Origin of the sequence: Streptomyces sp. NPDC046203 (genome assembly GCF_040646255.1) — a bacterium.
Lineage (GTDB): Bacteria > Actinomycetota > Actinomycetes > Streptomycetales > Streptomycetaceae > Streptomyces.
Window position 1 is genome coordinate 57672 of sequence record NZ_JBEYZX010000020.1, and the last position, 54817, is coordinate 112488.

The window sequence follows — 54817 nt, forward strand, 5'->3', positions numbered from 1 at the left end:
GCACGGCACCGCGCACACCACCGTCACCGGCGACGGCACCAAAGCCCCGGTAGGCACGAGCTCCGGCCGCGTCACCGCGTCGAGCGGCGGCACCGTCGTCGCCCACACCGCGCTCGGCATGGTCAAGGAAGAGGAGCGCTACTCCCTCACCGTCCACGTCAAGGACCGCGACGGCGCCCCGGCCCCGGCGAGCCTCGCCGTACGCCAACTGGCCAAGGGCGTCGACCCGTTCCCGGCCGGCGTCGGCGAGTCCGGCACCCTGAAGCTGCGCCTGAAGCCCGGCACGTACAGCATCGACGGCGTCCTCGACGTCCGAGGCGCCCACGGCAAGGACTCCCTCGGCCTCGGCCTCCTCATCGACCCCGAGATCGTCCTCGACCGCGACCGCGAGATCACCCTCGACGGAACGAAGCTCCGCGAGGTCCGCGCCGACGTCGACCAGCGCACCGAGACACGCCAGCTCCTGATGGAGTTCGACCGCAAGGGCGGCGGCGCCTCGCACTTCGGCGCCGTCCAGGTGCCGCTCACCTACGATTCGGTCTTCACCGCGCCGACGGCCAAGCCCACCGAGGGCAGCTTCGAGTACCGCACCGTCTGGCGGCTCGGCAAGCCGCTCCTGGAGGGCACCGCCTCCAGCGCCGCGCTCACCGACCTCGCGACCCAGCCCGGCACCGCGCTCCTCGAAGGCCGCCAGCGGCTCACCGTCGTCGACGCGGGTACCGGCACCGCCGCCGAGTACGCCGGCAGGAACGTCACCGGCAAGGCCGTCCTGATTCGCCTCGCCGACGGCGCCGACCCGGTCCAGGCGGCCCAGACCGCCCAGGACGCGGGCGCCACCGCCCTGTTCGTCACCGACGACCGGCCGGGCCGCCTGATGACCTGGTTCGGCACCGCCGACTACCAGGAGCGGCCGCTCGCCGTCGCCACCGTGAACCAGGCCGACGCCGCGCGCCTGGCCACCCTCGCCGCCCGAGGCCAGCGCGTCGACGTGACCGGCACCCGCTTCACCCCGTACGTCTACGACCTCTCCCAGGGGCACCCCGGCGCCATCGGCACCGACCTCGTCTACCGGCCCGGCCGAGGCGAACTCGCCACGCTCCGCGCCAAGTACCACATGCCGACCGGCAAGAAGGAACTCGGCGGCGAGTTCCGCTACTCCCTCACCGACACCTTCAAGATCGGCATCGGCTTCAAGGAGTGGATCTCCTACCCGGCCGAGCGCACCGAGTACGTCTCCACCGGCACCGGCCAGGGCTGGCACGAGTCCGTCGACCTCGGCGGCGACAGCATCGCCCTGGAACAGCGCGGCGGCATCTCCACCTACAAGGGCGGCAGCGAGGTCGCGAAGGACTGGTTCAAGCCGGTCTGGCACCCGTGGCTCGGCACCGGCCTCGGCTGGGGCCAGGAGCGCACCGGCGACACCATCCGCATCAACACCCCCGGCTGGGGCGACTCCGGCCCCGACCACACCGGCTTCGGCGACGTGTGGGGCGACGAGACGATGACCCAGTTCACCGAGGTGTACGTGAACGGCGAGCGGGCCGACCGCAAGACCGGCTCCGGCGCCTACGTCTGGTCCGCGCCCGCCGAGGAGGCCGACTACAAGGTCGTCACCGACACCACCCTCGACCAGGACCGCTGGCGCCTGGGCACGAAGGGCCACGCCGAGTGGACCTTCCGCTCCGCCCGCACCCCGGCCGACCGGATCACCTACCTCCCGCTGATCAACCTCGGCTTCGACCTCGCCACCGACCTCGCGGGCGACGTCCCGGCGGGCAAGAAGCTGCCGGTGCGGATTTACGCCGAGTACGTGAAGGACGCGACCGGCACCGGCACGCTGGGCGGCCGGTGGCTGGAGGCCTCCTACGACGAGGGCGCGACCTGGACGAAGGTCGCGCTGAACGCCGACGGCCGGGGCGAACTGGCGGTCCCGGGCAAGGCGGCCTCCGTCTCGCTGCGGGCGGGCGCGAACGACGACCGGGGCGGCTCCGTGAAGCAGGAGCTGATCCGCGCGGCCGGCGTGCGCTGACCCTGATCCGGGTGGTCGGCGGGGGCTGACCCGGGCCCCGTACCGGACCGGAACGCGGTCCGGTACGGTACGGCCCGACGCCAGGGGCCCCGGCCGCTCAGCGGGAGACGGGGTCCACCCCCACCACCCCGCGCGCCACACCGAGTTCGACCAGGTCCTGAGGACGCAGCCGGAGCTGTCCGGCGGTCAACGGGACCTGGTCGTCCGCGCGTTTGAGGATCCGGGCGGCCAACTCCGGCGCGATGACCGAGAAATAGCCGTCCGGCGTCACCCAGGTGGCGCCGGGCGCGGCGAGCGCGAGCGCCCCGCCCGAACCACCCTCCCCGACCACCAGCGACGTCACCGGCACCCGGGCCCCGGCGATCGCCGCGAACACCTCCGCGATCGCCGGCCCCGCCCCCGCCCGCTCGGCCTCGGCGTCATTGGCCGCGCCGGGGGTGTCGACCAGCGTGAGCACCGGGATCCCCAGCCGGTCCGCGAGCCCCAACAGCCGTGCCACGGTACGGAATCCGGCGGGCCGGGTCGCCCCGCCGTCCTGCGCCGCGTACGCCACGACCCGGCCCTCGCGCAGCCCGAAGCCGCACTCCACCCGGTCGTCCGCACCGCCCGCCCGGTCCCCGCGGATCGCCGCCCGCACCTCGAAGTACGCGTCCAGATACGCCCCGGCCCGCGGCCGGTCCGCCGCCCGCGCCCGCCGTACGGCCTCCCAGCCGGTGGCGGGCGGCGGCAGATCGCGCAGCGCGTACGGCGGGGGAGCGGGCTCCGCGCCCCGGGCGGCGTCCGGCGCCAGCAGGCGCAGCCACAGCGCCAGCGTGTCCCGCAGCCGGGCCGGTGCGACGAGCGCGTCCACATGACCGTGCGCGTACTGGTCCTCGGCCGTGTACGCGGCGGGATCGGCGTCCGGCGGGCGGACCCGGGACCCGGCGAACGCGACCTGCGCGCCGGGCAGCGCCAGGACGACGTCCGCGCCCGCGCCGAGGGTGGCCCAGCCGCCGCCGGTGGCCGGGTCGCGCAGCACGGCCACCTGGGGGACGCCCGCGGCGCGCAGCCGTACGGACGCGGCGGCGACCCGCTGGAGCTGGCCGAGCGCGATCATCCCTTCCTGCATCCGGCTGCCGCCGGTGGCGACCAACGACACGAGGGGGATACGGAGTTCGGCCGCCGCGGCGTATGCGGCGACGAGCCGGTCGCCCGCCGCGCGGCCGAGCGAACCCCCGAGGAAACCGAACTCGAAGACGGCCAGGACACAGGGCCGGCCGCCCACCTCCGCCGTCCCGCACAGGACCGACTCCTCCTCGCCGGTCCGTACGGCCGCGCGGGCGCGGGAGTCGCCGTAACCGGCCCAGGCGAGCGGGCCGTCGGCCGGGGCCGCACCCGCGCCCTCCGCAGGGGCGGCCTTCTCGTCCCCGGCGGCCGGCGGGGCGAGCGGGGTGAAGCCGTCCGCGACCAGGGCGAGCACCTCCCGGGCCGTCATCCGCTCAGTCATGAAGCGACTCCTGGGCCTTGGGGGTCTCGGGTGTCTCGGGTGCCTTGGGCGTCCCGGGGGTGCCGTGACCGCGACCGCCGTGGTGGTCGCTCGCCGGCGGCCCGGCCAGGGCCTTCTTCAGGATCTTGCCCATGTCGTTGCGCGGCAGCGCCGCCAGGAAACGGACCTCGCGCGGCCGTTTGTGCGGGGCGAGGAGCGCGGCGACATGCGCCGCGAGCGCGTCCGGGGCCGGCGGCCGGTCCGGGTCGGCCGGTACCACCCAGGCCACGATCCGCTCGCCCAGATCCGCGTCCGGCGCGCCGGTGACGGCGGCCTCGCGGACCTCTGGATGGTCGAGCAGCGCGTTCTCGATCTCGCCCGCGCCGATCTTGTAACCGCCGCTCTTGATGAGGTCGGTGGCCCGGCGGCCGACCAGCCGCACGAACCCGTCGGGCTCGCGCACCGCCATGTCCCCGGTGCGGAACCAGCCGTCGCCGGTGAACGCCGCCGCCGTCGCGTCCGGGCGGTTCAGATACGCGCTGAACAGGTTCGGCCCGCGCACCTGCACCTCGCCGATCGTCTCCCCGTCGCAGCCGTCGAGGACCGTGCCGTCGTCCTCCGCCAGCCGCAGCCCGACCCCGCGCAGCGGCAGCCCCACCGACCCGGGGCGGGGGTCCGAACCCACCGGGACGGAGGTGTTCATGAGGGTCTCGGTCATGCCGTACCGCTCGATCACCGTCCGCCCCGTCGCCGCCGTGATCCGCTCGTGGTCGGGTACGGGCAGCGCGGCCGAGCCGGACACGAGCAGCCGCGCCCCGGCGAGCGCCCGGACCAGCGCCGGATCGTGGGGAAGGGCCTCGGCGATCCGGTGGTACATGGTCGGCACGCCGAACAGCATCGTCCCGCCGCCGTCGCCCAGTTCCCGCACCACACCCTCGACGGAGAAGGCACCCAGGTGCCGCAGTCCGCCGCCGCGCCGCAGCGGGCCGAGGACGCCGAGGACCAGGCCGTGCACATGGAACAGCGGCAGCCCGTGCACCAGCACGTCGTCGCCGGTCCAGGCCCATGCCTCGGCGAGCGCGTCGAGCGAGGCGGCGACGGCCCGGCGGGAGAGCACGACGCCCTTGGGCGGGCCGGTGGTGCCGGAGGTGTAGACGACGAGGGCGGGGGCCTCGGCGTCGGGCTCGACGCGCTCGGCGCGTTCGGCGCGGGCTGGGCTCATCGGGACCTCCCCGGACTCCCCGGGCCCGGTGGCAGCCGTGCCCCCCGAGCGGCTCCCCGGTTCGACATCGATCCGGGGCACCCGCGCGAGCCCGTCCGGCAGTGCGTCCCCCGGCCCCGCGAGCACCGCGCCGGGCGTGCTGTCGCCGAGGATGTGGGCCAACTCCCGTTCTCCGGTGCGGGGGTTGAGCGGCACCACCGGCACCCCGGCGAGCAGCGCGGCCACCACCGCGACCGCCGTCGCGGGAGTCGGGGTCGCCCAGACGGCCACGCGCCCGGTGCCGGCGAGCCGAGCCGCCAAGGCATCGGCCGCCCGGGCCAGTTCCGCGTACGTCATCGTCGGCCCCGCGCCGAAGCGCAGGGCGGGCCGGCCGGCCGAGGCCGGGTCCGTCAAGGCCGGGAAGAGGGCGCTCATGGCGCGCATTCTGCCCGCTCGCCGGGGCCCGCGGCAGCCCCCAGCCGCTCAGGCGCGGGCCGCCGCGCCCCCGCCCGTACCGTCACCGGTCGCACCGCCCCCGCCCGTACGTCCCCCGCCCGTGCTCCCGCCCCCTGCGTTCCCGCCCCCTGTGCGTCCGCCGCCCGTACCCCCGGCTACCGGACCCGCACCGCCCGGACCCGCACCGCCCGGCCTCCCACCGCCCGTACCCCCGGGCGCCGACTCGCCCTCCGGCCGCAGGGTGCGCATCCGCCCGTACGCGTACACGCAGCCGGCGAGCGCCAGATCGGACAGGAGCATGAAGCCGATCGAGTACGAGCCCTTCGCGCTGTAGATCGCGCCCATCACCAGCGGCGGCACGAAGCCGCCGAGGCCGCCCATCGCGCCGACGATGCCGGTGACGCTGCCGACCTGGGCCTGGGGGGTGACCTGGGAGACCAGGGCGAAGACCGAGCCGCTGGTGGTGCCGAGCCCGGCGGCCATGATCAGCAGGGCGATGGTGCCGCCCGGGTTCAGCGGCGGGTCGAAGGCCTGGACGATGGCGAGCAGGGCCACCGTCCCGAGCGCCAGGGCCGTCACGATCGCCGGGTGGATCCGGTCCGAGAACCAGCCGCCCAGCGGCCGGAAGATGACCGTGACCAGGGCGAACCCGGCGGCCTTCGTGCCCGCGTCGGTCTGGTCCAGCTCGTACCAGGTCTTCAGATACGTCGGCAGGTAGACGCCGAACGCGACGATGCCGCCGAACCCGATCGCGTACAGCGCCGACAGCTCCCAGGTGACCCGCAGCCGCCCGGCCCGCCCGAGCCGGGTGGCCAGGGACGCGGCGGGGACCGGCCGGTCGGGGCGGTCGCTGATCAGCAGGACGGCGAGCAGGGCGTACGCGGCGAGCGCGCAGGCCACCACGATGAACGGCAGGTTCTCGCTGTGCTTGGCCATCCGGGGCGTGAAGTAACCGGACAGCGCCACACCGCCCATGCCCATGCCGAAGATGCCGAGCGCGAGACCGCGCTTGGCGGGCGGGAACCAGGAGTTGACGAGCGGGATGCCGATGGCGAACGTGGTGCCGCCGAGGCCCAGCAGGAACGCCACGGCCAGCATCAGCCCGTAACTGTCCTTGACGAGGATCAGCAGCAGGACCGGGATGATCGTCAGCGCCGACACCAGCGGGAACATCAGCTTCGCGCCGTACCGGTCGGTGAGCGCCCCGACCGGGATCCGGCCGAGCGAGCCGACCAGCACCGGGATCGCGACGAGCAGAGACTGCTGGAACGAACTCAGCTTCAGCGTCTCGCCGAAGTGGGGGCCGAGCGGGGCGATCAGGGACCACGCCCAGAAGGTGAGCCCGAAGCCGATCGTGGCCATGATCAGGTTGCGATAGGCGGCGGCCGGGATCTGGGGTGCGGCGGCGGGCTTCGCCGCGGTGTCCGTGTCCACGTCACCAGTCAAGGCGGGGCGCCCGGCCGAGGCGCGCGGGACTGCTCCGTACGGGGGGGCCGGAGTCCGTACGTGCGGGGCGTGTGTACGTACGGACGAAGGCGCCGGGGTGCGCGCGGACGGGCGCGACCCCGTCGTCACGCCCGCCCTGCCGACCCCCGCCGCCACTCCGCCGCCGCCCGCCCCGCCGCCCCCCGCCGTCACTCCTCCGCAGGCGGCCAGGTCACCACGGCCGGCGGAACCCCGTCGTCCGTCACCCGCAGCCGCGGACCGCCCGCCCCCGGGCGGGCGCTCACCTCGACCGTCACCGCGCCGATCCCGGGCCGTCGGTGCGCCGCGGCGAGCGCGCCCCGGAGCGCGGCGAGCAGGCGTTCGGCCGAGGCGTCGTCGGTGAGGGCGTCGACGGCGCCGGAGAAGTGCACGGACGGCTGGAAGCCGAGCAGCGCCGCCGCGCCGCCGGTCTCGCGCAGCACCCGGCCCCGGAAGGAGGCCGGGACGTCGGCGGGCGGCTGCTGGAGCGCGAAGATCGTGGTGCGGACCTCCTGGATCGTGGAGTCCAGCTCGTCGAGGGCCCGTTCGATCAGCGCGTGGTCGCCGGAGGCGGGAGTGGACCGGCGCTGGGTGGACTCCAGCATCATCACGGTGGCGAACAGCCGCTGGACGACCAGGTCGTGCAGATCGCGGGCGATTCGGTCGCGGTCCTGGTAGACGGCGAGCCGCTCGCGGTCGTGCTGGGCGTCGGCGAGGACCAGGGCGAGCGCGGCCTGGGAGGCGAACTGCGAGGCGAGCAGCCGGTCCGCCGCGGTGTACGGGCGGTCGCCGCGCCGCCGGGGCAGCGCGAGGGTGCCGATGAGCCGCCCGCCGCTGCGCAGCGGCAGCATCATCGACGGCCCGAACCGGCTCCGTACGGGAGTCGTCATCCGGGGATCGGTGGCCGAGTCGTCGATGAACACCGGTTCGCCGCCGAGGAGTTGGACCAGTACGGCGGAGCCGGGCGCGATGGTGACGCCGACCAGGTCGCCGGGGTCCCCGGCGGTGGAGGCGGCGACGATCTCCATCCCGCCCTCCTCGGTGGGCTGGAGCACCGCCCCGGCGGCGGCGTCGGCGAGCAGCCGGGCCTGTTCCGCGACGGCCCCCAGGGAGTCCTCGGCGGGGCGGCCGGAGAGAAGCGCGTTGGTCACGGCGGCGGCGCCCTCGATCCAGCGCTCGCGCTGCCGGGCGGTCTCGTAACGGCGGGCGTTGGCGATGGCGGTGCCGGCCTGGGCGGCGAGGACCCGCAGCAGGGCCAGGTCCTGCGGGGTGAAGGGGCCGGTGCGCTTGCCGGCGAGATGGAGATTGCCGAACGCCTCGGCGCCGACGCGAACGGGCACGCCCAGGAAGGAACCCGTCGCGGCGGTGTGGCCGGTCTCGGGTGGTATGGCCGAACGAGGTTCATTCGCCGTGCCGTTGGGCGTCAGCGGCCACTCGGGGTCGCCGAGGAGGGCGTCGAGAAGCCCGGTACGGTCGCCGGGGACCCGGCCGACGCGCCGGCGCTGTTCCTCGGTGAGTCCGCAGGTGAACAGGCCGGTGACATCCCGGTGTTCGGGCCGGAGGACTCCAAGGGCTCCGTAGCGGGCGCCGGTCAGCGCGGTCGCGGTGTCCACGATGTGCTGGAGGGTGGCGGACAGTCCGAGGTCGCTGCCGATACTGAGGACGGCTTCGAGCAGCATCGGCAGCCGGGATGCCTCGGGGCGGGGGTCGGAGCCGGGGCCGGAGCCGGGGTCGGTGTCGTATCCGGGTGGGGAGCCGGGCTCGGAGCCGGGGCCGTATCCCGGGCCGGGGCCGTATCCCGTGTCGTGCCCGGCCCCCGTGTCGTGCCCGGTTCCGGAAAGGGGATCGGGGCCGCGCGGGGGATCGGTGTCGCCGGAGCCTCCTCCCCGATCCCCGCCCGCATGTCCGTTCGCTCCCTTGTCCGTGATCGGCATGGGTTCATTGTCGTACAAAATGCCGAAACCCGAGCGGGGTATCGCGCCCCGGGCGCGTCACTCCGCCGCGGTGGGCCGGTCGCCGGCCGGCAGGTCCTCGGTGGCGGCCCGGTCCAGTGCGTCGCGCTCGGCCGGCGGGCGGTCGTCCAGGGCGAGACCGCGCAGCGGGCGGTCCTTGGACAGCGGGGCGAGGGCCAGCGGCTGGACCCGCCCCTCCAGCATCGCGCCGAGACCGAGCACGGAGCACACGTCGGGCCGCTCCGCGATCTGCACCGGCATCCCGGTCGCCTCGCGCAGCATCTGGTCGAGACCGGGCAGCAGGGCGCTGCCGCCGACCATCATGATCCCCCGGTCGGCGAGGTCGGCGACCAGGTCGGGCGGGCAGTCCCGGAGCACCTTGCCGATGCCGTCGAGGACGGCGGTGAGCGGCGTCTGGATGGCCTGGCGGACGGCGGCGGTGTCCACGGTCACCGAGCGGGCCAGACCGGTCGCCACGTCACGGCCGTGGATCTCGGTGTACGTCGGACCCTGGACGGTCAGGCCGTTGCCGTGCAGGGCCACCTGGAGCGGGCGGACCGACTGGCTCGGCAGCATCAGCTCGTGCTGATGGCGCAGATGCTGGATGACGGCGTGGTCGATGGCGTCGCCACCGACCGGCATGCGTTCGGCGGTGACGATCGAACCCAGCGACAGCACCGCGACCTGGGTGGTGGCCGCCCCGCACACCAGGATCATGGTCGCGGTGGGCTGCTCGACCGGCAGACCGCAGCCCACGGCCGCCGCGATCAGGGTGTCGACCAGCTCCACCCGGCGGGCGCCGAGGCCCACCAGGGTCTCCACGGCCGCGCGCTGGGCGAGCGGATCGCTGTCGTGCGGCGTGCAGGCGGCGGCCCGCAGCCGGGGCTTGCGGCGCAGCTGGCGGCGGAGCTTGTCGCCGAGGAGGTGGCGGAGCATGCGCTGGGCCATCTCGATGTCGACGACCGTGCCGCCGGAGACCGGGCGGACCACCCGGATGTAGTCGGGGGTGCGGCCGGTCATCTTCTCGGCCAGGGCGCCGACGGCGATCAGCGCACCGGTACGGGTGTTCACGGCGGCGACGGACGGCTCGTCGACGACGAGCCCGGAGCCCTTCACGTAGACCCGGGTCCGGGCGGCGCCCAGGTCGACCGCGACATGGCAGCGGCGCAGTTGCTCGAGGCTGACGGTCACGGTGATCCTCCGGGGTGCGGGTGCGGGTGCGGGTGCGGGTGCGGGTGCGGGTGCGGGGGCGAGGGGTGCGGTCGTGGGCGGGGGCGGGGCGGGGGCGGACGAGGTGGGTGAGGCGGGTGGGGGTGGGGAGGCGGCGCGTACGGGGCGTACGGGCGTGCCTCTCCTGGCATCGTCCTGCCGCGCCGGGCCCCGCGCGCGTCGGGCTGGGCCGCCCGGGGGTGCGGGCGCACTGACGTCCCCTCAGGCCCGGAGGCGGGCTCCGGGGGCGGTGATCCACCCGGATCAGAGGGCCGAGTTCGCCTTCTGGCCTGCGAACCCGCACACTGGGGGAGGGCCGCACTCTGACCGACCAGGGTGCGGCCCTCTTTCCGGCCATGCCCCCGAATGGCCCTAGGGTGTGCGCCATGCGCGAAATCGGGGCGGGATTCGGTTATCTCCTTCAGGGCCAGAAATGGGTGGCGGGCCACGGACGGTGGTTCGGCATCGGTCTGCTGCCCGGACTCGTCACCTTTGTGCTGTACATCGGCGCGCTCGTCGGCCTCTTCTACGGCGCCGACGACCTGACGGCCTGGGCCACCCCCTTCGCCGACGGCTGGGGCTCGCCCTGGCAGGGGCTGCTGCGGGGCACGCTGACCTTCCTGGTGTTCGCGCTCGGTCTGTTCCTCGCCGTGATCACCTTCACCGCCGTGACGCTGCTGGTCGGCCAGCCCTTCTACGAGTCGCTGTCCGAGGCGGTGGACCGCGCCGAGGGCGGCGAGGCGCCCGAGTCCGGGCGGTCGCTGATGCGGGAGCTGTGGATCTCGGCCCGGGACAGCGTGCGCGTGCTCGCCCGGGTTGCGCTGTACGGCGTTCTGCTCTTCGCCGCCGGATTCCTCCCGGTCGTCGGGCAGACCGTGGTCCCCGCGATCGGCTTCTGCGTCTCCGGCTTCTTCCTCACCGAGGAACTGACGGCGGTCGCGCTCCAGCGCCGGGACATCGACTTCAAGGAGCGCCTCGGCCTGCTGCGGAGCCGCCGGTCCCTCGCCCTCGGCTTCGGCGTCCCCCTCACCCTTCTCTTCCTCGTTCCCTTCGTCGCCGTCCTGCTGATGCCGGGCGCGGTCGCCGGCGCCACCCTGATGGCCCGGGACCTCAACGGCGAGAACGCGGCGGATCGGGATCGGGATCGGGAGCAGGCCGAGGGAGGGGAGGGGAACGGGGACGCCGCGGGGTACCCCGTACACCAGCAGCAGTACCAGCCGTACCCGCCGACACAGCCGCAGCCGCAGACGTATAGGCAGCCCGGCCCGTACTCCTCCTGACCTCGACCCGGCCCCGACCCGTGCCCCCGCTCACAGACCGATGACGATGAGCGCCGTGTCGTCCGTCGCCCCGCCCACCGGCAGCATGTCGAGCAGCAGCGCGTCGGCGAGCGTCTCGGGGGCGGAGGTGCGGTGGCGGCGCAGGGCCTCGGCGAGCCGGTCGAGGCCGGCGTCGATGTCCTCGTGGCGCCGCTCGATCAGCCCGTCCGTGTAGAGCACCAGCGTGCCGCCCGGGGTGAACGCGGCCTCCGCCTGCGGCCGGGTGCCGTGCCGCAGATACGCGCCGAGCGGCGGGTCGGTGGCCCGGTCCAGGAACTCCACCGTCCCGTCCGTGTGCACCAGGACCGGCGGCGGATGTCCGGCGCTGCTGTACGTGATGACCTTGCGCTCGAAGTCGATCCAGGTCTCGACGGCCGTGGAGTTCTCCGCGCCCTCGACGGACCGGGCGTACAGGTCGAGCACGTCCAGGGCCTTCGCGGGCCCGGACGCCACCCGGGAGGCGGCGCTGAGCGCGCTGCGCAACTGCCCCATCACTCCGGCCGCCGCCAGCCCGTGCCCGACGACGTCGCCGACGGCCACCCCGATCCGGTCGCCGCCCCCGTTGCCCGCGCCCGCGCCTGTGCCCGCACCTGCACCTGCGCCGTTTCCGTCGGCCGTCCGCTCGCTGCCCTGGGCCCCCTCATCACCCGTGTCCGCCGTGCCGATCCCGTCGCCGCCTCCGCCCCCGCCGCCGCCGTCGAGGGTGACCAGGTCGTACCAGTCGCCGCAGACGTTCAGCGCGCCGATCGCCGGCCGGTAGCGCACCGCCGCCCGGTGCGGCCCGATCGGGCCCGGCGCGGGCAGCATCGCCTCCTGGAGCGCGATCGCCACCTCCCGCTCGCGGGCGTGCGCCGCGCGCAACTGCTCGTTGACCTCCTGCAGCTCGCGCGCCCGGGCGTACAGCTCGGCCTCCAGGACCCGGGTGCGGCCCCGGACCGGCCCGCCCCGGGCGCGGATCAGCTCGGTGATCTCCTCCGCCCGCAGCACCACCAGGTGGACGGTGCCGTCCGGACCGAACACCGGGGCGTTGACGGGGCTCCAGTAGCGCTCCTCCCACTCCCCGGACTGCTCGGCCGACTCGACGTCGTAACGCTGCGGCGCCATGGTGTCGCGCTCACCGGTCTCCACGACCCGGCGGAGGGAGGCAGCCAGCGTCCGCACGCCGTTCTGATGCGGATCGTTCGGGCTGACGGGGAACGTGTCGTACAGGCTGCGGCCGATCGTCCGCTCCCGGTCGCGGCCCGCGATCCGCAGGAACTCGTCGTTGGCGTCGACGTACACGAGATCCGGGGTGAGTACCGCGACCATGCCGGGCAGCGCCCGGAACACGCCCGCGTAGTCGATCGGCTTGTCGGTCATCCGTCCCTGCTCCGCCCGCCGCTGCCGGCCCCCGGTCACCGTCCCCGGCACCAGGGTGCGCCGGGGACGGCCGGTTCACATCCCGGCGGGGTGCGGGGGAGTTACGGCGGGCGGGCTCCGCTCAGCGGTTCTCGGTGGCCTCCGGGGCTTCCGGGGCGGCTTCCGGGGTCCCTTCCGGGATGTCGACGAGTACGTATCCCGCCGTGTCGGGCCCGGCGTCCGCGAGCCGCTCCCCGTCGGGGCCCCAGGCGCCGGCGAGGCCGGCGCCGATACCGGCCTCGCTGGTGCCGAGGGCGTTGCCGAGTACGGCGTACAGGCCGAAGTCGCGGGACCGCGCCGGGTAGACGTTCTCGAAGGAGTCGTTGCCGATTTCGAGGACGGAGCTCGACAGGTACACCCGGCAGCCGTCGGCGGCGGCCCGCTCGGCCAGGGCGGGGAAGCGGTTGTCGTAGCAGGTGGCGGTGGCGTACCGGACGCCGTCGAGGGTGAACCGGCCGTCGGCCGTGCCCGGGGCGAACACCTCGGCCTCGATGCCGTACAGGTGCTGCTTGTCGTAGCGGGTGAGGAGGCTGCCGTCGGGGCCGATCACCAGGGTGGTGATCGCGACGCGGCCGTCGTCCGTCCGTACCGGCCCGCCGACGACGGCGGCGGCGGACACCGCGCGGCACGCCTCCTGTATGGGGGCGAGGCGCGGGTCGTCCTCGGTCAGGATCAGGGCGGGGGTGTCGCGGATCAGGGCCGGGACGTAGCCGGTCAGGCACAGCTCGGCGAAGACGACGACCCTGGCCCCCTCGGCCCCGGCGGAGCGGACGAGCCCGGCGACGGTACGGGCGTTGGCGGCGATGTCCCCGGCGACCGGGGCGAACTGGGTGGCTGCGACGATCATGAAGGGCATCCTCGCACTGGGGTGGGGGGTGGGGGGTGGGTGCGGGTCAGGGCGGGTCCTATGGGTGGGCGTGTCTGTGGGGTTCGGGTGGTGGCCCGCCCTCTCTCCGAGTGTGGCCCCCTCCGCCGGCCCCTCAAGGGCGCTCCTTCGTCGCGTCGCTGCGCGACTCCGCTTCGCTTCGCCCTTGACCGCCCGGCTGCGGGAGCCTTTTCACACTCGGAGGGCGGGCCCGGGGAAAGGGTCCACGCGGCAGCTTCTTTTGTGCGGGCCGTCGTGGGCGGGTGCGGGGCCGGGGGTGGTGGGGTTCGGGTATCGCTCCGGCCGGCTTGTCGGGTGCGGGCCGGTGGGGTGGGGCTCGGTTTGTGGCCGGGGCGGGCGGGACGGTGTCCGCCGTCGGGGTGCGCAGTCGTGGAATGGGGCGGCCCGGGCCGTCTCAGCGGATGACGGCCGTCGGCGGTCTGGGATTCATGCCCCGCTGGTCACCCTTGGTGGGTGGGGGCGAGGGAAACCCCGCTCGCGCGGAGGGAAGGGGCCCTGGAATCGCCTCTGAAGTCACACGAGTTCACACCCGCCCCACGGCGGGTGCGGAGTCGCGCCTTCCACCCCGGGTTGGGTGAGTAAGTGCGCGCGCGAGCACACCGGAGTGCCTCTGAAGTCACAGGAGTTCACTCCCGTCCCGTTTCCGGCGGGGATTTCGACTTACCCATCCGCCGGACGAAGGAACTGCGCACGCGAGCATCCCTCGCCCCTGCCGTCACACGAGTCCTGTGCGAGTTAGTGTGCTCGCGAGCGCCCGGGAGGGCCTTTGGAGTCACAGGAGTTCACGATTGCCCCATTTGATGCGGGAATGTTGGCTTAAGTCGCACCTTGGTAAAGTGGGTAAAATCCGGGGTCTGGCGATGTGAAGCCCCAGGTCGGCTCCTGTGGTCCCCGCGCACGCGGGGGTGGTCCCTTCGGCGGCGACATGGCCCGCCAGATCGTCGTGTGGTCCCCGCGCACGCGGGGGTGGTCCCGAGACGGTCGACAATGCGGTGGCGCTGGACTTGTGGTCCCCGCGCACGCGGGGGTGGTCCCGACGCCATACGAGAACTGCGCGCATGGTCGGCGTGGTCCCCGCGCACGCGGGGGTGGTCCCAGATCGGCGACACCGGAAAACTTGCTGCCGGTGTGGTCCCCGCGCACGCGGGGGTGGTCCCCACGCCACCCTCGGACGCCAGGCCGACTGGGAGTGGTCCCCGCGCACGCGGGGGTGGTCCCATGAGCGCCGGGCCGTTCTCCTCCTTGGAGTCGTGGTCCCCGCGCACGCGGGGGTGGTCCCACCAGCCTGAGACGCGTACGACTGGAACTGATGTGGTCCCCGCGCACGCGGGGGTGGTCCCGACCGCCGGAGCGCTCCACGCCCCAGCAGGCGGTGGTCCCCGCGCACGCGGGGGTGGTCCCCACGACGTACACGCCGACAACGCTGCCATCCTGTGGTCCCCGCGCACGCGGGGGTGGTCCCCAGGACGTGGCGAGCTGAACGAGGAACCCCTCGTGGTCCCCGCGCACGCGGGGGTGGTCCCCTGGCCATGGCCATACTCGTCCTCGGCAGCGGGTGGTCCCCGCGCACGCGGGGGGTGGTCCCGCGGGCTGCACCACCATGCTCGACGCCTATCTGTGGTCCCCGTGCACGCGGGGGTGGTCCCGCCTTGGTCTGGTCGTACCGGCCGTAGCGGAGGTGGTCCCCGCGCACGCGGGGGTGGTCCCTCGGCCGAGGTTGTGGTGAGACCTCGGCATATGTGGTCCCCGTGCACGCGGGGGTGATGTTCATGCGGGCGCTTGTCGGTTCTTTAGTGCCACCGGCGGTGACCAGCGGGGCATGAATCCCCGCCAGGCGACGGCGGTCATCCGCTGAGCCGGGCCGGGCCGCCCCATTTCACTGCTGCGCACCCCGGGCCGGCGGGCACGGTCCCACCGGCCCGGGCCGCGAACTCAGCCCCACCCCACCGGCGCACACCCGACAAGCCGACCGGAGCGATACCCGGACCCCACCCCGACCACCGGCCCGCCACCCGCCCACGGCGGTCGGCAAACAGCACCGCCCCCGCGTGGACCTTTCCCCTGGGCCGCCCTCCGAGAGTGTTTTTCGTGCCTGGAGGCGCCGGGTCAAGGGCGGAGCGCAGCGGAGTCGCGCAAGCGACGCGACCGAAGGGAGCGCCCTTGACGCGGCGCTGGAAGGCGCGACTCTCGGAAGGAGGGCGGACACCACGTCACATCTCACTCGCACCTCGCGCTATGACACGCCCCGCCCGCCCCCTGCGGGCCACGCCCCCACTCTCCCCTCCCTCAGCAGCGCCACGAAGTCCCGGAACGCCGTCGGCATGTCCACCGACTCCGGGGCGAGCAGCCACTGGTACTGCAGTCCGTCCATCACCGCCGTGAGCAGCGGTGCTGCCCGCTCCGGCGTCAGCCCGCCCGGGAGTTCGTCGCCGAACTCGGCGCGCAGCACGGCGGCCATGGTGGCGCGCGCGTGCGCGTAGCGTTCCGTGAAGAAGGCGCGGGCCGGGTGGTCCTCCGTGACGCTCTCGCCCAGCAGGGCGGAGAAGGTCTGCACGATCCCCGGCCGCATCGCGTTGTACTCGACCAGCGACTCCAGCAGATCGAGCCGCCACTGTTCCCTGCCCGGGCCACCGCCCGTGTCCCAGCGGTCGCGCTCCTCCAGGACGGCGACGAGCAGCGTCTCCTTGGTCGGGAAGTAGTGCAGCAGGCCCTGCTGCGTGAGGCCGACCCGTTCGGCGACGGCGCTCAGCGAAGCGCCCCGGTAGCCGCGTTCGGCGATCACTTCGAGGGCGGCGCGGACGATCTCCGCCCGCCGTTCCTCGTTCCTGGCCCGGGCCATCGCCCCGCCCCCCGTCTCGCGTCTCACGCCGTGTCAGAGACAGGACCGTACGTCATACGTAAGGTAACGAACAGGCAACGTCACCTACCGCCCTACAGGGCATCGGTCACGATGGGCCGCACCAGCACACTTCGACGAGGAGGGGCACGGTATGCGGGAGACACAGAAGGCGCAGAAGGCACAGAGGAATCAAGGGGTGCCGGAGGTGCCGGAAACGGTGGCCGACCCCGACCTCGACCCCGACACCGCCCGCGAGCGCGCCGTCGACGCCGCCCTCGCCTCCCTCGACCTCGACGCCAAGACGCGGCTGCTCGCCGGCCGTGACATGTGGTCGCTGCCCGCCCTGCCCGAGATCGGCCTCGCCCCGCTCGTGATGTCCGACGGCCCCGTCGGCGTACGCGGAGTCCGCTGGACCGCCGACGACCCGTCCGTCGCCCTGCCGTCCCCCACCGCCCTCGCCGCCACCTGGGACCCCGCCCTCGCCCGCCGCGCCGGCCGGCTGCTCGCCCAGGAGGCCCGCCGCAAGGGCGTCCACGTCCTGCTCGCCCCCACCGTCAATCTGCACCGTTCCCCGCTCGGCGGCCGTCACTTCGAGGCGCACAGCGAGGACCCGTACCTCACCGGCGCCCTCGCCACCGGCTACGTCCAGGGCATCCAGGACGGCGGTGTCGGCACCACCGTCAAGCACTTCGTCGCCAACGACGCCGAGACCGACCGCTTCACCGTCGACAACCGGGTCGCCGCCCGCCCGCTGCGCGAGCTCTACCTCGCCCCCTTCGAAGCCGTCGTCGAAAATGCCCACCCCTGGGGCATCATGACGGCCTACAACCAGGTCAACGGCACGACCATGACCGAACACCGCTACCTCGTCCAGGACGTCCTGCGCGGCGAATGGGGCTTCGACGGCGTCAACGTCTCCGACTGGATGGCCGCCCGCACCACCAAGGCCGCCCTCGAAGGCGGCCTCGACCTCGCCATGCCCGGCCCGCGGACCGTGTACGGCCCGGCGCTCGCCGCCGCCGTCCGGGCCGGCGAGGTCGCGGAGAGCGCCGTCGACGCCGCCGTACGCAACGTCCTCCGGCTCGCCGCCCGCGTCGGTGCCCTCGACGGCGCCCCGCCCGTCGTCACCACCCCGCCCGCGCCGATCGACGGCGACGCCCTCGCCCGCGAGATCGCCCACCGGGGCTTCGTCCTCCTCCGCAACGAGTCCCACGTCCTGCCCCTCGGCACCGGCCCCCTCCCCAGTACCGACGGCACCACCCCCGACGGCACCACCACCCCCGCCACTCCCACCACCCCCACCGTCGCGCTCTCCGGCGCCGCCGCCCGCGACGCCCGCGTCCTCGGCGGCGGCTCCGCGCAGGTCTTCCCCGACCACGTCGTCTCCCCGTACGACGGTCTCGCCGCCGCCCTCCCCGCCGGCGCGCTCACCTTCTCCCTCGGCGCCGACCCCACCGAGGAACTCGCCCCCGCCGGCACGGGCTTCACCCTGCGCGCGGTGTGCCGCGACACCTCCGGCACCGTCCTCGGTACGGGCTCGCTGCCCATCGGCCAGGTCCAGTGGATGGGCGCCGACCTCCCCGCCGGCGTCACCCACGACACCCTCGCCTCCGTCGAGATCACCGGCACCTTCACCCCGCGCGAGAGCGGCCCGCACGCCTTCGGCACCCGAGGTCTCGGCGGTTTCGTCCTCACCGTCGACGGGCGGGTCCTCTTCGACGGCACCCAGGGCCCCGGCACCGAGACCGACCCCTTCGAGGCGTTCTTCGGCGCGCCCACCGAACGCGGCACCGCCGAACTGACCGCCGGGCAGACGGTCGAGGTGTCGCTGCGGCACACCCCCGCCCCGGAGTTCGCGCCCCCGCTGCCCGCCGTCGTCTTCTCCCTCGTCCATCTCCCGCCGCGCCGCGACCCCGACGAACTGATCGCCGAGGCCGCCGAGGCCGCGCGCGGCGCCGGTACGGCCGTCGTGGTCGTCGCCACCACCGAGCGCGTCGAGTCCGAGGGCTTCGACCGCACCGGCCTCGCCCTGCCCGGCCGCCAGGACGACCTCGTCCGCGCCGTCGCCGCCGCCAACCCGCGCACCGTGGTCGTCGTCAACGCCGGTTCCCCGGTCGAGATGCCCTGGCGCGACGAGGTCGCCGCGATCCTGCTGACCTGGTTCCCCGGCCAGGAGGGCGGCGCGGCCCTCGCCGACGTCCTCACCGGCGCCGCCGAACCCGGCGGCCGGCTCCCCACCACCTGGCCGGCCGCCCTCGCCGACGCCCCCGTCACCGAGGTCACCCCCACCGACGGCACGCTCGACTACACCGAGGGCGTGTTCATCGGCTACCGCGCCTGGGACCGGGCCGGCGCCGTCCCCGCGTACCCCTTCGGCCACGGCCTCGGCTACACCACCTGGTCGTACGACTCCCTCGTCGCCACCCCGGACTCCGCCCTCGTCCGGCTCACCAACACCGGCACCCGGCCCGGCCGAGAGGTCGTCCAGATCTACCTCGTACCCGTCCACGACCCGGCCGAGCGCCCGGCGCGCTGGCTCGCCGGCTTCGCGAGCGTGACGGCGGACGCGGGCGAGAGCGTCGAGGTCACCGTCGAACTGCCGCGCCGCGCCTTCGAGATCTGGGACGAGAAGGAAGGCGGCTGGACCCGCGTCGACGGCACCTACCGGGTGGTGGCCGCCCACTCCCTCGACGACCCGCGCCTCGGAGCGACCCTGGACCTCTGACCGGCCCGCTGACCCGCCGCCTTGCAGACCCCCGGCCGGCTACGGCGCGGTGATCCGCCGGTACGCGAGTTCCGCGAGCCGCGCCTGGCCGTCCCGGCTCGGGTGGAAGAAGTCCCACGGGCTCAGCTGGGCCTGTTCGAAGGGGAACGCGAAGACGGCCCCGTCGTCGTACCGGCAGCGGTCGTCCTTCGCGCACACCTCCTTCAGTACGCGGTTGTACGCCACCACGCGCTCCCGCACCGCCGTCCGGCGCTCCTCGGCCGCCGCGCCCAGGTCCTGCGGGTCCTTCAGCATCGAGCCGCATATGCCAAGCTGCCACACCTGACGAGCCATCGGACTGACCCGTCCGGTCGACCACAGCCGCTTCAGATCCGGCACGCTCGCCACGTACACCTGGGACTTCGGCGCCTTGGCCCGCAGCCGGCCGAGGGCCGTCGTGAAGGAGGTACGGAAGTCGTCGACCGGGGTCATCTGCTCCACCCGGTCCCGGCAGGCGTCGTTCGCGCCCATCATGACGGTCACCAGCTCCGGCCGTTCGGCCGCCGCCGTGTCCATCTGCTCCGGGAGCTCGGCCATCAGCGCCCCGGTCCGGGCCAGGTTCCAGCTGTGGCCGGCCACCCGCTCGGTGCCGAGGAGCCGCAGGGCGAGCGAGTTCACGTCCGGGTCGCCGCCGGTCGCCCACGACACGTCGGGGCAGTCCGCCAGGACCGAGCAGGCGTCGAAGGCGCGGGTGACGGAGTCGCCGACGGCGGCGACCGAGCCGGGGGAGGTGTTCCACACGGGCTTCGCCGGCGCGGCCGGCCGGCCCGCTCCGGCCCCGGCCCCGCCCCCTGAGCGCGCCCCGCCTCCGCCCCCGTCACCGGAACCGGCCGCCGAGCAGCCGGCCGCGGTCCCCGCGCAGAGCAGGGCCGCCGTGGCGGCGACAGCCGTGCGGAAACGATTTCGCCCGCGCATCCGCGAACCTCCTTCGCGGTCCGTCCGCGTCCTGGCGAGTGAAAGCTTCGTGTCCACCCGTCCCCGCCCGACCGTACGCCCTCCCCTGGCGGGCCGGGCACGGTAGCTTGGGCCCGTCGAAGCAGGGGAACCCGCCACCGATCCGGTTCCGGTAAATTACATCACGTCACATGCTGTCCCCTTTTTGGGGGTTTGCGGATACCCATTCTCGTGATGATGTGTACTGAGGCCGCTGGGAACGGCTGCCCCCTTGTCCCCACACTGGAGGTCCCGGTGACGACACGTGGAGTCCTGTACGTTCATTCCGCACCGCGCGCGCTCTGCCCGCACGTCGAATGGGCGGTCGCGGGCGTCCTCGGTGCGAGGGTCCAGCTGGACTGGGTCCGCCAGCCCGCGTCACCAGGGATGTGGCGAGCCGAATTCTCCTGGCAGGGCCAGACCGGCACCGCCTCCAAGCTCGCCTCCGCGCTGCGCGGCTGGCAGATGCTCCGCTTCGAGGTCACCGCGGAGCCCTGCGCCGCCGCCGAGGGCGAGCGCTACAGCGCCACCCCCGAACTCGGCATCTTCCACGCCGTCACCGGCATCCACGGGGACATCCTGATTCCCGAGGACCGGCTGCGCGCCGCCCTCGCCCGCGCCGCCCGGGGCGAGACGGTCCTGGAGACCGAGATCGCCCGGCTGCTCGGCAAGCCCTGGGACGACGAGCTGGAACCCTTCCGCTACGCGGGCGAGGGCGCCCCGGTCCGCTGGCTGCACCAGGTCGTCTAGCGGGTGTCCTGTCGCGCCCGCCGGGGGAACGCCCCCGGGGAGCACCGGCCGGAGCGACAGGACACCCGTCACGGCAAGGGCAAGGGCAAAGCCAAGAGCACTGGCATGGGCACTGGCATGGGCACTGGCATGGGGGTACGGGGTCTTACGGGGCTACGGGGCTACGGGGCCCCGGGTACGAGGGCCATGGCCTCAGCGCACCAGCTCGTCGGCCAGAAGGTCCATCAGCAGCCCGTCGTGCCAGGTCCCGTTCGCCTCGCGCTCGTACTGCCGCATGACGCCGACCGGCCGGAAGCCGACCTTCGCGTAACAGTGGATCGCCGCCGTGTTGCCGGCCGCCGGGTCGATGGTCAGCCGGTGGTGGCCGTGGTCGTCGACGAGATGGGCGGCCAGGGTCCGTACGGTGTCCGTGCCCACGCCCTTGCCGTGCACCGCCGGGTCGAGGAACACGTCCATGCCGGCGTGCCGGTACTCGATCGACTCGTCGGCGTGCCACTGGATCTGCCCGACGATCCGTTCCTCGTACTCGACGGTCAGACAGTGCACCGCGGGGTCGTCGAGGGTGGCCGAGACATCCGCCGGGAGATCGTCCCCGCCCTGCCACCACTGCCACACCTCGGGTGTCGCCCGGATGGCGGCGAGGGCGGGCACGTCCTCGCGGACGCTGGGACGAAGGGTCACGAGGGCACCATGTAAAACGGTCATGGCCCGGACCCTACGCGGCCGAAGTGCCCGCGCGGGGGGTCGTTCGGCCCTCTCGGCCGGTACCCGCCCGACCGGCCCAGCCTTGGCATATGCCGAAACGCGCACCCACCCCGACCCGCATATGCCAAAGGCCCCGCCGGGACATCCCGGCAGGGTCTTGAGGCATATGCGTCCGACGAGCGGTCAGGCCGTGACGACCGGTCGGACCGTGGCGAACGATCGGACCGCGACAAGCGATCGGACCGCAACGAACGACCAGACCGCGACGACCGCTCAGACCGAACGGAAGGCCAGCACCACGTTGTGGCCGCCGAAGCCGAACGAGTTGTTGACCGCGGCGATCGTGCCCTCGGGCAGCGCGCGCGGCTCGTCGCGCACGATGTCGGCGTCGACCTCCGGGTCCAGGTCGTCGACGTTGATCGTCGCCGGGGCCGTCCGGTGGTGCAGCGCGAGAACGGTCGCGACCGTCTCGACGCCACCCGCGCCGCCCAGCAGATGGCCGGTCATCGACTTGGTGGCGGAGATCGCGACATGGTCCAGGTCGTCGCCCAGGACCAGACGCAGCGCCTTGATCTCGGCGACGTCGCCCAGCGGCGTCGACGTGGCGTGCGCGTTGAGGTGGACGATCTCGGACGGCTGCAGGTCCGTGGAGTCCAGCAGGTTGCGCATGGCGGCGGCGATGCCCCGGCCGGTCGGCTCGGGCTGCGCGATGTGGTGGCTGTCGGCCGACAGGCCCTGGCCCACGGCCTCGCAGTAGATCTTCGCGCCGCGCGCCTTCGCGTGCTCCTCGGACTCCAGCACGATCACGCCGGCGCCCTCGCCGAGGACGAAGCCGTCCCGGGCCTTGTCGTACGGGCGCGACGCCTTCTCGGGCTCGTCGTTGTTCTTGGACATCGCCATCATGTTGGCGAAGGCCACCACCGGCAGCGGGTGGATCGCGGCCTCGGTGCCGCCGGCCACGACCACGTCGGCCCGGCCGGTACGGATCATCTCGATGGCGTAGCCGATCGCCTCGGCGCCCGACGCGCACGCCGAGACCGGGGTGTGCACGCCCGCCCGGGCGTTCACCTCCAGACCCACGTTGGCGGAGGGGCCGTTCGGCATCAGCATCGGCACGGTGTGCGGGGAGACCCGGCGCGCACCGGAGTTCTTCAGTACGTCGTACTGGTCGAGCAGGGTGATGACACCGCCGATACCGGAGGCGATGACGGAACCGAGCCGCTCGGGGTCGACCTTCGCGTCCTCGCCGGCCGGGCCGGTGTAGCCGGCGTCGGCCCAGGCCTCACGGGCCGCGATCAGCGCGAACTGCGCCGAGCGGTCCAGCTTGCGGGCCAGCGGGCGGGGCAGTACCTCGGAGGGCTCCACCGCGGCGGGCGCGGCGATCCGGACGGGCAGCTCCGCGAAGCGCTCGTCCGTCAGGGCGGCGGCGCCGGAACGTCCGGCGAGCAGCCCCTCCCAGGTGGAGGCGGAATCGCCACCCAGCGGAGTGGTTGCGCCGATACCGGTAACGACCACGGTGCGATTGGTCGAGCTCACAGGAAATCGTTCTCCATGTGTGTGATGGTCGGAAGACGGCGCCACCGCTGGGTGGCGGACCGGGGTCAGCAGAGGCCGGATCAGGCCTGGTGCTTCAGGATGTAGTCGGTGGCGTCGCCGACCGTCTTGAGGTTCTTGACGTCCTCGTCGGGGATCTTGACGTCGAAGCGCTCCTCGGCGGCCACGACGACCTCGACCATGGACAGCGAGTCGACGTCCAGGTCGTCGGTGAAGGACTTGTCCAGCTGGACGTCCTCGACCGGGATGCCCGCGATCTCGTTGACGATCTCCGCGAGACCCTCGACGATCTGCTCCTGGGTGTGGGCCATGGGTGGCGCTCCTTGTTGTTGTACGACGGTGCGGTTGCCGCACGCCGTAGGACGTAGGGGACGGACAGGACGACCGGAAGGCCCGGGACACGAGGTCCCGGGGGCCGACCGGCGCCCGGGGTCTGGCCGGCGGATCCCGGCCCGGGGGCCGTGATGCCGGTGGCGGGCCCCAGGGGGGCCTTGGCAGACCCCGGAAGGGCTTCGCAGACCCCGGAAGGGGCTTCGCAGACCCTAGGGGAGAGTAACGACCGTCGCGGCGAAGACCAGCCCCGCCCCGAAGCCGATGAGGAGCGCCGTATCGCCGCTCTTCGCCTTGCCGGTCGCCAGGAGCCGCTCCATCGCGAGCGGGATCGAGGCGGCCGAGGTGTTGCCGGTGGTCGCGATGTCACGGGCGACCGTGACGTGCTCCGGCAGCTTCAGCGTCTTCACCATCGAGTCGATGATCCGCATATTGGCCTGGTGCGGGATGAAGACGTCCAGGTCGTCGGCGGTGATGCCGGCGGCGTCCAGCGCCTGCTGGGCGACCTTCGCCATCTCGAAGACGGCCCAGCGGAAGACCGCCTGGCCCTCCTGCGTGATGGCCGGGAACTTGACCTCGCCGCGGCTGTCGAGCGGCAGCTGCGACACGTCGCCGACGTGGTACTCGTTCCACGGCACGGTCTGCTTGATCGTCTCGGACTTGTCGCCCTCCGAACCCCACACGGTGGGGCCGATGTGCGGCTCGTCCGAGGGGCCGACGATCACGGCACCGGCGCCGTCGCCGAACAGGAAGGCCGTCGCGCGGTCCTCCAGGTCGGTCAGGTCGCTCAGCCGCTCGACGCCGATCACCAGCACATGCTCGGCGGAACCCTCGACGATCATGCCCTTGGCGAGGGTCAGGCCGTAGCCGAAGCCCGCGCAGCCGGCGGAGATGTCGAAGGCGGCGGGCTTGCCGGCGCCGATCTTGTCGGCGATCTCGGTGGCCACGGCCGGGGTCTGCTTGAAGTGCGACACCGTGGAGACGACGACCGCGCCGATCTGCCCGGGGTCGATGCCCGCGTCGGCGATCGCCTTGCCGGCGGCCTCCACCGACATCGCGGTGACGGTCTCCTCCGGGGACGCCCAGTGACGGGTCTCGATGCCGGAGCGCGAGCGGATCCACTCGTCGGACGAGTCGATCGTCTCCAGGATCACCTCGTTGGGCACCACGCGGGTCGGGCGGTAGCCGCCGACACCGAGGATGCGGGCGTACGGGGCGCCCTTACTGGGTTTGATCTTCGCCATGCTTCTCGACACTCCTTGTCAGGCCGTGGCCGACGTCTCGGCGATGAGCGCGCGGGCCGCGTCGAGGTCGTCCGGGGTCTTCAGGGCCACGGTGGGAACACCGCGCAGCGCGCGCTTGGCGAGACCGGTCAGGGTGCCGCCGGGGCACACCTCGACCAGGCCGGTGACGCCCAGCTCCTTGAAGGTTTCCATGCAAAGGTCCCAGCGGACCGGGTTGGCGACCTGGCCGACCATGCGCGCGATGACGTCCGCGCCCGTGGTCACGACCGAGCCGTCCTTGTTGGAGACGTACCGGGTGACGGGGTCGGCCGGGGACAGCTCCTTCGCCGCCTCCTCCAGCCTCGCCACCGCCGGGACCATGTGGTGGGTGTGGAACGCGCCCGCCACCTTCAGCGGCACCACGCGGACCACGCCCTCGGGCTTGTCCTCGGCCAGCGCGGCGAGCTGCTCCATGGTGCCGGCGGCCACGATCTGGCCGGCGCCGTTCACGTTCGCCGCGGTCAGACCGAGCTTCTCCAGGTGCGGGAGGGTCACCTCGGGCTTGCCGCCGAGCAGCGCCGACATACCCGTCTCGGTGACCGAGGCGGCCTCGGCCATCGCGAGCCCGCGGGCACGGACCAGCCGCAGCGCGGCGGTGTCGTCGAGGACACCCGCGAACGCGGCGGCGGTGAACTCGCCGACGCTGTGACCGGCGACCGCACCGGGCGCGACGGCACCGGTGACGAGGTCACCGGGAGCCGCGTCACCGAGGGCGGCGGCGGACAGCAGACCGGCGGCGACCAGCAGCGGCTGCGCCACCGCGGTGTCGCGGATCTCGTCCGCGTCGGCCTTCGTGCCGTAGTGCGCGAGGTCGAGGCCGATGGCCTCGGACCAGGCCGCGACACGGTCGGCGGCACCGGGGAGCTCGAGCCAGGGATTCAGGAAGCCGGGCGTCTGGGCGCCTTGGCCGGGAGCGACGAGTACGAACACCTTCACACTCTCTCTTGGAGACGGTCCTCGACGACGGTGGGGACAAGGACGAAGAACCGTCGAGGGAATTGTCGAAGTCCCACAAAAGTCCAGGGTCGCACCTAGGGCTGCGTCTCCGCGTCGGCCAACCGCCCCAGGATCAGCGCGATCCGCAGAGTGAACGCCGAACGGACATCAGAGGGTGACCAACCGGTGACGTCGGTCACACGTCGGAGCCGGTAGCGCACGGTGTTCGGGTGTACGAACAGCATCCGCGCCGCGCCTTCCAGGCTGCTCGCCTGCTCCAGATAGACACTCAGCGTCTCCAGGAGCGCCGAGCCCGCCTCCTCCAGCGGTCTGTAGATCTCCTCCACCAGCTGGTCGCGCGCGGCGGGGTCGGAAGCGATCGCGCGCTCCGGAAGCAGATCGTCCGCGAGCACCGGGCGCGGGGCGTCCTGCCAGGCCGTGCAGGCCTTGAGTCCGGCGGCGGCGGCCTGCGCGGACCGGGTCGCGGCCAGCAGGTCCGGGACGACCGGACCGGCCACCACCGGACCCTGCGCGTACGGGCCGATCAGGGCCTTCGCCACCGCGAGCGGGTTGTCGTTGCCGCCCGCGATCACCACCAGCCGGTTGCCGAGGACGCCGGTGAGCACCTGGAGCTTGGCGTGCCGGGCGGCCCGCCGGATCGCCTCCACGGTCAGTTCGCTGTCGCCGTCCGGGGCGGTGCCGAGCACCACGCACACATTGTCCGGCGAACTCCAGCCGAGCGCGGCGGCCCGCGAGATCGCGCCCTCGTCGGCCTCGCCCGACAGCACCGCGTTCACCACGAGCGATTCGAGCCGGGCGTCCCAGGCGCCGCGGGCCTCGGCGGCCTGCGCGTACACCTGGGCGGTCGCGAACGCGATCTCCCGGGCGTAGACGAGGAGCGCCTCGCGCAGCACCGGCGCCTCGCCGGGCGCCGCCACCTCGTCGATCGCCGACTCCATGACCTCAATGGTGGTGCGCACCATCTCCACGGTCTGACGCAGGGTGATCGCCCGGGTCAGCTCGCGCGGCGCCGTGCCGAACACGTCGGTCGGGATCGCCTGCGGGGTCTCCGGGTGCCGGAACCACTCGGTGAACGCGGCGATACCGGCCTGGGCGACCAGACCGATCCACGAACGGTTCTCCGGTGGCATCGCCCGGTACCACCGCAGCGTCTCGTCCATCCGGGCGATGGCGCTGGCGGCGAGTCGCCCGGAGGACTGTTCGAGGCGCTTCAGGGTCGCGGCATGCGGGTGAGCGGCGTTCACGGGATCAGACACGGGGACAAGACTGCCTTATCGGAAGGGCCGCATGCGGTGGCGGGGCGGCTGGGGAGAAAGCCGATGACTACCGTAGGCCCTGTGATACTCATCCAGCGCGCGGACGAGCGGTACCCCGGCGGCGACCCCGGCGCGGGCATCGACACCCGGCACGCCTTCTCCTTCGGCCGGTTCTACGACCCCGCCAATCTCCGCTTCGGCGCGCTGCTCGCCTGCAACGAGGAACGCCTCGCGCCGGGCGCCGGTTTCGACGAGCACCCGCACAGCCACACTGAGATCGTCACCTGGGTCGTCGAGGGGGAACTCACCCACCGTGACTCGACCGGACACGCCACGGTCCTTCGGCCCGGCGACCTCCAGTACCTGAGCGCCGCCTCGGGAGTCCGGCACACCGAGCGCAACGACGGCGCGGCCCCGCTCGCCTTCGTACAGATGTGGCTCGCCCCGGCGGAGGCCGGCGGCGAGCCGTCGTACGAGGTGGTGCGGGGTGCGGCGGGCGGAGGCGCGAGGGGCAGTGGCCCGGCGGATGGTGGGTCGGCCGGCGTCCTTCCGGCGGAGGGTGTCCCGGCCGGTGCGGGTGGCGGCCCGGCCGTCCCCGGCGAGGGCGGCGCCGCCTTCTCGTACGCGGTTCCGGCTGCCGCAGCGACCCTCCATGTCCACCGGCCCGCCGCCGGTGACCGGGTCGCGCTGCCGGACGCGGACACTCTCTACGTCCATGTGGTGCGGGGTGCGGTCCGCCTCGCGGACCACGACCTGGCGCCGGGCGACGCGGTCCGCGCCACGGCGGAGAAGGGCCTCACGCTCCTGGCGACGGCCGACGCCGAGACCCTGGTGTGGGCGATGCGGGACACCGTCGCGCAGTGGTGACCGTCGCGCAGTGGTGACCACCGGGCGCCGATGACCGCCGGGTGTCCGGGACGGCGGTCGAGTCGGCGGCCCGGGCAGCGTCCGGGCGGCGGCCGTCACGGGAGCCGAGTGCCCCCGTGTCCCGCTCAGCGCAGGGCGCTCTTCGCGCGCCACTGCTCCCACGACACGTTCCACGCCCCGTAGCCGTTGCCCTCGGCGACCACGCCCTTGGTGTCCGCGCCCTTGATCTCGAAGGGGTCGCCGGGGCGGAGCGCCTCGAAGAGGCTCGCGGCCTGCTCGGTGCTCATGCCGATGCAGCCGGAGCTCTGGTTCGAGCGGCCGAAGTACTGCGCGTTCCACGGCGCCGCGTGGGCGTACATTCCCGACCAGGTCAGCCGCATCGAGGAGTGGACCATCTTGTCGTAGGCGGAACCGAGCCCGACGGTCTCGGAGTTCATCCTGACGGTGCCCTCCTTCGCCATCAGGACGGCGGTGCCCCGCCAGGACCGCTTGTCGCCGCCCGGAGTGCCGCCGGAGACCGGGATCGTACGGACGGTGCGGCCGTCCTGTTCGACCGTCAGCTGGTCGCTGTCGAGGTCGACCTTGACGATGCGGGCCGTCGAGTCGACGGTGAAGCCGGTCTGGTAGTCGCGGACGAACCAGCCGCCGCGGGCGCCCGAGTCGGTGCCGTTCAGGGTCGCGTCCAGGGTGACCTTCGTACCCGGCTTCCAGTACGCGCTGGGGCGCCAGTCCACCCGGTCCTTGCCGGACCAGTCGGTGATCCAACCCCAGGAACCCTCGGTGTTGTTGGACGTGGTGACCTTCAACTGCTTTTCCACGGCCGCCTTGTCGGCGACGGGACGGTCGAAGACGATCGACAGCGGCTGGGCGATGCCGACCGTGGTGTTCTTGCCGGGGGCCAGCGTCAGCTTGTTGACCAGCTCCGCCTTCGGCGTGCTGAAGGACTTGCGGGACGTCGTCTCCTTGCCGCCAGTGCCGCGGGCGGTGACCTCGACGGTGTACGAGGTGCCGGGCGCGGCCTTCCGGTCGGACGCCCACGAGGCGGAGTCCGCGCTCGAACGGCCCGCGAGCACACCGCCGTCGGCGTCGACGACCTTCACCGAGGCGAGGGTGCCGCCGCTCGCCGTGACCTTCACCGGACGGCCGGCGGCCGGCGGCGCCACGGTCACCTTCGCCGGATCGCCGTGCGCGCCGGCGGCGGCGGAACCGCCACCCGTCGTCTCGGTCGCCGTCGCGGCCGAACAGGCGGTGAGCGCCGCCGCCGTGAGAGCGAGCAGGGGAATGTGGACGCGTATGCGACGCGTGCGGATCCGCGGCACGGGACCGACCTTCCGAGAGGGACGACGAGTGGGATGTCCTGGACTGTAGGCGGCTGTGGAGGCCCGTAGCGCCCCTGTGACGGTAATGCGGGGGAACGGTCATCGTCCGGTCACATTCCCCGCGCGGACCGGTCACGGCCGGCTGTGAATCTGCCGTCATGCCCCACCAGCGAACGGCCACCGAAGGCCGCCGAACGGGGCGGAAGAAGGAGGCCCCCGTCGTGTCCGCGCTGCTTGTCCCGCCCGCGTCCCCCGGTCCCTCCGCGTCCGACCAGGAGCCCGCGTCAATGCCGGCGTCAGGCGCCTGGCCGGACGCGGCATCCGGCTCCACATCCCGCTCCCCGCATGGCTCGATATCCGGTGCGGCGTCCGGGTCTGCGCCCGGCTTCGGGCCCGCCTCCGCCGCCGGGCGGTGGACCGGGCCCGTGACCCCCGAGACGTACCGCGCCTTCCTCGACAGCCGCTCCACCGGAGCCGACGGACCGAGCTTCCTCCAACTGCCTGCCTGGGCCGCCGTGAAGGACGGCTGGCGCCATCAACTCGTCGGCTGGGGAGCCGAGTCCGGCCGTATCGACGGCGTCGCGCTCGTGCTCCTGCGGCCGCTGCCCGGCACCCGCAAGTTCTTCGCGTACCTGCCCGAAGGCCCCGTCGCCGACTGGGCCGACCCCCGGATCGACGACTGGCTCGACCCGCTGCTCGCCCATCTGCGGGCCTCCGGCGTGTTCGCCGTACGGATCGGCCCCGAGCCCGCGTTCCGGCGCTGGGACGCCGCCACCCTCAAGGCCCACGCCGGACCCGGCCGCCGCCTGGCCGACGTCCTCGCCACCGAGGTCGACCCGCTCGGCACGGCCGTCGCCGAACGGCTGCGGTCCCGCGGCTGGCAGCGCTGCGGCGGGGACAGCGACGGCACCGGCGACGGCGCCGACGCCCAGCCCCGGCTCGTCTACCAGATACCGCTCACCGGCCGCACCCCCGACGACCTGTGGTCCGGACTCAACCAGGAATGGCGGCGCAACATCCGCCGCGCCCGCAAGAGCGGCGTCGAAGTCGTCATCGGCTCCGCCGCCGACCTGCCCGCCTTCCACCGACTGCTGCGCGTCACCGAGGAACGCGACGGCTTCCGGCTCGGCCGCTCCCTCGCGTACTACGAGCGCCAGTACGCGGTCCTCAACGCCGAGTGCCCGGGCCGCATGAAGCTCTATCTCGCCCGCCACGAGGGCGAGATCCTGGCCGCCCACACCATGATCACGGTCGGCCGGCGGGTCTGGTACCAGACCGGCGCCTCCGCCGACCACCGCCGCGAGGTCCGCCCCTCCAACGCCCTGCAATGGCGCATGCTCCTCGACGCCCACGCCCTCGGCGCGGACGTCTACGACCTGCGCGGGGTACCCTCCACCCTCGACCCCGACGACCGCGCCCACGGGCTGCTGCGCTGGAAGCTCGGCACGGGCGGACAGGTCGTCGAAACCCTGGGGGAGTGGGAGATTCCGTTGTCCGGTACGACCAACCACACGCTGTACCGCGCCTTCCAGGCGTACATGGCCCGCCGATGACGGGGGTCGCCACCGACCGTACGGGAGCGGACGGCCCCGGCGGCTTTGCCGCCCCCGCGAACCCCGGCCCCGGCGCCCCGGCGCCGGGGCGCGGCCCGTCCCTGCTGCGCAGCGGCGCCGTGATGGCCGCCGGTTCGCTCGTCTCGCGCGCCACCGGATTCGTCCGCTCGGCGATCGTCGCCGCCGCCATCGGCACGGGCTTCGTCGCCGACGGATACGCCGTCGGCAACTCCGTGCCCACGATCGTCTACATGCTGCTCCTCGGCGGCGCCCTCAACGCCGTCTTCGTCCCCGAACTGGTCAAGGCGGCCAAGGAACACGAGGACGGCGGCGTCGCCTACACGGACCGGCTGCTCACCGTCTGCCTGCTCGCCCTCACCGCGCTGACGGCCGCCGCCGTGCTCGCCGCGCCCGCGATCGTCGACGCGTACACCGACTACACGGGCGCGCAGCGGGACATGACGATCGCCTTCACCCGCTCCTGCCTGCCGCAGATCCTCTTCCTCGGCATGTTCACCCTGCTCGGCCAAGTCCTCAACGCACGCGGCCGGTTCGGCGCCATGATGTGGACCCCGGTACTCAACAACGTCGTCGTGGTCGCCGTGTTCGGCCTCTTCCTCGCCCTGTACGGCGGCACGGGCGCGGGCACCGGCCCCGGCGGCACCCTCTCCCCTGGACGGACCGCGCTGCTCGGCTGGGGCACCACCGCGGGCATCGTCCTGCAGGCCGTCGCCCTCGTCCCGTCCCTGCGCGCCGCCGGCTTCCGCTGGCGGCCCCGCTTCGACTGGCGCGGCAGCGGACTCGCCGCACCCCTGCGCGCGGCCGGCTGGCTCGTCCTGCTCGTCCTCACCAACCAGGGCGCCTACTGGGTGACGACCAAGGTCGCCACGGCCGCCGGCCAGCTCGCCGAGGGCGCCGGACTCAGCGCGTACAACAACGCCTACCAGCTGTGGATGGTCCCGCACGGCATCGTCACCGTCGCCCTCGTCACCGCCCTGATGCCCCGGATGAGCGGCGCGGCGGCCGACGGCGACCTCGCCGCCGTACGCCGTGACGTCGCGGGCGCGCAGCGCACCAGCGCCGCCGCCATCGTCCCGGCCGCCTGCGCCCTGTTCGCGCTCGCGGTGCCGGTGATGGGCGTGGTCTACCAGTACGGCCGGACGGACGCCGACGCGGTCCGCTCGATGGCCTGGATCCTGATGGCCCTCGCGCCCGGACTCGTCGCCCTGTCCGGGCAGTACGTGTGCACCCGCGCCTTCTACGCGCTGCGCGACACCCGTACGCCGTTCTTCCTCAACCTGGTCATCGCGGGCCTCAACGCCCTCCTCGCGGTCACCGCCCACGCCGTCCTGCCCGCCCGCTGGGCGGTCGCGGGCATGGCCACCGGCTACAGCCTCGCCCTGTGGGCCGGGTGGGGGCTGACCGCGCACGTCCTGTCCCGGAAGCTGCGCGGCACCGGCCGCGCGGACGGCCGCGAGGCCGCGGGTACGGGGGCGGTCGCCGCGCTCGTCCGGCTCCTCGCCGCCGCGGTGCCCGCCGCCGGACTCGCCCTGCTCACCGCCGAACTGACCACCCCGGCGGGCCGGGTCGTCTCCGGCCTCGCCGGCGCGGCGGTCATCGCCGCCGTCTTCGCGCTCCTGGCCCGGCCGCTCGGCCTCACGGAGGTACGGAGGCTGATGACGGGCATCGCGACCCGCGTACCCGGCCGCGGGCGAAGCCGCCGAGCCTGACCCGCCCCCGGACGCCTCGTCCCACCCCGGCGCCCTCACCGGACCCCCCTGGTGAGGGCGCCGGTCTGCCCGTACCGTACGACGCCGTACCGCCGTACCGCCCCACCTCCGACCACCTGGCCCGACCACCTGGGAATCACTGCCGATGCCACGCGTGCTGCTGATCGAAGACGACCCCTCCGTCCGCGAGGGCGTCGAGCTGGGGCTGCGCCGCCGCGGCCACGAGGTGCGCGCCGCGCCGACCGGCGAGGCGGGCCTCGCCGCGCTCGGCGAGTTCCGGCCCGACCTGCTGTTGCTCGATCTGATGCTGCCCGGCATGAACGGCGTGCAGGTCTGCCGCAAGGTCCGCGAGACCAGCCAGCTGCCCATCATCATGCTCACCGCCCGGGGCGACGACTTCGACGTGGTCGTCGGCCTGGAGGCGGGCGCCGACGACTACATCGTCAAGCCCGCGCGGACCCAGGTCATCGAGGCCCGCATCCGCGCCGTGCTGCGCCGCATCGAGGAACCGGGCGGCGGCCGGCCCGGCGTCGAGTTCCACGGCGAACTGGCCATCGACCGGGTCGGCCTGACCGTCGCCAAGAACGGCGACCGCGTCGCCCTCGCCCCCTCCGAACTCAAACTGCTGCTCCACCTCACCGCCGCGCCCGAGCAGGTCTTCAGCCGCCAGCAGCTCCTCGAACACGTCTGGGAGCACAGTTTCCACGGGGACGCGCGGCTCGTCGACGCCTGCGTCCGGCGGCTGCGCAACAAGATCGAGGACGTGCCCGGCGAGCCGCGCTACATCCAGACGCTGCGCGGCTTCGGCTACCGCTTCGGACCCCTCCAGTGAGGGCCCGCTCCCGCTCCCGGTCCCGGTCCGACGCCCGGTCGGATGCCAGGACAGATGTCCGGTCCGACGCCCGGAACGACGCCGGGCCCGACGCCGGGCCCGCTCGTCGCGCGCCGGGCACCGGCCGGCGGGCGAGGGCCCGCGCGGCCGCCCGCCGTCGCCCGCGCCCCTTCGGCCTGCGCACCCGGCTCGTCTTCGCCTTCCTCCTCGTCGCCGCCGTGGGCTGCGGCACGACCGCCGCCCTGACCTACCGCGCCGCCCGCACCGCGATCCTCGAACAGACCCAGGACACCGCCGTCGGCTCCTTCCGCCGCCAGGTCGCGACGCTCTCCACGTCGCTCCCCCTCAACGAGAAGTCCATGCGCGTGGAGTTGCTGAGGATCGCCGCCGAGGGCCGGCCGCACCCCTGGCGGGTGTACGCGGAGTACGACGGCGTCCTGCGCGTCTCCTCCACCGACCGGCCCGAATCCAGCGTCCTCACCCCCGAACTGCGCGCCCACGCGCTGGCGTCGGACACCCCGCACGGCAGCTTCCAGCGGGTCGTCCGGGACGGCACCCCGTATCTCACCATCGCTGTCCCCGCCGTCTTCCCGGCCGGCCACAGCTACCCGGCGGGCCGCCCCACCGGGGTCGTCCTGTACGCGGTGATGGACCTGCGCGTCGAGGACGCCAACATCGCGGCGATGGTCGCCGCCGCCCGCGACGGCGCCCTGCCCGCCCTGCTCGTCGCTCTCGTGCCCGCGTTCATCGCGGCCCGCAGCGTGCTGCGCCCGGTCCGCGAATTGCGGCGCGCCGCCCACGACATGGGGGAGGGGCGGCTCGACGCCCGGATCCAGGCCAAGGGCAGCGACGAACTCGCCGACCTCGCCCGGACCTTCAATCAGGCGGCGGCCGAACTGGAGAGTTCGGTCGAGGAGTTGCGGAACGCCGAAGCCAGGGCCCGTCGCTTCGCCTCCGACGTCTCGCACGAACTGCGCACTCCGCTGGCCGGGATGCTCGCCGTCACCGAGGTCCTCGACGAGGACGCCGACACCCTCGACTCGGACACCGCCCGCGCGGTCCGCCTGGTCAGCGCGGAGACCGGCAAACTGGCCGTCCTCGTCGAGGACTTGATGGAGATCTCCCGCTTCGACGCGCGCGCCGCCGAGCTGCACACGGACGAGGTCGACGCCGCCGAACTGGTCCGCAAGACCCTCCAGAACCGCCACTGGGTGGGACCCGGTGCGATCGGATCCGGCGCGGTGGGGCCCGGTGCGGTGGGGTTCGGCGGGCAGACGGGAGGCGGCGCCTGGGCCGGGAGCCATGCCGGGCCCGGCGTCGGGATCGGGGCCGGGATCGGGGCCGGGGTGGCGCCGGGGGCGGTGGTCACCGAGCTCACCGACGGCATCCGCGCCCGGCTCGACCCGCGCCGCTTCGACGTCGTCGTCGCCAACCTCGTCGGCAACGCCCTGCGGCACGGCGCCGCACCGGTCACGGTCCGGGTGTACGAGGAGGGCGGCGACCTCGTCACCGAGGTCGCCGACCGGGGCCCCGGCATCCCCGGCGACGTCCTGCCGCATGTCTTCGACCGCTTCTACAAGGGCGACCCGGCCCGTACCCGCTCGGCGGGCAGCGGCCTCGGCCTCGCGATCACCCTGGAGAACGTCCGGCTGCACGGCGGCACCGTCGTCGCCGCCAACCGCCCCGACGGCGGCGCCGCCTTCACCGTCAGGATCCCCCTGTGACCCGGATTCCCCTCTCCGCGTGGCGGGTGCGCGCCGCCACCGCCCTGACCCTCGCCATGCCCCTGGGCCTCGCCCCGCTCGCCACCGGCTGCGGCATCCAGAAGAGCGACGTCGTGGAGGCGGGCGGTGCGGCGACCGTCACCGTCCAGCCGACGACCGGAGCCCGGGCGATCCTGTTCTTCGTCGGCCGTGACGGCCGGCTCCTGCCGGTGGCCCGTAACTACACCTTGCCGAGGACCGGGAGCCCCGTGGATGCCGGAGGTGCGGGAGGGCTCGCCACCCCCGACACCGAGTACGACTACGTCATCGGCGTCGACAAGGTGCTGTCCATCCTGCTCTCGGGCCCGGACGAGCGGGAGCGCGCCGCCGGGCTCACCAGCCGTATCGACCTGGAGGGCAAGCCCGTGGCGTACACCAAGCCCATGCCCGGCCCCGACGGCACGTCGGACTTCACCGTCCGCTTCTCCACCAGGGTCCGCGACCTCGACCCGCTGGCCGTACGCCAGGTGATCTGCACCATCGCGTACGGCGCGTCCCCGAAGGGTTCCTCGGCGGTCACCCTCGCGGGCATCGACGGCACCCTGCCCGCGGCCCACTGCGAACCCGACTAGCAGCCGTCCGGGCCGTCCGAAAGCAGGTTCGCCCCCGGGGTCAGAATCCGATGGCCTCGCGCACCAGCAGCACGGTGCCACGCCCGGGAAACGGCTCGGCGTTGAGGATGAGCAGCCGGTTGACCGCGCTCGGCTGCCCGTAGGCCGCCTGCGCGCGTACGTTCTCCAGCGGGAGGGCGTGCTCCTCGACCCGGCGCAGCGCCGTCGCGAGGTCGGGCACCACCTTCTGCGCCCCGACGACCCAGACCGCCTTCGCGGCACCGCCCGCGGAGGCGGGCAACTGGCTGCCGCTGCCGGAGGCGATGACGAGCGCGCCGGTCTCGGTGACGGCCGCGACGCTGGCCACGAAGACGTCCGGGGTGGCCGTGAGCCGGCGGATCTCGTCGGACTCGGTGGCCCGGTCCATCGTCAGCACCCGCGGCCGGACGGCCTCGCACCGGCCGCCCGTCTCGATGTCCTCGGCGATCCCGGAGAGCCGGAGTGTCTCGCTGGCCCCGGTGAACACGCTCGCGCCCTCGGGGATCAGCTCCGCCATACGGACGCGGGCGGCGGCGACGTCGTCGAGCAGTTCGGCGGCGAAGCCGTTCGCCCGCAGCGCGGCGACGGTCCGGTCGAGCCGCTCGGCGGACACTGGCGCGCCGAAGTCGTCGGCCACAGCCGCCTCTTCGACGGGCGCGCCCATCTCGGCGGCGCCGTGCGCCTGGTCGCCGGGGCCGGGCGCCGAACCCGCGAGCGGGGTGGTGTCGACGTACCGGACCTCGTAGACGCGCTCGGCGAACCTCCAGCCCTCCGGCAGACGCCGGTAAGTGTCGTGGTAGACGGCGAAGTTCTGACCCGAGCGGCCGTCGAGCACCCGCGCGATCTCCTGGATATAGGTGCGCCCGGTGGCGGTGTCGCCGTCGATCTCGACCGCGCCGGGGTGGCTGTTCTGGACGAAGAAGTCCCACTGGCTCTGCAGGCGTTCGCCTCCGGTCCGGATCTCCTCCCGGCCGGTGAACTCGACCGGGATGTTGGGCATGCTCAGCACCCCGTCGGGGGTGAACAGCGCGGCGAGACGGGCGCGGTCGCGCATCATCGCCGCGTCGGTGAACTCGGCGCGCAGCGCGTCGATCTCGACCCGGTCGGCGATCTGCTGGAAGTCGTTCATGGCCGGACTCCTGTCCTGGGGAGGGGGGCTCGTGTTCCTCTTCACCCGTCCGACAACACAGCCCCGCGGAATGTGAGGTGGGCCGCCGGCCTCACAATCCGCCGCTCTGATCGGTCGGGAGGGGTGAGGGCCGGAAGCGTGTCGGCGACGGAGCGGGAGAGAGGGAGCGCGAGCGCATGGACGAGGGAGCCGGAGAGCGGATGACCACCCCATCGGGACAGGGGCAGGGACAGGGGCGGGAGCGGGAGCGGGAGCAGGAGCAGGGACAGGGACGGGGGCAGGGGCGACCCACGGAGCAGGGGCAGCGCACGGCGGGCGAGGAGCCGGACCCCGGCCTCGCCGCGATCATGAGCGAGCGACGGCAACTCATCAATCTCGCCTACCGGTTGCTCGGCTCCCTAGCCGACGCCGAGGACGTCGTCCAGGAGACCTACACCCGCTGGTACGCGATGACCCGGCAGGAGCAGGACGCCATCGCGAACCCGGGCGCCTGGCTGACGAAGGTGGCCGGCCGGATCTGTCTGAACCTGCTTGGCTCGGCGCGGGTGAGGCGGGAGACCTATGTCGGGGAGTGGATCCCGGAACCGCTGCCCGACCCCGCCGAGTGGAACACCGGCGCGGCGGGCGGCGCGGGCGTGGACCCGGCGGACCGGATCACCCTCGACGAGTCGGTGACCATGGCGTTCCTGGTGGTGTTCGAGTCGATGACCCCCGCCGAGCGCGTGGCGTTCGTGCTGCACGACGTCTTCCGCTACCCGTTCGCCGAGGTGGCCGAGATCGTCGGCCGCAGCCCGGCGGCCTGCCGCCAGTTGGCGACCTCGGCCCGCCGCCGCGTCACCGCCGCCCGCGCCGGGGCGAGCCCGGACGCGACCCGGCAGGCGCGGGTGGTCCGGCGGTTCAAGGCGGCCTGGGAGAACCAGGACATCGAGGCCCTGATCGGCCTGCTCGACCCGGCCGCGCTCGCGGTCTCCGACGGCGGCGGCCGCGCCCTCGCCCGACTGCTGCCGCTTCAGGGCGCGGAGCCGATCGCCCACCTCTACCTGATGGTCGCCCGCCTCGCGCCGCCGCGCGCGATCCTCGAACGCTCGGTCAACGGACTGCCGGGCCTGGCGGTCGAGTCCGAGGGCCGGATCGAGACGGTGTTCTCGTTCCGGGTCGACGAGCACGACCGGATCACGCACATCTGGGCCGTACGCAACCCGGACAAGCTCCTGCCGTGGCAGCTGCCGTGACCGCCGTACCCCCGGACCGCGCCCCTGGTGGTGCGGTGACGGCGATGACGGCGATGGGGCGGGGCAGAGCGGGGCGGGGTGTGCGGGAACCGTGCGGAACGTTCGTCTGTCCGTACGGGTGAGATCGCTTCGGTCGCCCGGTCACCCCGTGGCGCGCCGTTCGGAGGGGGCGTGGGCGGGGATGGCCGACGGGGGAGAGCGGAAGGACGCGTCAACGGGGTGCGGTGGCTGTGCGGCGGCTCCCGTCCTCGCCGCCGTCGGCACGGTGGCCGGCACCGTATGGACCGTGCGGTCGTGGGCGGACTGCCCGCTCGGGAACAGCGCGAGCAATCAGCTGGGCCTGAACATGCTCATACCGGTCGTATGGCTGTGCATGACCCTGTTGTTGATCCTGCTTCAACTCGCCCTGTGGCGCGTGCACTTGCCGGGCGGCCGCCCGGTCGCCTGGCTCGCCCTACTGACCGGCGCCGTCGCGCTGACGCTGCTCTACCGGTGGGGGATGGGCTGGCCGTACACCCCGTCCGGCGGCGCCTGTCTGGACGGCTACCCGCTCTTCCCGTTCACCGGCAAGATGTAGAACCGGTAGCCGTAGAACCGGCACGGCGTAGACCCGGCGCGGAGTCGGAGCCGGAGTCGTAACGGCGGTGCCTACCCGCGCAGTTCGGCCAGGACCGCGTCCGTGAACGGCGGCCACGCCTCGATCGCCCACGGCCCGAAGGCCCGGTCGGCGAGGGCCACGCACGCCGCGCCCGCGTCGGGGTCGATCCACAGGAAGGTGCCCGCTTGGCCGAAGTGCCCGAAGGTGCGCGGCGAGGACCCGGCACCCGTCCAGTGCGGCGACTTCCCGCCGCGGATCTCGAAGCCGAGACCCCAGTCGTTGGGCCGCTGGTGGCCGTATCCCGGCAGGATGCCCGTCAGGCCCGGGAAGGCGACGGTCATCGCGTCCAGCACGGTCCGCGCGTCCAGCAGCCGCGGCGCCTGCACCTCGGCGGCGAACCGCGCCAGGTCGTCGACGGTCGACACGCCGTCCTTGGCGGGCGAGCCGTCCAGAGTGGTGTCCGTCATGCCGAGCGGCTCCAGGACCGCCTGGCGCAGATACTCGGCGAAGGGAATCTCGGTGGCCTTGGCGACATGGTCGCCGAGCACCTCGAACCCGGCGTTGGAGTAGATCCGGCGGGTGCCGGGCGCGGCCGTCGCCCGGTTCTCGTCGAACGCGAGCCCGGAGGTGTGGGCCAGCAGATGCCGTACCGTCGCGCCCTCGGGCCCGGCGGGCTCGTCCAGGTCGATCGCCCCCTCCTCGTACGCGACCAGCACCGCGTACGCCGCCAGCGGCTTCGTCACCGAGGCGAGCGCGAAACGCCGCCCGGTGGGGCCGTGGGATCCGGCGAGGGTGCCGTCCGCGCGGACGACGGCGGCGGCCGCGGTGGGGACGGGCCAGTTCTCGATCTGCGCCAGGCTCTGCATGCGGCCGAGCCTACTTGCTTAGAGCGGACTCTAATTCTTTAGCGTGGTGGTCATGAGCGTGGTCGAGAGCACGAGTGCGAACACCGTCGCGGGCACCGGCGTGCGCCGGGCACCGGCGACGGCGGTGGCGGCGGCACCAATGTCGACGGGGACGGGCGCGGCGGCGGCCTTACCGGTACCAGTGCAGGTACCGGTGCCCCTGCCGTCCCCGCCCGATCCGGCGCAGCGGTTCACCATCAGCGAGGTGGCGGCCCTCACCGGCCTCACCGCCCACACCCTGCGCTGGTACGAGCGGATCGGCCTGATGCCGCACGTGGACCGCTCGCACACCGGCCAGCGCCGCTTCACCCGGCGCGACCTGGACTGGCTCGCCTTCGTCGGCAAGCTGCGCACGACCGGAATGGCCGTCGCCGACATGGTCCGCTACGCGGAGCTGATCCGGGAGGGCGACCACACCCACGCCGAACGCAAGGCGATCCTCCAGGGCACCCGCGACGACGTCGTGGAACGGATCGCCGAGCTCCAGGACGCACTCGCCATGCTCGACCTCAAGATCGATCACTACCAGAGCATCTTCGGAGGCCCGGCTTCATGAGCACCACCGACTTCACCGGCAGGATCGACACCGTGCGCCTCGGCGGCCCCGACGGCCCCGAGGCGGGTGTCCAGGGCTTCGGCGCGATGGGCATCAGCGAGTTCTACGGCGACACCGACGAGACCTCCGCCCGCGACACCCTCGAAGCGGCGCTGGAGGCGGGTGTCACCCTCATCGACACGGCGGACATCTACGGATCGGGCGCCAACGAGGAGTTCCTCGCCCCGTTCGTCGCCGCGCACCGCGACGACATCGTCCTGGCGACCAAGTTCGCCATCGAGCGGCGCGACGACGACCCCACCTACCGGGGCATCCGCAACGACCCGGCGTACATCCGCCAGGCCGCCGAGGCCAGCCTGCGCCGGCTCGGCGTCGAGACCATCGACCTCTACTACATGCACCGCCGCGACCCGTCCGTCCCGCTGGCGGAGTCCGTCGGCGCGATGGCCGAGCTCGTCAAGGAGGGCAAGGTCCGCCACCTCGGGCTGAGCGAGGTGACCGGGGCCGAGCTGCGCGAGGCGCACGCCGTGCACCCGATCACCGCGCTGCAGTCGGAGTGGTCGCTGTTCTCCCGGGACGTCGAGCGCAGCGCGGTCCGCGCTGCGGCCGAGCTGGGCGTGACCTTCGTGCCGTACTCGCCGCTCGGCCGGGGCTTCCTCACCGGCGCCTTCGCCGACGCGTCGAAGGACCTGGCGGCGAACGACTTCCGCCGCAACCAGCCGCGTTTCAGCGGCGAGAACGCGGAGCGCAACACCGCCCTCCTGGAGCCCGTCCGGAAGATCGCCGCCGCGCACGGCGCGACCCCGGCGCAGATCGCCCTGGCCTGGGTGCAGCAGCGTGCCGCCGTCCACGGTCTGACCGTCGTCCCGATCCCGGGCACCCGCAAGCGGACCCGCCTCCTGGAGAACGCGGCGGCCACCCGCATCACTCTCACCGCCGACGAGCTGGCCGCCCTGGAGCCGATCGCCGGCCAGGTGGCGGGCGACCGGTACCCGGACATGAGCTTCACGTCCGTGGGCCGGGAGAAGTGAGGGAGCAGGGCCGGGGCCGGAGGTTCTGAGGGGCCGGGAGGTCCGGCGGGACCTGTCGGCCCCCGCCGGCCCCATCCCCCGTCAGTCCCCACCGGCCCCAGTCCCCGTCAGCCCAGCGGACGTCCGCTTTCGGACGTCCGCTTTCGGGCTTCGGGCCCCCGGCCCTCAGACCTTGGTCCTGGCAGGGCCGGACGGGATCGGTTCCGGCGCCGGTCCCGGTCCCGGCGTCGGTCCCGGTCCCGGCGTCGGTCCCGGTTCCGGTCCCGGTCCCGGCGTCGGCGCCGGGTCGTCCGGCCGTACGGCGCCACGGCGCGCGGCGTACAGGTGCCAGAGGAGCGCGACGGTGGTGACGCCGGCCGCCACCGGCCCCAGCACGGCCGGTTCCGGCCCGCCCCGCGTCTGGAGCAGACCGCCGAGGCCGCCGCCGAGGGCGACTCCGACGTAGAGCGCGGAGGAGTTGAGGCCGAGCAGGATAGGCGCGGTGGCGGGGCCGAGGGCGACGAGCCGGTGCTGTTGGGGGACGAGAACGGCGCCGCCGCCGAGTCCCCAGAGCGCGGCCCAGATCAGGGCGGTCGTGAGGGTGCGGGTGGCCAGGGGGGTCAGGGCGAGGGTGAGTACGCCGAGGCCGAGGGCGCCGGTGAGGACCCGGTGGGGCGCGAACCGGTCGGCCAGCCGGCCGGCGGCGATGTTCCCGGCCAGGGTGCCGAGGCCCCAGGCCAGCAGGACCAGCGTCAGCAGGCCCGTGGTGCCGCCGGTGACGTCCCGTACCACCGGGGCGATGTACGTGTAGACGGTGTACGTACCCAGGAACGCGAGCGACGTCACCGCCAGTTGGGCCAGGACGCGGCCCCGCGCGAGGGGGCGCAGCCGGTCGGCCAGCGAGGCGGCGGGCAGCGACACCCGGGGGAGTCCGAGGGCGATGCCGACGGCCGCCAGCAGCCCGGTTCCGGCGACGGCCCACAGCGTGACGTGCCAGTCGGCACGGCCGATGAGCGTGCCCAGCGGCAGCCCCAGCGCGGTCGCCGAGGTCAGACCGCCCAGGACGAACGCCAGGGCCCGGCCCCGGCGTTCCGGCGGCGCGAGGGCCGCGGCGGTACCGGAGGCGGCGGAGGAGATGACGCCCGCTCCGACGGCGGTGACGATCCGGGCGGCCAGCACGGTCTCGTAGCGGGTGCCCAGCGCGGTGGCGGCGTTGCCGGCCACGAACACGCCGAGCGCGATCAGCAGGGCCGAGCGCCGGTCCAGGCCGCTGGTGAGGGCGCCCATCAGAGGCGCGGACAGGGCCATCGTCAGCGCGAAGACGGTCACCAGCTGGCCGGCCGCCGCCGTGGACACCCCCAAGTCGGCGCCGATGGACGGGAGAAGGCCCGCGATGACGAAGCCGTCGGTACCGACGGCGAAGGTCGCCAGGGCCAGGGGGAGAAGTCGTCTCAGCATCGGTCGTGCCGCCCCTTTCGAGAGCGCGGTGGAACGGGTGACCGGCACTCTAGGGAACGTATGGATGCTTGTCCATGTATCAATGTGTGAGTAGGGTCGGTCCCGGCAGGAGGCGGAGCCGGACGGAAGAGCCGGAACGGGAAACGACGGGAGAACCATGCGCGAGGTGTCCCAGCCGGCGACCGAGGCGATCAGGATGGTGGAGGTGCTGCGCGCCCTCGCCGACCCGGTACGCCTGGAGATCATCCAGCGGCTCGCCGTCACCGGTGAGGAGACCTGCAACGCCATCGGCGGCGACCTGGACGTCCACCAGACGACGCTGTCCCACCACTACCGGGTGCTGCGCGAGGCCGGCATCACCTGGACCACCGTCCAGGGCCGGACCCGGCTCATCCGGCTGCGCCGCGACGACCTGGACACGCTGTTCCCCGGACTGCTCGACTCCGTCCTGAACGGCGCCCGCGCCCCGCGCCCGGCGACGGAGAACTGACCCCCACGCCTCGCTGCGGGGAGCCGCCCCCGCGTCTCGTGCCCCGCGCCCCACACCCGCGGGCCGCCCACGGGGAATGGCCCCCGCTCCCCGCCTCGCTCCCGAGCGGGTCCCGCCCCGCCCCGCTCCCTCACGCCAGACCCAGCGCGAACACCGCGAACCCCGCCGCGAGCAGGCCCGCGAGGGCGCGGCGGGCCGGACCGGTGCGGTCCCAGGGGGACTCGAAGGTCCGCGCGTACCGCCCGATCAAGGCGAGCAGCAGGGCGAACACCGGCATCCACGCCAGCCGCGCCAGGATCCAGCCGGCCGAGTCCGGCGCGCCGACCAGCCCGCCGAGTTCGCCCCCGTACGAGGCGGGGATCGCCGCCGCCAGCATCGCCGTCTGGTGCCAGCACAGGATCGTCATCGCGGACAGGTTGATCACGACGACCGGCGCCCACAGCAGAGGCCGCCGCAGCAGCGCGCCCAGCCGTTCGCGCAGCAGGATCGCCGCGCCGCTCTGTGAGGCGGCGAGGGCGAGGACGAGCAGCGACGGCGGATGCGAGTTGGTACGGGCCGCGCCCGGCACACCGACCATCGACGCCGGATAGTCGCACCACAGCAGCAGTACGGCGAACAGCGCGGCCCCGCCCGCCAGCAGCCCCCACGCGTGCCGCCGGGTGAGCCGGCCCTCGCCCCAGGACACGCCGAGCTGATACGCGAAGAGCCAGCCCGGCAGGATGGTGAGCGCGCCGATCCAGGACGGCACGGCGTCTGCGTACGGCCCGTAGCGCAGGAAGTCGACGACGGCGACCGAACCGAGCAGCGGGGCCGCCGCCCACACGCCGAGGCGGCGGGCGGCGCGCACGCAGTACGGGGTGAGCGCGGTGACCACCACGTACACGCCCACGAACCACAGGGGTTGGACGACGAGCGTGGACGCCGTCCGCAGGGTCGCGACGGGGACGTCGAAGCCGTACCGCAGCGCCGGCAGCAGCACCGCCCACACGGCCGTCACGCCGAGCACCGGCCGGCCCAGGCGGGCGATCCGCCCCGACAGCCAGGCGCGGGTGGTGCCCTGGCCGGCCCGGTGGCGGCGGTAGGAGAGCGCGGAGGCGTAGCCGCCGACCAGGAAGAAGATCCCCAGCATCTGAAGGACCCAACTGACCGGCGCCAGACCGCCGAACGCCGTCAGCGGACTCGCGTTGTGGATCGCGCCGTCGGCGGCGGACCGGGTGAACCCGCCGAGCAGCCAGTGCCCGGTGGGCACGGCGAGCAGCGCGAGGGCGCGCAGGCCGTCGATCGCGCGGTCGCGGTGGGCGGGGGTACGGGCCTCGATGACGGCGGCGGCACGGGTGATGGCGCCGGTGGCGGTGGCGGTGGCGGTGGCGGTGGCGGTGGCGGTGCGGGCGGTGGCGGTGCGGACGGTGGCGGTGCGGACGGTGGTGCCCGCCGTCGTGCGGGTGGTGGCGCGGGCGGGTGCGGGGGTGGTCGTGCCCGCAGTTGTGCGGGCGGTGGTACGGGCAGCCGCGTCGGGGGTCGTACGGGCGGTGTTCGTGGGCGCGTTCATCGGGCCGCCCCCTCGGCGATCGCGGCGAAGGCGCGCAGCGAGGAGGTGCCGGGGGCGAAGTAGCCGTCGTGGCCGTGGGCGTCGGCGGCGGGGACGGGGCGGGCCCCGAAGGCGGCGGAGGCCGGATCGGCGCCGTGTCCGAGCCCGGCGAACTCGACGTTCGGCACCCGGTCGATCCAGTCGTCCGGGTCCTTCGCCGCCCACACCCGCGCGTCGGTGCCGAGGCCGGCCGCGTCGTCGGCGCGCATCCCGGGGGAGGCGATCGCGACCAGATCCGTGGCCCGGACGTCGCGCGCGGCGAGACCGCACACGACCGAGCCGTAACTGTGGCAGAACAGCGCCGGTTCGGCGGCGCCCACGGCCCGCAGTCCCTCGGTGAAGCGGACGAGCCGGGCCGCGCCCGCCTCCGCCAGAGTCCCGGTGGCCGCGTCGAGGCCGACGCCGACGGGAGTGGTGTAGCCGGCCCAGGCGACGACGGCGGTCTCGCCGCCGGGCCTGTCACCCGTCCTCTTGCCACCCGTCCTCTTGTCACCCGCCTTCTCGCCGCCGGCTGCCGCGCGGCTTGTCACCGCGCCGCTCGTCACCGGGCTGCCCCCGGTCGCCTCGTACAGCGCGCGGGCCTTGGCGAGCAGCGGGCCGAGGTGGTCCGCGTCGGTGTCGGAGCCGGGCACGATCACCGCCACGTGCGCGGCCTTCGCCAGGTCGCCCAGGACGAATACGGCCTGGCCGCGCCCCCGGGGGTCGTACGCGAGTACCCGCACCCCGGCCTCGAACCGCCCCTGTGCCGTACGGGCGTTGGCGGCGTAGCGCAGGGCGAGCGGGGCGCCGTCGAGGTTGCCGAGGACGCCGGGGTGCTCGCGCAGTAGACGCCGGCGCTCCCGCTCGCCCAACCCGTCGAGGTACGAGGCGACTTGGTGCGGCGTCAGGTGCGCGGGGTCCGGCAGGCCTTCGGCGACCCAGGCCGCCGTCCCAGCCGGTGAACCGGTCACCGGCCGCTGGGAGTCGCCCGATGCCCAGCCCGCCGTCCCGGCCACGATGGTGGCGGTGAGTGCGGCGGCGACCAGGGTCCTGGTGAAGCGGCGCATGGGGGCCTCCCCTTCCGTTCCTGTCTTCCTCGATGTCGGCGAGAGGAAGGTAGGAAGCGGACGGGGAGCGGTACGTCACCCCGGGGCGCCAACCGTGAAGCCATACCAGGGGAGGGGGCGGAGGAGCGGCGGCCCGCAGACCGGGGGTGGGGATAACCCCCGGGGGAACACCCCGCCCCGGGGCGCCTACCGGCTGCTATCTGGTGCCGGGCGTCACCAGGCCCGACTCGTACGCGAAGATCACCGCCTGCGCGCGGTCGCGCAGATCGAGTTTGGCCAGTACCCGTCCGATGTGCGTCTTCACGGTCTGCTCGGCCAGGACCAGCCGCGCGGCGATCTCCTGGTTCGACAGGCCCCGGGCGATCAGTTCGAGGACCTCGGTCTCGCGCGGGGTCAGACCGTTGAGCCGCAGCGCGACCCGGTCGGAGCGCGGCGCGGGCCGGGACGCGGCGAAGTCGGCGATCAGCCGCCGGGTCACGGACGGCGCGAGCAGCGCCTCGCCGGCCGCCACGATCCGTACAGCCGCGATGAGATCGGCCGGCGGCGCGTCCTTGAGGAGGAACCCGGACGCCCCGGCTCGCAGCGCCTCGTACACGTAGTCGTCCACGTCGAAGGTGGTCAGCATGAGCACCTTCGGGCGGTGTGTCACCCCGGGCGGCGGGTTCAGGACCTCGCGCGCCGCCGACAGCCCGTCGAGTTCCGGCATCCGTACGTCCATGAGCACGACGTCCGGGTGCGTGGTGCGCGCCACCTCCACTCCCCGCCGGCCGTCCGGCGCCTCGCCCACCACGTCGATGTCGGGCTGCGCGGCGAGCAGGGCGGCGAACCCGGCCCGCACCATGGCCTGGTCGTCGACGATGATCACGCGAATGGTCTCGGGCACGGGGATCCTCAACTGTCGTCGGCCGGGCGGCCGTTCGTCAGCTGCGGAACGGCGTCTCGGCGGTGGTGGCGGTAGTGGTGGTGGCTGATTCGGCGGTGGCGGTGGCGGCGGTGGTGGTCGGGGTGAGGGTGGCGGCCGGATCGGTCGGGTCGGTGGGGTCGGTCGTGCCGTCCCTGCCGTCCGTACCGGGCAAGTCGTCCGCACGGGTCGGCAGCCGGGCGGCGACCCGGAAACCGCCGTCCGGCAGCGGCCCGGTGTCGAGTGTGCCGTTCGTCAACCGTACGCGCTCGCGCATTCCGACGAGCCCGTGCCCGGTGCCTTCGCCGCGCTCGACCGGCGAACCGTCGTGCGTGGGCGGACCGTTGACGATCAGAACGTTCAACAGGCCCTCTTCGTCGACGCGTACGGACACCCGGGTGTCCGCGCCCGGCGCGTGCCGGACCACATTGGACAGCGCCTCCTGCACGATCCGGTACGCCGACAGCTCCACCGCCTGTGGCAGCGCGCCCAGCCCGGCCGCGAGCGACAACGAGGCCGGCACCCCGGCCCGTACCGTCGCCTCGACGAGCTGCGGCACCCGGTCCAGGCCCGGCTGCGGGGCCCGTTCGCCCTCCGTGCCCTCGCTGCGCAGCAGCGCCAGCAGCCGTCGCATCTCGGACAGCGACTCGCGTGCCCCGGCCGCGATGGACGCGAACTCCTCCCGGGCCGGCTCCGGCAGGTCCGGGATCCGGTACGGGGCGGAGTCGGCCTGCACGGTGATCACCGACATGTGGTGGGCGACCACGTCGTGCAACTCGCGGGCGATCCGGGCGCGTTCCTCCAGGAGGGTGCGGCGGGCCCGTTCCGCCTCGCTGATCGTCTCCTGCTCGACCAGCCGGCGTTCCGCCTCGCCGCGCCCGCGCAGGGTCGCGATCAGCAGCAGCAGGACGCCGCTGAGCACGAACAGGACGATGGGGACGCCGTCCACCCGGCCGGGCGAGACGAGCGCGAACACCGCCCCGGCGGCCCCCGTCGCCAGCCACACCGCGAGCAGGGTGCCCCGCGACTCGCGCGCGCCGAGCGCCACCATCAGGCCGAGGTAGCCGATCACCACCATCGGGGTCCACGGCCAGGGCATGCTCTCGGGCGGGCCGGGGATCAGCAGGACGAAGCCGCCGACCACGTCCGCCGCGAAGATCACCCACCAGGCCTGGAGCGGCCGGGTCACGGCGAGCATCAGCGGCGCGGTCTGGGCGGTGCCGACGAGTCCGGCGACGGCGCCGTTCAGTCCGTACTGGTTGATGAGGACGGGGATGGTGACGGGCAGCAGGACGGCGACCAGGAGGAAGGCGACCGCGTACGGCAGCCGGCGCGCCCAGGGGGAGGCGGCGCGGGCGAGCAGCGGCTCCCTGTCGGCCGACGGGGACGCGAGCGCGGTGAGGGCCTGGCGTCCGGCGGCCCGGCCGGCCCCGCGCAGGGCCGAGGCACCACGGGCGGCACCCCGGCCGGCGGCCCGTCCGACCACGCGGCCGATCGCACGTCCGGCCTCGCGCGCGGACGCGGTCGCGGTCGCGGTCGCGGACGAGGCCGCTGTGCCGTCGGCGGCGGCGAGCCGGTCGGCGATGGCGTCGCCACCCTTCGGCCGGGGGCCCTTCAGTCGAGGACGCTCCGGCCGGGGGCCCTTGGGTCGGGCGGCGTCCGGCGGATCCGCGGGGTCCGGCGTGCGGGCGGGACCCGGCGCTTGCGTGGCGTCCGGAGTTCGCGCGGGATCCGGCGCTCGCGCGGGATCCGGGGGCTCCGCCCGTCGCGGGGCCGGGACTTCGGGGATTTCCGTGTCATCCTTCATGGCCCGCTCAGGGTAGGCAGCGGGCCGAAGTCCGGGCGTCGTACCCGGGGATGGACCGTCCGGTCATACCGGGGTACGAGGAGAGGACCGGACACCGGCGATTCGTCCCGAGCGCCCGGCCCGGCGACTCGCCTTGAGCACCCGGCCCCCGCCCCCGCCCCGGTCACAGCTCGGCGAGCAGTTCCGCCTTCTTCACGCTGAATTCCTCGTCCGTGACGAGCCCCGCCCGGTGCAGTTCGCTCAGATGCCGAATCCTTTCAGCAACACCGGCGGGATCGCTCGCCCGCGTCGCCGCCCGCACCGGGACCGGCACCCGCGCGCCCGCGCCGCCGCCCCGGATCGCCGCGAGGACGGCCGCCGCGAACGGCAGCGACTGGTGCACCGGCCCGCGCCCGCCGCCGAAGAGCAGCGCGGCCGGGTCGTGGTCCGGCGGGACCGTACCCCCGTCCATCCCGCCGCCGGAGCCACCGGAACCACAGCCGGGCGCGTGGTCCTGCTCCCGGCCCCGGGGCAGCAGCCGCAGATAACCCTCGAACAGCTCCGGCGAACGCCACACCACGCCGCACAGATCGCGCGCCTGGAAGGTCTGGTCGCCCGCCTTCCACTTCTCCGACGACGCCCCCGACCACGACCAGCGGAACGCCACCTCCGACACCCCGTCGAAGCTCGCCTTCCCGTCGTACGCCTTGAACGACTGCGGCCCCTGCGGCGCCTCCACCAGGAAGCCGTCGGCGGGCCGTTCGGCGTCCCGCGGCGCGAGGGCGGAGAGCAGCTCGCCCTGGTAGTACTCGGCGAGGGTCTCCCGGTCGGCGGGCAGCACGAGGCGGTACGGGTCGTTCCCGTCCTTCAGCTGTCCCGCGGCCGCCTCCATCAGCGGATCGGCACCGGCTCTCGGCACGGCGTGCAGCACGACGGTCCCCCGCACCCCCGGCGTGAGCGTCACGGACGCCAGTGCCTCGTGCGGGATCCGCCGCTCGCGCAGCGCCTGGAAGAGCTTCGGTGTACGAATCCCCCGTTCGAAGCGGATGACGACTGCGTCGCTCTCGAACTCCCAGGTGGCATGAATTCCGGCCAGCACATCACCCATACGCCTCATCGTATGCGGCCTATGCCCCGACGTCGCCCCTCCGTAAGGACCGTAAATCCGCCGCGATCTACGCGCGTCGGACCGGTGCCGGGCCGAAAATTCCACGGAGACAAGCACGGTCGGCGCCCGCGCAGGCCAGCGAACGAAACGCGCCGACCCCGAGCGCGGCAAAGTTCGCGAGGCTCCGGGTGCCCGGCTCGAAGTACCCGGCGTGCCCGTTCGCGCCCGCCGCCGACAGCAGCCGCGCCCCGAACTCCGGCGCCACCGGATCGGTGCCGTGCCCGACCCCGCCCAGCTCCAGGTGCGGCACGTCCGCGATCCAGTCGTCGGCGTCGCGCATCGCCCACACCCGGGCCCCGGTCTCCAGATCGGCCGCCCGGTCGGCACGCATCCCGGGACTGCCGGCCACCACGACATCCGTGACGCGCGCGGGCAGCCGGGGCGCGGCGACCCCGCACAGCACGGAGCCGTAACTGTGGCAGAAGAGCACCACGCGCGCGTCACCGGGCAGCGCGGAGGCGAGACCCACGAGCCGCACCGCGCCGTCCTCGGCGAGCCGCCCCATGGCCGCGTCGATGCCGACGCCGACCGGCGCCGTGTAGTCGGCCCAGGCGATGACGGCGGTACGGACCCCGGGATCGGTGCCGCGCTCGGCGGCGTACAGCGAGTCGGCCATTCCGGCGGGAGCCGAGTAACGGCGCGCGGTCTTCTGGAAGGTGAGGAGGTTGGTGTCGACCCCGGGCACGATCACCGACACCCGCCGGGCGTGCTCCAGATCGCCCAGCACCTCCGCCGTCCGCCCCGCACCGCTCGGGTCGAAGGCGAGGATCTGACGGCCGGGCCGCAACAGGGAGGCGAACCGGTCGGCCCGCCGCCGCGCCTCGTGATGGCCGTCCGGGGTGAGCCGGGGGTCCTCGACGCGGGGCCGCTCGGCGGCCAGCGCGCGGGCCAGGGATATCCGGTTGGCGCGGTAGCGCAAGGAGACGGGGACGCCGTCGAGGTTGCCCACGACGAGGGGGTGGGCCGTGGCGAGCCGGACCCGCTCGGCGGGCCGCAGGGAGGCGAAGAACGCCGCGATCGTCCGGGCCGGCGCCGCCGGGTCGGGAAGCACGCGCCGCCCGATCCGGTCGTGCGCCCAGTCAACGAGTTCCTGGGCGCGAGCGTCCTTGGGAGTGTGCTGGGGCCGGATCGTGGTCCACCCGGTCGTCGCGAGGAGGACGAGGACCACGGCCAGCGCGAGGAGCATCCGCCACACGGAGAGGGTGGGCGAGGAGTCGAAGGAAGGCATTGGGGGTCACCCTAGGGGGCTTCCCCGACGGCCCGTGCGGCAGGTGACCCGTAGCGCGGGGGAGGGGCGGGAGCGGTGACGGTGGGTGAGATCACGTACGCGGGGACGGGATGTCCGGGGCTCTCGGGGGCACTTCGGCTCCGTACGGTGAGGGGGTCGTCACGGTCGTACCGGCTTCGTGCGGTGAGCGGGGTGTCGCGGCCGTCGCGGGCGTCGCGGTTGTCGGGCGGGTCGACGGAGCCCCTGTCGTCATCGTCGCCATCGTGGTTCGAGTGCCGGGCCGAGGTGGTCCAGGTATCGCTCGGTGAGCGCGCAGATGGTGTGGAGGGAGAGGTCGTCGCCGCGCCCCCAGAGCCGGGTGGTCACCCGCATCACCGAACTGAACGCGGCGACGGCGATCCGGGGGCGCGGGTCCTCGTCCACGTCCAGGCCCTCGCGCTCGGCGATCAGCCGGGCGATCCGCTCCTCCATCTCCGTGGAGCGGCGCAGATGCGCGGCGAGGAGGGTCGGCGTCGACTCGACGAGCCGGAAGTTGCGCAAGTACAGCTCGACGGACACCATCTCCTCGATGGCTTCCCCGACCGTCCGCCAGACCTGGAGGGTCGCGTTGCGCATCGCGTCGAACGGGCCTTCCTCTGCGGGACGTTCGGACAGAGCGCGGACGAAACTGTCCTCCACCATCCGCTGGACGGCGAAGGCGACGTCCTCCTTGGTGGCGAAGTAGCGGAAGAAGGTCCGCTGGGAGACGTCGACGGCGTCGGCGATCTCGTCGACCGTGGTCCGCTCGTATCCCTGGGTGGCGAACAGCTCCAGTGCCACCCGCACCAGCGCGTCGCGGGTGCGCTGCTTCTTGCGCTCGCGCAGGCCGGGGGCAGGGGCAGAGGTTGTCACGTACGGAGCCTTTCGTCCGTCAAGTCTTCGGATGGAGTGGCGAGGTGGCCGGTGCCGCCGGCGGCGACGGTCGGCCGACGGCGTCGCCGGCAAGGTCTCCACGGTACGGAGTCCGCGCGTCGTTCCAGGTCGGCGCCGCTGTGAGCTACATGACAGTTACCGGCGCATGAAATGCTTTGTCAATTGTCAGTCGCTGACACTAGCCTGCTTCGTATGACTAGTCAGATCACCATGGACAAGGTCCCGCAGGGCCAGGGGGGTGACCCGGCAGCCGCCTCGGCGCCGGGGAAGGGACTGCGCGGCCACCCCTGGCTGACCCTGTTCTCCGTCGCCGTCGGCGTGATGATGGTCGCCCTCGACGGCACCATCGTGGCCATCGCCAACCCCGCCATCCAGAAGGACCTCGGAGCCTCGCTCTCCGACGTCCAGTGGATCACCAACGGCTACCTGCTGGCCCTCGCCATCGCCCTCGTCACCGCCGGCAAGCTCGGCGACCGCTTCGGCCACCGCCAGACGTTCCTCATAGGCATCGCCGGCTTCGCCGCCGCCTCCGCCGCGATCGGCTTCTCCGGCTCGATCGGGCTCGTGATCACCTTCCGCGTCCTCCAGGGCGTCTTCGGCGCCCTGCTCATGCCGGCCGCGCTCGGCCTGCTGCGCGCCACCTTCCCCGCCGAGAAGCTGAACATGGCCATCGGTATCTGGGGCATGGTCATCGGCGCCTCCACCGCCGGCGGCCCGATCGTCGGCGGTCTGCTCGTCGAGAACGTCAGCTGGCAGTCCGTCTTCTTCGTCAACGTGCCGGTCGGCGTCGTCGCGCTCGTCCTCGGCCTGCTGATCCTCAAGGACCACCGCGCCGAGAACGCCCCGCGCTCCTTCGACCTCCTCGGCATCCTGCTGCTCTCCGCCGCGATGGGCTCCCTGATCTGGGGCATCATCAAGGCCGGTGACTCGTGGGGCTGGGGCGGCGGCAAGACCTGGGGCTGCCTGGCCGCGGCCATCGTGCTCTTCGTGGTCTTCGCGCTGTGGGAGACCAAGGTCAAGGAACCGCTGATCCCGCTGCAGATGTTCCGCTCCGTGCCGCTGTCGGCCGGTGTGGTGCTCATGGTGCTCATGGCCTTCGCCTTCATGGGCGGCCTGTTCTTCGTGACCTTCTACCTTCAGGGCGTCAAGGGCCTCGGCCCGGTCGACGCGGGTCTGCGCCTGCTGCCGCTGACCGGCATGATGATCGTCTCCTCGCCGCTGGCGGGCGCTCTGATCACCAAGTTCGGCCCGAGGGTGCCGCTGGTCGGCGGCATGGTGTGCACGGCCGCCGCGATGTTCGGCATGCTGACGCTCACCCCGACGACCGACACGCTCCCGATGTCCCTCTGGTTCGCCCTCCTCGGCCTGGGCCTCGCCCCGGTCATGGTCGGCGCCACCGAGGTCATCGTCGGCAACGCGCCGCTGGAGCTGTCCGGTGTGGCCGGCGGTCTGCAGCAGGCCGCGATGCAGGTCGGCGGCGCGCTCGGCACGGCGGTGCTCGGCGCGGTCATGTCGTCCAAGGTGGCCGACGCCTTCCCGGTGAACTGGAAGGCCGCGGGCATCCCGGTGCCGGCGGACCCGCGCCTGGAGCAGGCCGCCGAGTTCGGCATCGTGCCGCCGGAGCTGGCCAAGGCGCCGGGCATGACGCCCGACCTGTTCGCCACCATCGGCAAGGTCATCCACGAGACCTTCATGGACGGCATGGGGCTTGCCTTCACCGTCGCCGGCGGCGTGGCCGTCGTCGCGGCGCTGGTCGCCGTGCTCACCAAGCGCGGTGAGAACGCGGAGGCGGGCGCGGGCGCGGCCCACATCTAGCACTGGCCGGTCCGGCCGGTCCGGGCACTCTGGTCGCTTCGGGGCTCTTCTGAGGGGTCGTCACCCATTCGTGTGAATGGGGGCGGCCCCTCTTCCCTTGGTGGATCTCGTGAGGCATTCTCTGATTACAGAGAGTGACGACACGGGGGTTCACCTGCATGTATGCGATGACGAAGAAGGTCGCGAAGGCGGCGGCGGGCGCGGCGGAGCTGTGGCCGCCGAGGCTGGAGAGCTCGGAGCGGAAGCGGCCGAACGGGCCGAACGAGACGCACTCATCGAACAAGTCGAACGGGGGGTATGGGGTGTACGGGGTGTACGGGGTGTACGAGCTGGACAAGGCGCACGGTGCGCACAGGGCCTACGGGGCCGACAGGTCGAACGCCATCCGCAGGCCGGGCAGGGCCAGGGGTAGGGCGCTGCCGGTCGCCGGGGCGCTGACGGCGGGCCTGCTGCTCGCGATGCCGGCGGCCGGAGCAGCGGCCGTTCCCTCGGCCTCGGCGGTGACACAGGCTTCGGCCTCGGCCCCGGCGCGGGCCATGGCGGGGGCAGCTCCGACGGTGGCACGGGCGGGCGGCCAGCTCGGCGTCTGCGGACCGGGCCAGCTCTGCCTGTGGCCGAAGGCGGAGTTCAAGGGCCGAGCCCAGACCTACGAGCTGTCGGCGGTCGACATCGACAGCTGTACGGCCCTGCCGGCGGGGATGAGCGCCCAGTCGCTGGCCAACCGGACGGGGCGGCCGGTCACCGCGTATCAGTCCGCCGAGTGCGCGGAGACGGGCGAGTTCGAGACCTATCCGGGGAAGGGCACGTGGACGCCCCAGACGCCCTATCAGGTGAGGGCCTTCAAGATCTGGGAGAACTAGCGGAGGGAGCACCCAGGTCATCGGCACCGGTAGGCGCCCCGGTGCCGGGGCCGAGACGGGGGAGCCGGGCCCTGGGTTGTCCGGGGCGGGCCGCCCTGGCCCAGGCCGGACGGCTGGGACCGGATCGGCCGGGGCTGGGGCCGGGCCGGCCATGATCAAGCGGTCAGAGCCGGGACGGCCGGGACCGGTTGGTCGACATCGGGGCGGGCCGTGATCGGGGGTCGGGGCCGGGCATCTGGGACCAGCTGGTCGAGATCGGAACCGGCCGTGATCGGACGGCCGAGACTGGGCCGGCCAGGGATGGGTGGCCGAGACCGGGACTCGCCATGAACGGGCAGGTTGGGACCGGGCCGGCCGGGACTTGGACGGTCAGGGTCGGCCCCGGCCGTGCTCGGGAGGTCGGGCTGGGCGGTCGAGAGCGGGGCCGGTCGTCCCCGATCGGTCGCCGTGCCCGGGCGGTGCCGGTCGGAACCAAGTCCCCGGCCGGTGCTGGGCGACGGCCCGGCGTAGGGCGGCCGGCACCTGCCCACGGCCCACCGACCGCCGGAGCCGCGCCGCCGGCCGCCCAGCACCGCCCTGCGCCCGGACCGCGCGCAGGGCCGGGCTGAGCGGGCGCGGGGCGGGCACACACGCGGCCAAAGGGGGGAGGGGGGAGCTGGTCCGCGCCGCGGCGGACGGCGTAGCGGATGGCCGCGTCGACGTCGCGCCACTCGGAGTCGCCGAGGTGGGCG

43 protein-coding genes and 1 CRISPR repeat array (1 of these 44 running past the window's edge) are annotated in these 54817 nt (G+C 73.8%); of the genes, 17 read left to right on the top strand and 26 right to left on the bottom strand.

The features are described from left to right. On the top strand, positions 1-2029 hold the 3' portion of the coding sequence (locus ABZ990_RS17095; RefSeq protein ID WP_361231594.1) for a S8 family serine peptidase. 1748 nt of this gene lie to the left of the window's left edge; 2029 of the gene's 3777 nt are visible here — the last part of the coding sequence; its start codon lies beyond the left edge, outside the window; the stop codon is at positions 2027-2029. Positions 2030-2126: 97 nt separating this feature from the next. Here the strand turns inward: ABZ990_RS17095 and ABZ990_RS17100 are convergent, their stop codons facing one another. The 5 genes from ABZ990_RS17100 to ABZ990_RS17120 all read right to left on the bottom strand — a co-directional run bounded on the left by ABZ990_RS17100 (position 2127) and on the right by ABZ990_RS17120 (position 9758). Beyond that, a complete protein-coding gene (locus ABZ990_RS17100; protein ID WP_361231596.1) occupies positions 2127-3515 on the bottom strand; it encodes a carboxyl transferase domain-containing protein in 1389 nt (462 codons plus the stop codon). After that, positions 3508-5130, bottom strand: coding sequence for an AMP-binding protein (locus tag ABZ990_RS17105; RefSeq protein WP_361231598.1), 1623 nt, complete (start codon positions 5128-5130; stop codon positions 3508-3510). Before ABZ990_RS17105 ends, ABZ990_RS17100 begins: the two co-directional genes overlap by 8 nt. 48 nt (positions 5131-5178) lie before the next feature. Next, entirely contained in the window at positions 5179-6513 is a 1335-nt protein-coding gene (locus ABZ990_RS17110) for an MFS transporter (protein ID WP_361231672.1), read from the bottom strand. 272 nt (positions 6514-6785) lie between these two features. Continuing rightward, positions 6786-8294, bottom strand: a complete 1509-nt coding sequence (locus ABZ990_RS17115) for a GAF domain-containing protein (RefSeq protein ID WP_361231674.1) — start codon at positions 8292-8294, stop codon at positions 6786-6788. 312 nt (positions 8295-8606) lie between these two features. Next, a complete protein-coding gene (locus tag ABZ990_RS17120; RefSeq protein WP_361231600.1) occupies positions 8607-9758 on the bottom strand; it encodes a rod shape-determining protein in 1152 nt (383 codons plus the stop codon). A gap of 404 nt (positions 9759-10162) precedes the next feature. Here ABZ990_RS17120 and ABZ990_RS17125 point away from each other — a divergent pair, with 404 nt between their 5' ends. After that, on the top strand, positions 10163-11056 hold the full coding sequence (locus ABZ990_RS17125) for an EI24 domain-containing protein (RefSeq protein WP_361231602.1): 894 nt from the start codon (positions 10163-10165) through the stop codon (positions 11054-11056). A gap of 30 nt (positions 11057-11086) precedes the next feature. Here the strand turns inward: ABZ990_RS17125 and ABZ990_RS17130 are convergent, their stop codons facing one another. The 3 genes from ABZ990_RS17130 to ABZ990_RS17140 all read right to left on the bottom strand — a co-directional run bounded on the left by ABZ990_RS17130 (position 11087) and on the right by ABZ990_RS17140 (position 16218). Then, a complete protein-coding gene (locus ABZ990_RS17130; RefSeq protein ID WP_361231604.1) occupies positions 11087-12454 on the bottom strand; it encodes a SpoIIE family protein phosphatase in 1368 nt (455 codons plus the stop codon). 121 nt (positions 12455-12575) lie between these two features. After that, complete coding sequence (locus ABZ990_RS17135; protein WP_361231606.1) at positions 12576-13340, bottom strand: carbon-nitrogen hydrolase family protein; 765 nt, start codon at positions 13338-13340, stop codon at positions 12576-12578. A gap of 923 nt (positions 13341-14263) precedes the next feature. Then, positions 14264-15147: direct repeats of the CRISPR family, unit length 29 nt; unit sequence GTGGTCCCCGCGCACGCGGGGGTGGTCCC. A 465-nt stretch (positions 15148-15612) separates the two neighbouring features. After that, positions 15613-16218 (bottom strand): TetR/AcrR family transcriptional regulator, encoded by a 606-nt coding sequence (locus ABZ990_RS17140; protein WP_361231608.1) that lies wholly within the window; start codon positions 16216-16218, stop codon positions 15613-15615. 151 nt (positions 16219-16369) lie between these two features. Between ABZ990_RS17140 and ABZ990_RS17145 the strand changes: the two genes are divergently transcribed. Next, positions 16370-18943, top strand: coding sequence for a glycoside hydrolase family 3 C-terminal domain-containing protein (locus tag ABZ990_RS17145; RefSeq protein ID WP_361231610.1), 2574 nt, complete (start codon positions 16370-16372; stop codon positions 18941-18943). Positions 18944-18982: 39 nt separating this feature from the next. Here the strand turns inward: ABZ990_RS17145 and ABZ990_RS17150 are convergent, their stop codons facing one another. Beyond that, positions 18983-19897: an SGNH/GDSL hydrolase family protein gene (locus ABZ990_RS17150; protein ID WP_361231612.1), complete on the bottom strand. Its 915-nt coding sequence runs from the start codon at positions 19895-19897 to the stop codon at positions 18983-18985. A 273-nt stretch (positions 19898-20170) separates the two neighbouring features. On the opposite strand from ABZ990_RS17150, the gene ABZ990_RS17155 reads away from it, so the two are divergent. Continuing rightward, positions 20171-20665 carry a DUF3145 domain-containing protein gene (locus tag ABZ990_RS17155; RefSeq protein WP_361231613.1) on the top strand — a complete coding sequence of 165 codons (495 nt, stop codon included), beginning with the start codon at positions 20171-20173 and terminating at the stop codon, positions 20663-20665. Between the two features lie 192 nt (positions 20666-20857). Here ABZ990_RS17155 and ABZ990_RS17160 read toward each other — a convergent pair whose 3' ends face one another. The 6 genes from ABZ990_RS17160 to ABZ990_RS17185 all read right to left on the bottom strand — a co-directional run bounded on the left by ABZ990_RS17160 (position 20858) and on the right by ABZ990_RS17185 (position 26750). Next, positions 20858-21370, bottom strand: a complete 513-nt coding sequence (locus tag ABZ990_RS17160) for a GNAT family protein (protein ID WP_361231615.1) — start codon at positions 21368-21370, stop codon at positions 20858-20860. A 273-nt stretch (positions 21371-21643) separates the two neighbouring features. Continuing rightward, positions 21644-22906 (bottom strand): beta-ketoacyl-[acyl-carrier-protein] synthase family protein, encoded by a 1263-nt coding sequence (locus ABZ990_RS17165; RefSeq protein WP_361231617.1) that lies wholly within the window; start codon positions 22904-22906, stop codon positions 21644-21646. An 80-nt stretch (positions 22907-22986) separates the two neighbouring features. Next, positions 22987-23235 carry an acyl carrier protein gene (locus ABZ990_RS17170; protein WP_361231619.1) on the bottom strand — a complete coding sequence of 83 codons (249 nt, stop codon included), beginning with the start codon at positions 23233-23235 and terminating at the stop codon, positions 22987-22989. 231 nt (positions 23236-23466) lie between these two features. Continuing rightward, positions 23467-24498: a ketoacyl-ACP synthase III gene (locus ABZ990_RS17175; protein WP_361231621.1), complete on the bottom strand. Its 1032-nt coding sequence runs from the start codon at positions 24496-24498 to the stop codon at positions 23467-23469. A gap of 18 nt (positions 24499-24516) precedes the next feature. After that, entirely contained in the window at positions 24517-25467 is a 951-nt protein-coding gene (locus tag ABZ990_RS17180; RefSeq protein WP_361231623.1) for an ACP S-malonyltransferase, read from the bottom strand. A 101-nt stretch (positions 25468-25568) separates the two neighbouring features. After that, positions 25569-26750, bottom strand: a complete 1182-nt coding sequence (locus ABZ990_RS17185; RefSeq protein WP_361231625.1) for a helix-turn-helix domain-containing protein — start codon at positions 26748-26750, stop codon at positions 25569-25571. Positions 26751-26831: 81 nt separating this feature from the next. Here ABZ990_RS17185 and ABZ990_RS17190 point away from each other — a divergent pair, with 81 nt between their 5' ends. Beyond that, the gene (locus tag ABZ990_RS17190; RefSeq protein WP_361231627.1) at positions 26832-27617 is read left to right on the top strand and encodes a pirin family protein; all 786 of its coding nucleotides are present in this window, start codon (positions 26832-26834) and stop codon (positions 27615-27617) included. A gap of 125 nt (positions 27618-27742) precedes the next feature. Here ABZ990_RS17190 and ABZ990_RS17195 read toward each other — a convergent pair whose 3' ends face one another. Beyond that, the gene (locus ABZ990_RS17195) at positions 27743-28927 is read right to left on the bottom strand and encodes an Ig-like domain-containing protein (RefSeq protein ID WP_361231676.1); all 1185 of its coding nucleotides are present in this window, start codon (positions 28925-28927) and stop codon (positions 27743-27745) included. Positions 28928-29361: 434 nt separating this feature from the next. Between ABZ990_RS17195 and ABZ990_RS17200 the strand changes: the two genes are divergently transcribed. From ABZ990_RS17200 to ABZ990_RS17220, 5 genes are all read left to right on the top strand, one after another. Beyond that, positions 29362-30489 carry a peptidoglycan bridge formation glycyltransferase FemA/FemB family protein gene (locus ABZ990_RS17200; RefSeq protein WP_361231629.1) on the top strand — a complete coding sequence of 376 codons (1128 nt, stop codon included), beginning with the start codon at positions 29362-29364 and terminating at the stop codon, positions 30487-30489. Further along, entirely contained in the window at positions 30486-32219 is a 1734-nt protein-coding gene (murJ, locus tag ABZ990_RS17205) for a murein biosynthesis integral membrane protein MurJ (protein WP_361231631.1), read from the top strand. Before ABZ990_RS17200 ends, murJ begins: the two co-directional genes overlap by 4 nt. 145 nt (positions 32220-32364) lie before the next feature. Then, entirely contained in the window at positions 32365-33051 is a 687-nt protein-coding gene (locus tag ABZ990_RS17210) for a response regulator transcription factor (protein ID WP_361231633.1), read from the top strand. A gap of 176 nt (positions 33052-33227) precedes the next feature. Continuing rightward, positions 33228-34775: a HAMP domain-containing sensor histidine kinase gene (locus ABZ990_RS17215; RefSeq protein ID WP_361231678.1), complete on the top strand. Its 1548-nt coding sequence runs from the start codon at positions 33228-33230 to the stop codon at positions 34773-34775. After that, entirely contained in the window at positions 34772-35386 is a 615-nt protein-coding gene (locus ABZ990_RS17220; protein WP_361231635.1) for a hypothetical protein, read from the top strand. The genes ABZ990_RS17215 and ABZ990_RS17220 overlap by 4 nt, the downstream gene beginning before the upstream one ends. A gap of 40 nt (positions 35387-35426) precedes the next feature. Here the strand turns inward: ABZ990_RS17220 and ABZ990_RS17225 are convergent, their stop codons facing one another. Beyond that, positions 35427-36533: an LUD domain-containing protein gene (locus tag ABZ990_RS17225; protein WP_361231637.1), complete on the bottom strand. Its 1107-nt coding sequence runs from the start codon at positions 36531-36533 to the stop codon at positions 35427-35429. Positions 36534-36880: 347 nt separating this feature from the next. Here ABZ990_RS17225 and sigJ point away from each other — a divergent pair, with 347 nt between their 5' ends. Together sigJ and ABZ990_RS17235 are read left to right on the top strand one after the other, a co-directional pair. Continuing rightward, entirely contained in the window at positions 36881-37765 is an 885-nt protein-coding gene (gene sigJ, locus ABZ990_RS17230; protein WP_361231680.1) for an RNA polymerase sigma factor SigJ, read from the top strand. 181 nt (positions 37766-37946) lie between these two features. Next, complete coding sequence (locus tag ABZ990_RS17235; protein WP_361231639.1) at positions 37947-38342, top strand: hypothetical protein; 396 nt, start codon at positions 37947-37949, stop codon at positions 38340-38342. Positions 38343-38413: 71 nt separating this feature from the next. Here ABZ990_RS17235 and ABZ990_RS17240 read toward each other — a convergent pair whose 3' ends face one another. Continuing rightward, entirely contained in the window at positions 38414-39229 is an 816-nt protein-coding gene (locus ABZ990_RS17240; RefSeq protein WP_361231641.1) for a serine hydrolase domain-containing protein, read from the bottom strand. 52 nt (positions 39230-39281) lie between these two features. On the opposite strand from ABZ990_RS17240, the gene ABZ990_RS17245 reads away from it, so the two are divergent. Then, the gene (locus ABZ990_RS17245) at positions 39282-39824 is read left to right on the top strand and encodes a MerR family transcriptional regulator (RefSeq protein ID WP_361231643.1); all 543 of its coding nucleotides are present in this window, start codon (positions 39282-39284) and stop codon (positions 39822-39824) included. Beyond that, positions 39821-40855 carry an aldo/keto reductase gene (locus tag ABZ990_RS17250; RefSeq protein ID WP_361231645.1) on the top strand — a complete coding sequence of 345 codons (1035 nt, stop codon included), beginning with the start codon at positions 39821-39823 and terminating at the stop codon, positions 40853-40855. Before ABZ990_RS17245 ends, ABZ990_RS17250 begins: the two co-directional genes overlap by 4 nt. A gap of 165 nt (positions 40856-41020) precedes the next feature. On the opposite strand, the gene ABZ990_RS17255 is transcribed toward ABZ990_RS17250, so the two are convergent. Then, positions 41021-42292 carry an MFS transporter gene (locus tag ABZ990_RS17255; protein WP_361231647.1) on the bottom strand — a complete coding sequence of 424 codons (1272 nt, stop codon included), beginning with the start codon at positions 42290-42292 and terminating at the stop codon, positions 41021-41023. A 157-nt stretch (positions 42293-42449) separates the two neighbouring features. On the opposite strand from ABZ990_RS17255, the gene ABZ990_RS17260 reads away from it, so the two are divergent. Then, positions 42450-42782, top strand: a complete 333-nt coding sequence (locus tag ABZ990_RS17260) for a helix-turn-helix transcriptional regulator (RefSeq protein WP_361231649.1) — start codon at positions 42450-42452, stop codon at positions 42780-42782. A gap of 130 nt (positions 42783-42912) precedes the next feature. On the opposite strand, the gene ABZ990_RS17265 is transcribed toward ABZ990_RS17260, so the two are convergent. The 7 genes from ABZ990_RS17265 to ABZ990_RS17295 all read right to left on the bottom strand — a co-directional run bounded on the left by ABZ990_RS17265 (position 42913) and on the right by ABZ990_RS17295 (position 51390). After that, positions 42913-44331: an acyltransferase gene (locus tag ABZ990_RS17265; RefSeq protein ID WP_361231651.1), complete on the bottom strand. Its 1419-nt coding sequence runs from the start codon at positions 44329-44331 to the stop codon at positions 42913-42915. Beyond that, a complete protein-coding gene (locus ABZ990_RS17270; RefSeq protein WP_361231653.1) occupies positions 44328-45416 on the bottom strand; it encodes an alpha/beta hydrolase in 1089 nt (362 codons plus the stop codon). The genes ABZ990_RS17265 and ABZ990_RS17270 overlap by 4 nt, the downstream gene beginning before the upstream one ends. Before the next feature lie 196 nt (positions 45417-45612). After that, on the bottom strand, positions 45613-46299 hold the full coding sequence (locus ABZ990_RS17275; RefSeq protein WP_361231655.1) for a response regulator transcription factor: 687 nt from the start codon (positions 46297-46299) through the stop codon (positions 45613-45615). A 37-nt stretch (positions 46300-46336) separates the two neighbouring features. Further along, positions 46337-47680, bottom strand: a complete 1344-nt coding sequence (locus ABZ990_RS17280) for a sensor histidine kinase (RefSeq protein WP_361231682.1) — start codon at positions 47678-47680, stop codon at positions 46337-46339. A 607-nt stretch (positions 47681-48287) separates the two neighbouring features. Continuing rightward, positions 48288-49211, bottom strand: a complete 924-nt coding sequence (locus tag ABZ990_RS17285; protein WP_361231657.1) for a DUF4429 domain-containing protein — start codon at positions 49209-49211, stop codon at positions 48288-48290. A 67-nt stretch (positions 49212-49278) separates the two neighbouring features. Beyond that, positions 49279-50499: an alpha/beta hydrolase gene (locus tag ABZ990_RS17290; RefSeq protein WP_361231659.1), complete on the bottom strand. Its 1221-nt coding sequence runs from the start codon at positions 50497-50499 to the stop codon at positions 49279-49281. A 249-nt stretch (positions 50500-50748) separates the two neighbouring features. Continuing rightward, a complete protein-coding gene (locus ABZ990_RS17295; protein ID WP_361231661.1) occupies positions 50749-51390 on the bottom strand; it encodes a TetR family transcriptional regulator in 642 nt (213 codons plus the stop codon). Between the two features lie 213 nt (positions 51391-51603). Here ABZ990_RS17295 and ABZ990_RS17300 point away from each other — a divergent pair, with 213 nt between their 5' ends. Both ABZ990_RS17300 and ABZ990_RS17305 read left to right on the top strand, forming a co-directional pair. Further along, entirely contained in the window at positions 51604-53226 is a 1623-nt protein-coding gene (locus ABZ990_RS17300) for an MFS transporter (RefSeq protein ID WP_361231663.1), read from the top strand. 458 nt (positions 53227-53684) lie between these two features. Further along, complete coding sequence (locus tag ABZ990_RS17305) at positions 53685-54086, top strand: peptidase inhibitor family I36 protein (protein WP_361231684.1); 402 nt, start codon at positions 53685-53687, stop codon at positions 54084-54086. The last annotated feature ends 731 nt before the right edge of the window (positions 54087-54817 follow it).

Coding starts and splice junctions, on each gene's coding strand:
- ABZ990_RS17100 (WP_361231596.1), bottom strand. CDS start 3,515: ATGACTGAGCGGATGACGGCCCGGGAGGTGCTCGCCCTGGTCGCGGAC.
- ABZ990_RS17105 (WP_361231598.1), bottom strand. CDS start 5,130: ATGAGCGCCCTCTTCCCGGCCTTGACGGACCCGGCCTCGGCCGGCCGG.
- ABZ990_RS17110 (WP_361231672.1), bottom strand. CDS start 6,513: ATGGCCACGATCGGCTTCGGGCTCACCTTCTGGGCGTGGTCCCTGATC.
- ABZ990_RS17115 (WP_361231674.1), bottom strand. CDS start 8,294: ATGCTGCTCGAAGCCGTCCTCAGTATCGGCAGCGACCTCGGACTGTCC.
- ABZ990_RS17125 (WP_361231602.1), top strand. CDS start 10,163: ATGCGCGAAATCGGGGCGGGATTCGGTTATCTCCTTCAGGGCCAGAAA.
- ABZ990_RS17130 (WP_361231604.1), bottom strand. CDS start 12,454: ATGACCGACAAGCCGATCGACTACGCGGGCGTGTTCCGGGCGCTGCCC.
- ABZ990_RS17135 (WP_361231606.1), bottom strand. CDS start 13,340: ATGATCGTCGCAGCCACCCAGTTCGCCCCGGTCGCCGGGGACATCGCC.
- ABZ990_RS17140 (WP_361231608.1), bottom strand. CDS start 16,218: ATGGCCCGGGCCAGGAACGAGGAACGGCGGGCGGAGATCGTCCGCGCC.
- ABZ990_RS17145 (WP_361231610.1), top strand. CDS start 16,370: ATGCGGGAGACACAGAAGGCGCAGAAGGCACAGAGGAATCAAGGGGTG.
- ABZ990_RS17150 (WP_361231612.1), bottom strand. CDS start 19,897: ATGCGCGGGCGAAATCGTTTCCGCACGGCTGTCGCCGCCACGGCGGCC.
- ABZ990_RS17160 (WP_361231615.1), bottom strand. CDS start 21,370: ATGACCGTTTTACATGGTGCCCTCGTGACCCTTCGTCCCAGCGTCCGC.
- ABZ990_RS17170 (WP_361231619.1), bottom strand. CDS start 23,235: ATGGCCCACACCCAGGAGCAGATCGTCGAGGGTCTCGCGGAGATCGTC.
- ABZ990_RS17175 (WP_361231621.1), bottom strand. CDS start 24,498: ATGGCGAAGATCAAACCCAGTAAGGGCGCCCCGTACGCCCGCATCCTC.
- murJ (WP_361231631.1), top strand. CDS start 30,486: ATGACGGGGGTCGCCACCGACCGTACGGGAGCGGACGGCCCCGGCGGC.
- ABZ990_RS17210 (WP_361231633.1), top strand. CDS start 32,365: ATGCCACGCGTGCTGCTGATCGAAGACGACCCCTCCGTCCGCGAGGGC.
- ABZ990_RS17225 (WP_361231637.1), bottom strand. CDS start 36,533: ATGAACGACTTCCAGCAGATCGCCGACCGGGTCGAGATCGACGCGCTG.
- sigJ (WP_361231680.1), top strand. CDS start 36,881: ATGAGCGAGCGACGGCAACTCATCAATCTCGCCTACCGGTTGCTCGGC.
- ABZ990_RS17235 (WP_361231639.1), top strand. CDS start 37,947: ATGGCCGACGGGGGAGAGCGGAAGGACGCGTCAACGGGGTGCGGTGGC.
- ABZ990_RS17240 (WP_361231641.1), bottom strand. CDS start 39,229: ATGCAGAGCCTGGCGCAGATCGAGAACTGGCCCGTCCCCACCGCGGCC.
- ABZ990_RS17245 (WP_361231643.1), top strand. CDS start 39,282: ATGAGCGTGGTCGAGAGCACGAGTGCGAACACCGTCGCGGGCACCGGC.
- ABZ990_RS17250 (WP_361231645.1), top strand. CDS start 39,821: ATGAGCACCACCGACTTCACCGGCAGGATCGACACCGTGCGCCTCGGC.
- ABZ990_RS17255 (WP_361231647.1), bottom strand. CDS start 42,292: ATGCTGAGACGACTTCTCCCCCTGGCCCTGGCGACCTTCGCCGTCGGT.
- ABZ990_RS17260 (WP_361231649.1), top strand. CDS start 42,450: ATGCGCGAGGTGTCCCAGCCGGCGACCGAGGCGATCAGGATGGTGGAG.
- ABZ990_RS17265 (WP_361231651.1), bottom strand. CDS start 44,331: ATGAACGCGCCCACGAACACCGCCCGTACGACCCCCGACGCGGCTGCC.
- ABZ990_RS17270 (WP_361231653.1), bottom strand. CDS start 45,416: ATGCGCCGCTTCACCAGGACCCTGGTCGCCGCCGCACTCACCGCCACC.
- ABZ990_RS17285 (WP_361231657.1), bottom strand. CDS start 49,211: ATGGGTGATGTGCTGGCCGGAATTCATGCCACCTGGGAGTTCGAGAGC.
- ABZ990_RS17290 (WP_361231659.1), bottom strand. CDS start 50,499: ATGCCTTCCTTCGACTCCTCGCCCACCCTCTCCGTGTGGCGGATGCTC.
- ABZ990_RS17300 (WP_361231663.1), top strand. CDS start 51,604: ATGACTAGTCAGATCACCATGGACAAGGTCCCGCAGGGCCAGGGGGGT.
- ABZ990_RS17305 (WP_361231684.1), top strand. CDS start 53,685: ATGCCGGCGGCCGGAGCAGCGGCCGTTCCCTCGGCCTCGGCGGTGACA.